Origin of the sequence: Loktanella sp. 3ANDIMAR09 (assembly GCF_001420005.1) — a bacterium.
Classification (GTDB): Bacteria; Pseudomonadota; Alphaproteobacteria; order Rhodobacterales; family Rhodobacteraceae; genus Loktanella.
In genome coordinates, this window is sequence record NZ_LJAK01000002.1 from 1 (window position 1) to 54,162 (window position 54,162).

Consider the following 54,162-nt stretch of genomic DNA (forward strand, 5'->3'; position numbering starts at 1 on the left):
CGGCGTTGGACGCATGATCGGCGAGGGCTACGACCCGCGCCATCTGCCCTGCGACAAGGATGCCCGACACGTCAGCCAGGGTGCCGACGATGCTGGGTGTGTCGCCGACAGCCTGGTCAATGGTGGCCCGGATCGCCGCACGGCCCGCTGACGCCGCAGCCTGTGCCTCGGCCTGCGCAATTGCCGCCTCGGGATAGCCCAAGGCCAATGCCTCGGCGCGGGTGACCGCGAATGTGGTGCGCACGCCGTCGGTGACGTTTAAGAAATCGGCCATCTTCGCCTCCTTTAGTTGGTCAGAACCGCGCCACCAGCGCCGGAACTGATGGCGACTTGCCCGCCGTTGATGAGGGTTGTGGACCGCTGCCCAACGACCGCCGTGCCTTGCGCAAAGTCGATGCCGACCATGCCGTCGAAGGTTGTGTTCAAAGCGGAGAGCGTGGCGACAGCACCGCCGCCAGTATTCGTGAACGTGAACTCGCCCGTGCCGATCAACCGGCAATCACGAAACGCAATCTGTGTCTGCGTACCGGCCGGAATGTTCCAAAAGCGCGGGGTGCCCCAGCCTTTCGAGGCGTTCAGCTTTGCAGGCGCGACAAAGTCGATATCGTGCGCACGAATGCGAGAGAAGAAGCCCGGCACGAAGTTATAAAGCTGATTTCCTGCGCCGTTTTCAAACGCGCCGAAAGCGATGATGGGGTTTGCGCCAGAGCCGACTTTCTCGAGGAAAAGTCCCCGTTCACCCGTCGCGATGTTGCTGACAACTGGATGCGTTTCGCCAGAGCGTAGCCGAAGATGGACAGCCACACCCTCGTCAGACGCCGCGACTGCGTCGGCGATCGTATTGAACGTCCCGCCGTTGATCTGGGTCGGGTTCGGGTCAGCGGGGTCAATGACCGCCTCGAAGGCCAAAGACGGGATCAGGCCCTCGACGCCGGTTGCGACCTCGATGGCCAGCGCATCGACGGCGACCTGCAGCGCTGCGAGGTCTGCCTCGCCTTCGGCCACGGCCGCCTCGACCTGGGCGCGTACGCCAGCGGGCATGTTCGCCAAATAGGTCGCCAGAGACGACATTACCGCCAGCGCCTCGCTCATCGTTGCAAAATTGGTGGGCATGATCAGACCTCCTATCGCACGCGGATGATGGGATGGACGGACACGGCGCGCGGGCGGGTTTCTTCACCGCCAAAAGGCAAGGTCGATGTCACGAGGCGACCATCTGCGGGCTCGTTAGGGCCTTGTGCATTGTTGCCGTTGTCCTCGTTGTAGGCCCCATCGAGAGGGTGGCTGTGCTCGCGGATTTCATCCGCCTGCCAGGTCCCGATTTCGAGGGCGGGCAATTCGCCGCGCCCCAGATCGGCACCGCGACGAAACTCGGTCCGTAGCTCGGGGATGTTGAACGTGGTGGCACCGTCGCCAGCGCCCCAGGCATCGCCGATGGCCGCCCACAGCTCGGGATATTCATCCCGCGCCAGCGCGCGGCCGTCGGCGGTCATCCAGCCGTCCGGTGCCACCGGCCCGGCACTATCGACGAGCGTGCCGATGGGCACCTGCGCACGTTCCAGCGCCACGATCCGTTCCGCAGCCTGGGCCAGCGCCTGCGTGAAGATGGCATGGGCCGCCAGATCCTCGGCGATGTGATCGACCAGCGGCCAGTCTGGCCCCTCGACGATGATCGCCCCCTCGGCCACGCGGTCCAGTGTGATCGTTTGATCGAGGACAAAGTCATAGGCCCCGAGGTCCGCTGTCGGGTAATCCAGCCCGGCCGCCACCACGATCAAATCGCCGTCCTGGTCAAAGAACCCGACTTCGCGCAGGGTCATCGCGGGCAAGTCGGCCGACGGAAACACCGCGTTGATCATCCAACTGCTGGCCTCGGTCTGGGCGCGACGGTCGAACGGACGACGGATGACCTCGCCTCGCAGCGAGACCTGATCCGTCGTGGGATCGTAGAGCGCACCGCCGCCGTCCCCCAGGGCGACCTCGGTGATGACGACGGCCGCCTCGGACCCGGAGGCAGTGTTGACCTTGGCCAGGCCGAGGTCTGTAAAGATGATCGTGGCAGGCATGGCGTTCCCCTATGCGGGCCGCACATCACCGCGCTGGACGATGCGTCCGCGCGCGGCGATGTAGGCTGGCTGACTTACAGAATGATCGGTGACGGGCACGTCCGGCCGCAGGATGCCGGTCGCATCGAGGCGCGCGCGCATGCCGGTGGCAGCGCTGGCGGTTTGTGCGTTCGTAGACCGGACTTGGTAAGCTGTATCCTGCGAGAACCGCTTGCTGGCCTCGACGAGTGTTCTGATCCTGTCAAAGGCACGCGGCCCACCGATCGGCTCATCGCTCCAGAATTCACCATCAGCCTCAAAGACCAGGCGATGGGTATTGGGCGGTCCGACCGGAGTATCTTCGTACCAATGAACAATCTCGGCCGTGACACCGACCAGGCTTAACGCCAGGACGACACCTGCATCGTAACCTTTTGACACGTGAAGCTCGTAGGCGTTCGAGATAATGTCGCGCACCCTTTGCTCGGACAGGTCGGATGTGACGTATTCTTCAAGGCTAAATTCGACGATCAGTGCCGGCAGCAATTCCACCGGACAGGTTTGCGCATCGACCATCACAAGGTTCGTCAGGTCGAAATCAGCGAAAGTCGCGCCGAATGCGGCAAGAAACGCATCTTGGCGCGGATCCCTGATACTGGATGGGACGAGAGTGCGGATCAGCTCCGCAACGTCATCAGACATTGGGCGTCTCCTCGACATCGATCACGATCGCGTCCAGTGCGGCAAAGCTGGTTCCGGGCAAATCAGTAAACTCAAATCCCGGTCCATCGACACCAACGACGCCAAGCGGCGCTACTGCCTGACGGACGGCCTCAACGACAGCGGACGGTGCGACTTGTGCGCCGAGGATCCTCGAGAGCGCATCAAACAGGGTACGAATGGCGGTTTCGGCACCGACCCTGGCAAGGTTGCCGCTGCCAGGCTTGACCCGCAGCAAAAGTGTCGTGGTGAATGACACCCGGTCAGCGTCCCGGATCGACACGAAGTCGCCCATGGGAACATTGCCGTCCAGGTAGTCCAGGACAGCGGCTTTGACCGATGCCCCGGCGACCCCGTCCGATACGAGCGGCGTGATTTCAATAAACCCCGGCTGCGGCCTGACAACCTGCACATCGACAATGTCGGGATGCGCAGCTTTGACAAGCTCGATGTAGCCCTGGCGGGAGCCGCCGCGCGAAATACGCTCGAACGATCCGGCGATCCGTTCGCGGAAACGATCGTCGCCTTCAATGTTTGCGCCACCGGACGTTACCTGGTCATTGGAGACGCTTTCAACGTAGGCAACGGGATCGAGAATGTCCTCGATGACGCCAAGCGCAAGGTCGTTGTAGACGGCCCCGACACTTGCTGCGACCACATCGACAGTGCCTGTCGTGGTTCCGGCAGGAATGATCAGCTCCAAAACTGTCGCAAATACCAGGTCGGGCCCGGCGGCAACCCGCGTGCCGACCGGTACGATGACAGCTGTTTGGCGGATTTCCGAAAGGGTAAAGACAACCCGCGCGCGGGCCGCTTGGGCTGCCAGACGCTGGATGCCGACATTCGCGCCCAGATCATCGAGGTGCCGCCCCTGCGCCCACACCGTGCGGTTCTGAAGCAAGCCGCCCTGGATCGCAGCCCCGATACCCGAGATTGCGAATGCCATGACTTCTATGACGAACATCTCGACCTGGGCAGGATATAACGTTCGCCCCGACACTTCCTCGAACTTGGCGACCAGTGATCGCTTGATCGCATCGGTGTCGCGCTCAACGAATTGAGGCTCCTCGCGGGCGCGCAGGTCGTTCAAGGCGAGCACTGCAAGCGACGTCATTGCAAAACCCCCGCGAGGGACTGACCCGAGGAATTGAGCGGGACGGTCGTGCTGCGCAAATCGTCAATGACGCTTTCGACGGGCTGCCAATAGATATTGCAGCTCAAGCGTGCGTATGAGGTTTCATAGACGCTGACATCCGTCAGGACGATGCGTGGCTCCCACATCGTCAGAGCGTCCCAGACCGCGCGGCCGACTTTCGGGATCGCTTCGTTCGACGGCAAATCGATGTAAGGCAACAAGTCGCACCCTTTTTCCGGGCTGGTCGGCACCGATCCAGGTTGGGTGAGAATGATTGTTGCAATGGCTTGATCGAGATCGTCCAGTGACGTCACGATCTGTCCGAACACCGCCGGAACGATCCGCGTATTCGGATCCATGCGGCCGACCTTGAGCGACCAGTGCTGGAATGCGATGTCGTCTTTGCTTTGCATGATGTTCGATACCGCAACGACCATGCAGGGTGGGGCGGACTAATGTCCGCCAAGCCGGTCAGGTCGGTGCGCCGGTCACCCCTGGACCCGGATCGACACCATCGTGGGTATGGTCGTCGCCAATATTCGTTCCGTTGTGGGTCAACGTCCCGCTCTCCAGCGCAATCGTGTCGGCAACGATCCTGACCGTGCCTTCAGTCCTGATCGTGACAGCGCCCGTTGCCATATCGATATGGACGGACCCCGTTGCCCAGACGATACCAGCATCATCGTTGGACGCATATGGCGGTGTATCGCGGGCATTGTACTTCGAGCCGAGCAGACAGCCATCTTCGCCGCGCGCATCGAGCGCACACCAGACCTCTTCGCCCAGCCCCGGCATCATAAATGATTTCGTCTTCGACGTTGATTTTGCCAGCACATCGATCCATGCCGAGACAATTCCGTCCTCGTCGTCGAACTGGACCCGAACTCTTTGCGTCTGCGGGTCACGGGCGACGACGACGCCGCGCTTGTTGACGGCACCTGGGCTAGTTGATCCGGGCATCGACCAGCTCCGCAGTTGTCGTGTATCCGCCGCGCCCGATCGTATGGACTGAACTATCGATCACCCGCGTCCCGGAGTATCCGCCAAACCCTGTCAGGCTGACGGTATTGCCCGCAACGAGCGTGGCCGATCCCACTGTTTTCATGCTGCCCTGGAACGCGGTGCGATTTGCAAAGTGCATCTCCGACTGGATGCGCGCGCGTGCGTGCGCCACGCTTTCAAGCCGCTCGCCGGAAATGCGCAGGGTGTCGCCCGTCGGGGCACGAGGATCGCGCTCGACGTGCTCGTTTGTGCGCGCCAGGCGTTGGTCGAGATAAGAGGCCCGACCTTCGGAATAGGTCCCGTCGCTCTGAAAGCGCATGTCATAATCGATTAACGACCCGTCACCGTGAGATAGGGTGCGGGACGGTGTGCGGCCGTCGATCGACGCGAATGTCGTGAAGACGATCACAGCACCTCTGATGTTGCAGTAGTGTCCGGTTTCCTCGGCCAGGCGCTTGATGAACGCAAGATAGCGCTCTTTGCGTTGCGTAATCCTCTGGAAAAACAGGTCAGCGATGTCACCCTGAACCGTCATTCCAAGTAGCGCGGCGACCGTTTCGACAACGTCGCGCAGCCGCTGGCGTTCGTAGGCGACGGATTTCTCTGTCCGCAGCGCCTTCGTGATCGGGGCGGCCAGACCACGAATAGTCATCAGATCGCCACCGCGGCCGCCCGTGGCATTGGGTTCGTCCATCTCAAACGTGCCGCAAGGCAGCACACCGCCATAGCCATCGAATATGGTCAGGTTCATCGTATCACCGTGCTGGGGTCGCCATTGGCCTTTCCAGCGCCCGTCTTTGTCCTGAACCGTGACATCGATTTCGTCGGCCTTGCCGTGCAGGTGATCGACGTAGTTCACCTGCGTTGTCAGCGGATCGAGGTCGCCGCTGATGTCCACGCCACGGTAGACGAGCAGAAATGTCGGCTGGGGCAAACCATTTGTCACGATGTCACCCCTGCACGTTTCCATGGCGGAAGGTCTGTTGCCTCTTGGGCATCATCATCCAGCACCGGGATGATCAAGGTGAGCCCGGACGGCAGGATAAGAGGCGGCATCCGGATTGGATCGAGAAACAGCGACCGGTTGGCGTCAAGAATGACGGACATGCGTGATGCGTCGCCATAGTAACGATAGGCCAACAAGTCCCAGCGATCCCCCTGGACTGTGCGATGCTCGAAATAGCCATTCGGATAAGCCATCGATCAGCGTTTCAAATCGGGGTTGATACGCGCTGCACCGGCTTTGGCAGGCGCGTTGCCGCGGGCGATCCGCGCCAATAAGTCGAACAGGTTTGGGACGGGCGCTTCGAGGAGTGCCATTGACGCTTCGACCCGCACGATGCGGCCTGCACGGTCGGTTTTTCGCACGTTGACCTGCAACGCTTCGACAACGTAGCGGAGCCCGCGAAACCCGCCCGTCGTAAAGAGCAGCGGCAAAGGCGTCTTGAGGGCGAACGCAGCTTCGAGGCGGGCAAGTTCGACGCGCGGATCGCAGAATTCTTCGGCAAAGAAAAAGTCGAAGTTCTCGGTGTTCAGCTCGGCCCCGATGTCGTGCAAAACGGGCTTTCCGCGCGACACGTCGTATTGGGCAAAGGTGTTCTTGCGCGAAATCGAATGCCCCACGGGACCCGATAGTCCTGTGATCCCGAGCGGGATCGATCCAAGGAAAACAGCGATCATCAAAAGTCCGTCCTGCGTTCGCGTGCGGTTTCCCGATCGACCAGTCGCTTGATCTCGCGTCTGTGCGATGCAAGTTCGCGTTGAAAGTCGGCCAATGTTTCCGGATTTCCGGACGCAATGTTGATATCTCCGTAGGTCACCTGAATGACCCGCTGACCGATTTGCGCATCACGTGGTGCGGTTTGGGATGCGCGTGCTGCGGCGATGCGGGACTGGGTCGCCGAGGCAGGCACACCGTCCATGCCGGTCATTGACATCACCGGTGTGGCTGCGGCGAGCGTGGCGGCGGTTGCGGCCTGCATTGCGCGCACCATTGGCCGGCCGTTGATCGATGCGGCAATGGTTTCGCCGAACTTGAGGCGATGAATATCGGATAGCGGTCCGGTCTTTGCAGGCGAAGACGGAAGGTGATCGCGGACTTGCTGCGTCGCAGCGGCCGTCGCGGCCACGACTAGCCCAGTACCCTGGCGGATACCCCGCGCCAGCGTTCGCATCAGGGCCACGCCGCGATCTGTGTAATCGGCGCGTGCCAACAGGCTGTCAATTTGCGACAGAGCGCCGCTCACGGTGTCGGGAACTGCATTTGCGGCCCGTTCTATCGCCGCGATTTTCGTCATGACAGCGTCCATATCCGATACCGGCGGCAAGCTTGGTGCAGGCGGTTCAGGCATCCGGAAGTCGTCGAGCTGCCGCGAGGCCTCGATCATCTCACGTGCCGTTTCCGCAAACACACCGCCCTGGTCTGCGACACCCTGCAAGGTGGTGCGGTACGTTTCCAAGGTGGTCGCTCCGGACGCCAGTGCCTCGCTCAAGGCCTGACCCTGGACAAAGTCATCGCGGAACCCGCGTTCGGCCAACGTGTCAAGCTGGCCGAAGATGCGATCGACCCCTTTGGAGCCAGCCAGAGCTGCCATGGCCCGCTCGGCACCGCCAAGTGCTGTCTCTATGGCTCCGCCGACCGTCTCGCCCAGGGCTTTTGCCCCCGCAACGATACTGTCGAAAATGCCTGAAAGGACCGACCAGCCGTCCTGCACGATGCCTGTGATACGATCGACTGCGACCGTGAGGGCATCCGTATTCAAATCAGGCATCCAGTCCGCAGAGAATATCGCCTTGAAACCTGACCACGCCAGATCGGCCGCACCTTTTGCAAGGTCCACGCCAGCGGTAATCGGCGCAGCAAGCCCGGACCAGTTCACGCTGATTGCATCGCCCGGCGACCAGTCGAAGACTGACTTGATCGTATCCCAGATGGCGGCGACCGCGTCGAAGGCCGCACCCACAAACGCGCCGACCGTCTCAGAAATCTCCGACCAGTTCGCGATGATCAGCCCAAGCGGCGACCATTTGAAGACTGTTTTAAGCCAGTCCCAGGCGGCGCTCACCACGTCGGTGATCACGTTCCAGACCGCAACGAAATAGGGTCCTACCTTGTCCCAGTTCTTGTAGATCAGGTACACGCCACCTGCGATCAGTGCGATCGCGAGGACAATCGGGTTTGCCATTAATGCGGCCGTCAATTTCGACAGACCTGTCACGATCTGCACGAGACCTGCGGCGGTGCCGATCAGCGTCGGCGCAAAGACAATACCGGCGAGGATCATGGATAGGTTCTGCCATCCGCCTGCATATTCGGATGCGGTCGATAGCAGGTCCGTCAGCGTGCCGATCAAATCGAACAGACCGACGGCAAAGTCCCACATCTGCGTTAGTGCGGTCTGGATCGTCTGCCCGATCTGGGTCGCCCATTCGAGCAATGTGCCATCAGCTTCCATTTCGTTGATCTTGGCGAGGATCTGCGCAAGACGATCCTTCATCCAATCAAACAGTCCCGCATCCATGATCATCATCTGAAACTTCGTCCACAGATCGAGGACGTTCGAGACCATGCCGCTCCAGGTGGCCGACAGACGTTCCATCGATCCAGCGTATTTCTCGTTCATGATTTCCATGAGTTTTTGCTGGATCGCTACCCGATCACCCGCCGCGACCGTCGCTTCCATCTGCTGACCGGCCGCGTTGACATAGGCGTAAGTAATGTCGCCGCCCGATTTGCTGGCGGAGATACCGAATTCCTTGAGGCGTTCGTTCTCGCCGGTTACCGCGTCGGCGATAGCCTCGACTGATTGGATCAAAGGCTTGCCCATCGCGGCTGAGGTGTCACCCAGTGCCTGCATCAGGCCGTCGGTAGGGTCCAGGCCGTAGGATCGCAGCTTGACAAACCCTTCGGTGACCTGGTCCAGCTCATAGGGCGTCTTGACCGCAAAGTCGGACACCCACTTCATGGCTTCCTTCGCTTTGGCCGATGACCCTTCCGTCGTTTCGAGGATCGTCTGAAACTTCTCGAAATTCGCGGCCGTCGATACAAGACTTGACGCGGCCACGGCTGCACCGCCGTAGGCCACGCCGATCGCGGCCGTGCCGATCAGCAGACCACTGCGGATTTGTCGTGCGCCGCGTCCGATTTGATCCAAACCATCGCGCTTGAGCCGGCCCGCCTTGCGCCGCAGGGCGTCCATGCCGCGCCCGGCCCGCCGTGTGCCCTGAACGACGGCATCAAAGGCACGGCCGCTTGCTGATTTTACGCCGTCGAGTGTCCGGCGCGTACGGGACATGGCACCACGGGTCGTTGCAGCGGCGCGCTGCGAGCGGTCAGCGCCGGTGCGCGCCGCTTCGCCCATCCGCCGTTCGGCGTCCATGATACCGCGCATGGTCCGACTTGCCCGGTCGATTGCGGAAAACGTCATTGAGAATTTCATGCAACCTCCCTCTCAGCTGGTGGCGGGTTAGCGGCGCGTTCGGCGGGCTTATTCGCGCGCCGCGTCTGCGGCTTCCTTGCGGGCGCGATCCAGTTCGATCCGGGCATCGAGGCAGAACGCGAATTCGCCCTCGTCCATCGCGTTGAGCGTGTCGTGGGAGAACCCGCATTCCACCAAGTAAATGTGATCGATCGGGTGTGAGAGCCTTAGTCCGCCTTCGGCTCGTTTCCCACGGCATCCACGTCGTCCGGATCGTCACCGGCATCCTCGTCTTCGTCGCCAAAGACTTCGCCGATCAGGAACAGCATGTCCTTGGCGTCGATCAGGCCATTCTGGACGTCGGCCATGGTCAGCTTCTCGCCCTCGAATTTCACAGTGCCGATAATGAATGCCGCCTGGGCGCGTGGCACGTCGCCCTTGGCCTGGCGCTGCGCCAGCATCCATGCGCCGTGATTGATGAATTCGGGGATCTGGGCCGTGATGCCCGAGCGGGGCAGGGTCTTTTCAGTCGTGCCGTGATGCGCTGCCTTGTGGGCTGCGAGCTTTGCGCGGACGCCTGTGAAATTCTCGGTGGGTTTGGTCATTGTATGTCCTCGGGGTGCGGCTCTCTGGCACGGCGCACCCCGTGACAAAGACCTGAAACGCCCGAACGGTGCGAGGGCGGTGACTATTGCTAGCCCCGCCCGCCTACGAAAAAGGGCGGACCGAAGTCCGCCCTGTCGTTCTTGGTGATCTCAACTCGGCTGTCAGGTCGGCCAGACAGGCTCACCGTTCACGTTGTAGATGCCTGCAAAGACATCGACCTCGATGATGGGTGTCGCACCGCCGTAGACCTTTTGGCTGAACGAAGGGATGGTGATCGCGTGTTCGACGCCGACTTTCTCGCCCAGGGCCGGTTTGAAGCCCGACCGCTTCATGAAGTGAAACCCGACATGCGTTACCAGGGTGTGGGATTTATCGAGGTTCAGACCGTTTTCGTCAAAGATATCGACGTAGGAATGAAGCTGCGCCGTGTGACGTTTGGTCGGGTTCATCAATGTGCGTTCCAGCTCTTCGTCGAGCCAGTCGAATGCGATCTTTCCTTTGAGTGCCTTGAGCGGCCGGGCGGGCAGCGCGAGGACTGCAACCATTCCCAGGGTGTTGTGCTCGATCTCTGTCGTCTCCTCGCCGTCCATCTCGAAACTCGACACGCGACCTTTGACGTCGGTGCCGTTGAGATAGAGATCGGCATTGGTGATCTGTCCGATTTTCTGGACCATGGTAGTGTTCCTTTCCGGGGTGCCGCGATCAGGCCGAAAGATCGAGGGCGCTGTTGATGAACTTTGTATCGACGTAGGAGTGCGTCGTGATGCGCTCCGCGACCGACGTGGGATGGCATTCCAGGCGATAGTGGAACCGGCCATCGGCGATCTGCTCGCCGGTGTTGCGCGCCCGGTCGAAGCGGAACGTCCCGCCGTACAGAACGCCGGCCCCGATCTTGGCCCGCAGGTGCGCGTTCATGGCTTCCTCGAGGGCTTCGATGTTGCGCGGCTCGCCCAGGCGATCGATGTACTGCATCGTCAGGAAGGTCGCCGCGTCGTGTAGCTGATCGAGCACGCGGCGCGCATGAATGAAATTCTCGACGTGGGTTGAGCCTGGGAACGCTGCCGAGCGGTTGCCAAAGGCGCGGTAGCCGGTCGCGAAAGATCGCATGCACGTCACGATGCCCGCCTCGTTGAGCAGGTTTGTGTCGTTGGCATAGTCCGATGGGTAGAAGTTGATATCGACTTCCAGCCCGATCACGCCAGCCAGCTCGCGGTTACTTGCCGGCACGTGATAGCCCTGTTCAAGGTCGGTCTGGATCATCAGACCCGCCAGGCGCTGCGACAGCGGCTCCAGGCGCGGGTCACCGGTCACCGTGTCGGCCACCTCGACATGCGGATAGGTCAGGATCGTGCGGGCACTGGACGTGTTGGCGCTGCCCGCTGCACCGCGCGCTTCGACCGCCTGTTGCTTTGTCAGGCCAATGGGCAGGTCGCAGATCGCCATGGCGTTGAGTTTGTGGGCGACAGCATCCATTTCGACCCGCACGGCGGCTGCACTCGATTGCGCCGACAGGATCAGCTTCGGGAAATATCCAAAGCGCGCGTAGCAGGTTTGCGCTCCGGCGAGGCCAGTCGTGGCTCCGGTTTCATCGATGCCGCCGACGAAATCCGCCGCCGTCAGATCGGCGACGACACCGGCATCGGGATCAAAGACATTGTTGACGATGATCGTGCCGCCCGAGCCGTGATCGAAAATTGCATCGAGCGCCTGGGGGATCGTGTAGCCGTCGGTCTGCGGACCGAACGCCGCGACTGCTTCCTCGCGTGTCCGGATGATGCGCGGCTTGTTGATGTAGGCGGCGCGGTCGGCCGCATCGTGCAGTTCCCCGATCGGCGCGGTACCGTTGAGGTAGGTCACCGCCGACTTGACCTCGCGGACGACGGACACGCCATCCTTGTATTCGATGACTTCGGGGCCGTGGTGAAAGTTCGTGCTCATTTGCCTTTTCCTTTTGCTGCGGAACGGCTCTGCGCTGGCGCGTCGCCGGTCAGTGGGTCATCCGGATTGGTCCGGGGTTCGGTGGGGCCGGTGTCCGGTGCTTTTGCGATTGGTGCAGGAACCAGCAATTTACGCGCGATCAGGGTCGCGATGGCGGGGTGATCTGCGGGCAGGTCCGTGTAAATTGTCCCTGTGACGAGCGGCCGGTCATCGCCCGACGGCGCGTCCTTTGGCGCATCGCTGGCCTTCGCTGTGCGGTAGGAACTGACGGGGCCAAGATAGAGCAGGGACGTCGGGTTCTGTTTGGACATGATGGGCTCCTTTAGGACTGACTGGTCGGGGGGCTGGTGTGGACCATGGGGCGCATGGCTGCGGCGGGGGTTCGGCGGTGTCTGGCGATAGCCGGCGCATCGAGGCCAATCACGATCTCCCAACGCCACTGACCCTCGACTTCCGAGATGAGAGCATCGCTGACGATCTCCGCAGGACCGGCGCCGTCGAATGCGACGCCTTGCAATGCGAGCCGAATATCCTCGAGAGCGTGATACGCGCCCCTGTGACCGCGCAGGTTCCGGATCAGCAGGACAATGGCGAAGTTCATGCGCCGTGACTGGTCGATCGAGGCGGGCCCCGCGCGACCACGAAAGCTGGAGCCTTTGTAGTGAACCAACGCCGCCGCATCCAAACCGGCGAAATCATAGGTCATTACGTCAGCGGGGAATGCGTCCACCTTGACGGTACCGGACACACCCTCGCGCAGGGCCGCGACAATGGTGTCTTCGATGCGCTCGAGTGCCGAGGCGTCGCGCGGCTCGATCAGTGCATCGCTGCTGGTCATGGCAGGTATCCGTCGAGAATGATCGGGCTGCGCACTGGGGAGGCTGCGGCGCGGACTGTTCCGCCAGGGTTCACTGTGGTGGCTCCGGCCGCAACGTCGCCGACATCGGACAGGTCGATATTGACGATACCGCGCGACACTTCGCGGAGCCAGTCACGGGCGTCCTGGAACCGTTGTTCGCATTCGTCACTGACCGAGTTGCGATTTCCGGTCCGCGACCGCAGCCGGTACCGGACGATATCCGACAGATATGCCTGTAGCAGGTCGGGCGTGCGTGCCGCGTCCAGATCGGCGATGAACGGATAGCGCTTTTGCAGGTAACCTTTCGCCATGTCTGTCGCAAAGCGGATCGCGGCCTCGATGCGGGCCATGTCGAGCGTGCGCCCATCAGGCGTGTTGTGCGATCCCAGGCCTGCAACCTGATCGAGTTCGGAGCGATCGATGTGCTCCAGCAGTATGTCGATGGTCAGCAGTTCAGGCATGGGATGGCTTTCGGACGTTAAGTCGGAACGGGGTGAAATCGGCGGGCGAATAGTCCCGCCGACTTTTTGATCATGACACCGGTGTCTGGCGTGCCTGTGCGAGGTCCTTCAGCGCCGCATCGACGTCGGCGCGCTTTGCACCTTCGTGGCCCTTGCCCAGCAACTTGTGCAAATCGGCCATGTTGAGAGCTCCGACATCGTGCCCATCCGCCTTGAGAGCGGCGAGACGATCTGCAAGCGACAGCGCGTGATCTTCAGGGGTTGTGGCATCGTCCGGTTCTGTTGCCGGTCCGACGACACCCAGCGCTGCGAGACGGTCCGCCTCACGCTCTGCGAGCTCGACAGTGTCGCGGTCGGTACCGGGCGCGTAGACAACGCCTGATCTGCGCAACCGCGACAGGACTGGGTACGACTTTTCCACGATCAGACCCCCGTCGCGTTTTGGATCAGGAAGCCCGCCCGGTTGGCGACGACCAGTTCGGCAAGCGTCTCGCCTGACCGGACCAGGACACCGCCACGCAATCCCATGTTCGCGGGAAGCGTGCCGGCAACCTTGGTGCCCAGTTGTGCGGAGAACCCGAAGGTCAGGCCGCCGGATGTGTCGGCCGTCCGGTCGATGTACTGGCCTGCGACGATATTGTCCCAGACACGGTTCAGGACGGGGTTCTCGCCAGGACGCTTGATGTTCACGCGGCTGGCACCGACGAGCACGCGGCGGACTTCGAGCAGCTCGGCAACCTGTTCACGGGTGGCCCGGCCCTGATCGCCCGAGTTGCCGTGCACCGCCTTGACGATCTTGGGGTGCTTGCGGAACGCCCGCCAGCTTTTCAGACCGAAGACGAGCTGGTTGGGACGGACCCAGCAAGTATCGAGCATGTCCTCGATGGCACTGACAGGGTCGCTGTCTGGATCGTCAAACACATCCGATCCACCCAAAGCCTCGACATGATCCGGGTGGTAGTTGTCCGCGTTGGTGATGACATTTGCGACGCGCACTTCGCGGTCGAGGGCGACCACGTCCGTGGCCCGCTCGGTGGCCTTCATCTGCGGATCGTGACCGTTGCGCTTGGCCTCCTCGAGCGTGGCGTTGTCCAAAGGCACATCGATACCGAAGTCCTCACAGGCGGCGGATTTCTCGGTGCCCTCGACTTCGACCTGGTTGGGCGTTCCCCGACGGCCGACGCGGGTATTGGGCAGAGTGAAGGCATCGGCCTCACCATAGTTCTGCCATTTGAAGTTGCGGCCTGGCGCGGTGACGCGGGGGAGAACCTCGTCGGCGATCAGGATTTGGTCGGGGTTGCGGTACGCGATCGCGATTGCCGTCAGGATCGGGCTTTCGGTGAACTGGTCGGTAGCGGCCATTGTTTAGGTTCCTTCAAGGTTGGCAGCGGTGCAAATTCCGCGCCTGGAGACTGGGTGAGGGCGCTTAGCCCGTGATCTGCTGCGGGCGGATAAGGATGGGGCACAGCGCACCGGACGGCGCGCTCTCCATTGCCTGTCCCAGTACGTCGAGCTGGACGCCGTCCGCAGGGGCTGCAGGAATGGCGCGCCCATCGGCGTCGGCGGTCACATAGTCACCGAATGCCACTGCGGCCCCGGTTTCGACATCCTGCATTTCCGTCATGTAGACATCGACGCGGTCGCCCTCGGCCGCACCACGGACCCCGGTGACGCCGAGGATCGGTGTGCCGACCGATGCGAGGCCGACATGCCCGCCGGATGTGCCGAAGGTGACGATGCGGCGCTTTGGAGTTTCGGTGTCGGCGGTGAAGTTCTTCACGTAGCCCATGGGGGTGTTCATTTCGCGGCTCCTTTGATGACGTGGGCGACGGCTTCGGAAATCGAGATGGGATTACCGGCCGCCTCCTGTTCTTTGCGGTAGGTTGCGGCAAAACTCGCGATCTTCTGCGCGTCGTCCGCGAACTCACCGGGCTCTTCGCCCAGATCGGTCTGGCCGAAGTCGATGATTTTGGGCTGCTCCGACATCAGCGCCTTGAGCGCCTCGATGACCGGTTGCTCCCCGCCTTCGGCAAAGGATACGGACTGATCGGCCGGCAGTGCGTCCAGGATCGCGGTGAAACGATCACGCGCGGCCGGGGCAAGCTTGCCATCGGTGACGAGCGTTTCGGCAAAGGCTGCATTTTCGAGCGTGCGGGCTGCGGCCTCTTGTTTGGCGAGGGTGGCGGCGCGGGTATCCAGCGCGGCCTGATCGTCTTTGAGTTTCTTTTCGCGCCGGGCGATTTCTGCGGGGTCCATTGCAGGGTCCTTTTCGGGTTTGGGTGTGGGCGGTGCCGTAAAGCTGGGTGTGGGGTCCGGATCGGGCTTGGTGGACAGCTCGCGCTCGTCGAGCCATTCGATACGGTAGGCGGGCAAGACGCGGTCGGCAGCTTCCAGGCCGAACTGCTCGATGAACCAGTCGCGCAGACCACGGAACATGCTGGCCGTATCCTGGAACCCGGCTTCGCCGAACTTGGCCTCAAAGGTCACAGCCTCGCCTTTGCCGGCCGCTGCGAACCGTATGGGCTTGAGGCCGGAAACGGCCGGGGCAGCGCCACCCAGAAAACCGACATGCTTGGCATACCATTTGCCGGGGGTCGGGTTGTTGGGGGCATCTGGCGTGTGAAACGACATCGACACCTTCTTGAACCGGCCTTCCTTGACGGCGTCGGCGAACGCTGGCTCCAGCTCGTCGATGTCGGCATAAAGACGGTCGGCGTCGGCATCGTACTCAAAGCCGCTGACCCAGCCGTATGCGGGCGCATCGACAGACGGATGGCCGATGACGACCGGGGCGGGCGCGTTATCGGGATCGTAGGCATCGACAATTCCGGCCAGATCCTCGGCCGTGTAGGAGATCGCATCGCCGCTCATCGGCTTGAATGTGCCGGTGCGAAAAACTTCGATCCGAAATCCGGGTGTGTTGGGCATGATAGGTTCCTCTGATTGAGGGGACCTTGCCGCCAGTTGTCATGGATCGGGGGCGGACCGGTGTCCGCCCCTGCAATCTGGTTTCGGAGAGGTTTGGCGGGTTTGTCGGCGGATATCGCCTCGTGGGATCGATCACGGTCACCCGATAGGCCCTGACAGCGTTTTTAACGGGGGTTTAACGGGGGGGTGTTTTGTTTTTACTTGGTGCCACCAGCAAATGACCCTGATGGCGCTGTACGGCCCGTTCTGCGAGGTATCGCGTTTTACCTCATTCCGACAGGAAGTCGGCGGTGATGTCGCTGATGGCGGAACGATCTGTATCGGATAGTCCAAGGATCGGCCGGGCCGGTATCGTGACCTTGCGCCCACGCCCGGCCGCGCCGCCGAAGTGATGGATCGCTGCATAGGTCACATTGGTGCCGATCCGGACCTCGGTCGGGGATGCGGTGTAATTGAACGATCCGGCCAGGCGGCCCCGCTCGCGCAGGATCGTCAGTGGTGCATTGCCGTTGCGGGCGAGGCGGGCACGGGTCGTGGCCGGTGCCAGGGGTGTCCATGCCGCACCATCCGGTGCCGTCTCGCTGTCGAACCGATCCTCAATTGAATTTAGCATGTGTTCGCCGATCTGGGCGTGCAGCGGTCGCAGGTTATCCAGACGGTCAAGCTTGCGCTGCATCTGCTCGACAAGATCGGCGTCATCGATGGTGACGGTGATTGCTGCGCCGGACATGCAGGGCTCCTAGATCGTTTTCGCCTGGTACAGATCGGGTCGCCATTCCGTCATGGCGTTCCATACGGCGACCCCGGCCTTTGTCAGCATCAGGCCGCGTCGGTCGTAGGTCATCAGCGGCACGGCCTTCTGTGTGAGAGCCCAGACCGCACGGCTGTTGCGACTGGCGTACCGGCTTGCCCACATAACATCGCGAATGGCGGTCAGTTGCGACCATGTCAGCCCGGCGAATGGCCTGTGCGTCTTGCGTTTCATAATTGATCTCACCTTCTTGTCGTGGTGGGCGAATGCCCTTATCTTTGAGTTGTCGTCGGCAGCCGGATGTTTGGCCTGAAATCCCGGCGACCACGGACCGGCAGAACATCCTGGCCGGTCCGCACTTTCACTCCCGCTCGTAGATCAGGACCCCGGTGCGACGCCGATCGATTGCGTTCACACTCGTGGATCGGCCATTCTTGTTCGTCGGATTGAACGCCGTCTTCGCCGTCCACCGTCCACCCAGCAGCTCGAAGATCACGAGCAGCCCGGTTGTGGGATCGATGCGGATGTATTTGCGATCGACAACCAGCTCCTCGCCGCCGCCCTGGTCTGCCGGGATCGGAATGGCGGAGACGCCGATCCAGATTTCGTCCGGGTCGCGGATCGCCTCGGCAAGTTGTGCGGCGTGCACTTCCCGGCCGCGCTTGAGGATCTTGTATGATCCATCAGGCTGGCGGAACAGTTCATCCGAAATCGGGATGTGTGCACCCGCCCGGTCAGTGAACAAAACAGCTTCGCCACTCCTTGCCCCGAAGCCGCGCAGGAACGCATCGACATAGAAGCTTTCGGTGCGGCCTGCTTGCAGTGTCGGTTCAGCCAGGGGCGCTCCGGTCGCGATCACGTCGGACAACGGGCGGCGGGCATCGACGTCCACGACAGTGCGCGCAGTGATCCGTTCGACCTCGGAGGGTACAAGTCCGCGTTCCCACAGATCGCCGGGCTGGTATTCGAACCCGTAGCCCAGGCCTGCAGGCTGATCGATCATCCCGCCACGGCTGGGATCGTAGATGGTTCTGACCCGGCGCGGCGGACTTTCGTCCGGGCCCGCCCGGCCCAGGCGCTCCAGGTCACGCTGCGACAGTGTACGGACGCCGCATGAGCACTTCCAATCGTTGGGCGGATAGTGCTCGTCCCAAAACGGATCGTCATGACGCAGGATCAGACCATCCCAGGCAAGGTGTTGACGCCGGGCGATTTTGGGTTTGCGGGTCTGCCCATGGCGATACTGCCAGAATGGACGCGCCTTGAGCATGTCCGGGTCGCGCATCTGCTTGAGGCGACCTGCCATGTAGGAGGTTCGCACGTTTGTCTCAAAGATCACCCGGCTCCGCCAGCCGCGCTCACCGTTGTAGCTCCAGCCATACTTGGCGACGATCCGGTCGAAATCATCACGAAAGGCGCGCAGGCCCGTGCCGTCTTTCAACGCCGTTGCAATGGCGTCCTGAAAGTCGCGCAGCATGTCGCGGTCCTTTGCACCTGCGACGACAAATGCGCGGTCATGGTCGCCGCGCATCACGTCCGTCCAGGCAGCGGTCGGCCGGGGCGCTTTTTGCGTGAAGAATTCGATTTGCTCGCGGAAGCCCTGTTCGAAGACATCGACGTCAGCGAAAGCAGTTTCTTCAGCCTCATTGAGAACCGCATCGCGACCAGCGTAAGCGCTTGCGTTCAGTCCCAGCTCGAGACCGCTGGCGTAACCGGTCACGTCCCATTTAGCGGCGACAATGAGTAAACGGGCGGCCGCACCTTCGAGATCGCTCGCCGCGTCTAGAACTGATCGAATGTCTGACAATCGATCAGCGTCCCACTGCTCACCCATATCTTCGAGTTGCCCGACGAGCCGCTCTTGATGATCTGCATCTGTGTCCGGTTCCGATCCGGCAAATGCCGGAGCAGCCGGTTTGCGCGGAGCCGTCTTGGGATCGATGGTCGGTTTGGCAGGCGTGCCCGGTCCATCATCCGGACCGACCGTCGCGAAGGCATGTCGCGCCGCAACCAGCCGGTCCAACTGATCGGCGGCGATCGCAGCCGGCGCCAGCGCCTGGATGAATTCGCGGGCATCGTCGTCGTCGATGAAAGCCGCGCTCGCGCTTACGATCTTAATGATCGCCGTCGTATCGGCAACGGCAGCCTCGGCCCGCTTCTGGCGGGTCAGTGCCGCATCCTGTTCGTTTGCGGCGCGGACACGCCAGACAAATGGCAGCTTTGCATCCGGGTAGTTATAGGCCACCAGCCAGGCAATGAGGGTCGAGCGCAAGGTGTCGGAAAGCAGATCGGCATCTGCGTCGATCAGCATATTCAGAATATCGGCATGCACTTCGCCCGCAGCGCGCGCACCCTTGTCCTGGACGTCAGTGGTCAGTGTTTCGCCCAGCACGCCGATCGACAACTGATTGTCCCAATACTTGCACCAATCCTCGTATGAGGCAGACGCCGACCGCGACGCTTCCAGCAAATCGACCTCTGTCCCGATGGGGACCAGCACGGCCGCTTCCTTCGAGGCCTGGCCGAGACTTGCGAGCAATTTGCGTTCCTCGTCGTCGCCGAGCCCGTAGGGAACTTTGCCAACGACTGTCGGGGCTGCGAACTTGTCGAGGAAGGTCAGCCAGAAAGCCACGCCCTCGCGCTTGAACAGGGTCGGCCAGAACAACCGTGTGCCGAGACCAAGGCCGAACGGGTTGTTTCCCTTCACGCCGTGCCGGTGCACGATGAATTTGCGATCCGGCATCTCGACGCCCTCAAACCCCTGTTCGCGGGTCAGCAGTCGTAATGTCCAGTCGATCCCGAATGTGAACCGGCGTTGATCGTGGGTGACGATCCTGTCGATGATGGCGCGGTCGCCGTCGCGGGCCCAGACGATTTCGCTAACGGCAAACCCTTTGAGGGTCGCGTCCAGCAGCTCCTCGCACAGTCGATCGAACGGAAACGATTTGAGCTGTTCACGTACGAAAGAGGCTGCCTCAAGGTCACGCGGCGCGTCGCCACCAGGTTCGATCTCCCATTCCCGCGCGATCAATGCCTTTTTGCGTTTTTGCAACACGGCCCAGGCATGGGTGTCCCGCTCGATCTCGTCATAAAGTGCAAGGCCCTTGCCTTTGCCACGCTTGATAATCGTATCGTCGGACGGTTGCAGGACGTTGGAAAAGAACGGAATGGTGATGTCGCTGCGCACATCGGCGATGATGGCACGCGCATCCTTCGGCAGGTTGCGGCGCGAGGCCACATCGCCCGCGGCGAGTGCGACGGATGAGGTCGGGGCGTCGGTGACATGATCGGTCATTCGAGGCGGTATCCTTGGGTCAGAGAAGACGATGTACCGGGACCGGTACCGCGCACCAATGGCGCGCCGCCTGCAACACGTGCGAAGCGAACGGCGTGCTGCCAGAGCATATCGAGACAGTCCGGACCATCGTCGTGATCAGCGTTGGGCCATTGCTGGAGCTGGTCGATCAGTGTGCTCTGACTGGTGTGAAACCGGATCATGCCGGCAGCGGTCGGTGGTTGTAGCCGCTCGATGCGCAGATCCTTGTCGGCATACGGTGTCACCGGATGTGCGGACAGGGGCACGTTTCCACGGACAGCCTCTCGCATGAGAGATGTCCGCAGGAACTCCTGGAACTGAACGGCTTCGACGAACCACAGATGGCAGCGGTATTCGCGTTGCAGGGCGATGGTGTCGCTGATGATGATATCCGGCAGGCGCTTGCGGATCGACGCCTCGAGTACATCCATCTCGCCGGACTGTGGATCGATGCCGCCGATCAGGATCGCGGAAGGATCGCGCCCATGACCTTTCTTGCCCAGTGACGGGTCGATCGCACCGAAATGGATCAGTGTCGGGCGGCGCTGGACCCAGTAGGTCAGATCACCGAACGGGTTGTTGTCCGAAATCGGTTTGTTTTGGTACTCGGTCGCGAAACTTGCGTGTCCCGCAGCGCGCTTCATCATCAAAAACGGCAGAGGTTGCATGCTGGGCCAATTCACCACAGCTCCCGCGTTCATCGCTTCAGCGCGGTCGGCATAGAAGGCCTCGGCCGCATCGGGGCCTTCGTTCTGAAATACCTCCTCGAAGGCATCCCACAGGTCCATGTTGTCCGGCCAGACCATGATCGCCTGGAACTGGGTCGTGCGCCATGCGGGTGACTTTGCCTTGCGGGCAAGAACTGCGTCGAAATGCAGGATCGTGCCGACGTAGACGATCCGCAGTGAGCCATCGGGCGGTCCGACTTCGGCCACGGCCTTGTCGATCCAGCTTTCAAGCTTGCGGCGCTGTTCGATCGAGCGGACGTTCTCGTCGTTTTCGAGATCATCGAGAAACACCAGACCGGGGCGAAACGGCCCGTGCCGGCGGCCACGAATTTTTTGCAATGCGCCCACGCCTTCCACACGGATGTCGTTGCGTGTGACGATCTCGCCTTCGCGCCAAACCCTGCCGGCACCGCAAGCCTGCGGGAAGTCGTGTGCCAGGCGCGGGTTCGCTGTCAGTTCGGACTTGATCGCCTCGATCAGCAGTGCGGCCTGACCGTAGACGTCGCAGATTTCTAGAATGTAGTGTTCCAGGCCCAGCACGATCGCGTAAAGCGCACCGCCGAGTGAGAGGTGTGTCGATTTGGATGAACCACGCGGGGCGACGAAGCATTCCTTGGCACCTTTGCGCCGGTCGCCTTCGATGGCATGCAGCATGCGTGGAAAGCGCTCGAATGCGGCTTCGTGAAACAGGCTGGCTTCTCCGCGCACGTAATGCGGCAGGTAGGTTTCCACAAAAAACCGAAACCCGCTTTCGCGGTCGCTCACACGCCGTAGCCGTTCCGCCTTGCTCTGCGGGTCGCTGGCAAAGGCATCGACCGAAAGCTCGATCCAGCGATCGAGCGATGCGGCATGGGCTGCGACAGCTTCCTTGAACGCGCGGGGTGTCAGTGTCTTTTGCAGGGCGGGGCGTTTCACGCGTAGGCCTCGACCAGGTGATCAGAGAAGGGGGCTGAAATCTGCAACAGGATTTGAGCGTGCTCGGGGTAATTGTCCCGCACAAAGACCATCAGCCTTTGAATGACGTCCTGGGCCACACCGAGTTCGGAGATCTTCGGCGCAAGCTTTCCAGCCGACGCGGTCATCTTGGTCATGGCATCCGCGAGCGACGTCATCATCATGATCCGTTTGTCGATCGGCAGTTGGTCCGCGCGCTCTTTCAGGCCATCGGCCTTGAGATCGTCGATGGCGGATTGTGCCATGATCATGAACTCTTCGACGACAGTGGTGATCACCGCATCAAGGCCTTCGCCCGCGATCATATGTGCCGCCCTGGCCGTCTCCCAGTTGTCGCCGGCCGCGAGGGCTGCACGTTTCCACCGACCGATGGTATTGGTCGAGACACCAACGGACAGCCCGATCATCGCGAGGGTGCGGCGTTTGTAGATAAATTCCGAGCGGGCCTGACGCCGCTTGTCGTTGTCACCTGTCATGGCCGGGAGGTCCTGTTGAAATGATGCGGTCCTGCAAACCACGATACTGTGTCACGACACGGGCGTGACGACGACGGCAATCGCCGAGCGCGACGCGGTGATCGGCCAGGATGGACCGCAGATCGATGCCCTCTGAAATACCGGGATCGGCACAAGGCATTGCGTCCTGTGGTGACAGGTCCGCCAGTGCAGCGGTGATCGTCACGGTTGCAGGCAACGGCCCGGCACTATTATCGTCCGAGGCTGCGCAGGCGGTCAGCGTCATCACCAGAAGCGATGCACCGATCAGGCGACAGGTCTGATTTGTAAGTTTCGGCATCTGATTTGTCCTGGTCTAGGGTTGCGGCATCCTGAGCGGCCGCGCGGTCGGCCTCATTGCGGGCGTTGCGGGCGACACCGATGATGCGGTCGAGCTCGAGGCGCGCTTGCCGTCTGTCCTCGATTTCTGCCGCCAGTCGGTCGTGTTCACACCGCGCACCGCCAAGCCCAAAGCCGAGCCAAAAGATGACGAGGAAAAGCAGGCAGATCAGCATCGGCCAACCGACACGGCCAAGCGGCAGGCGCGAGATGATCGACATCAGCCACATTACAGGGTGCGGCCCGTGCGATGATCATCGACCCGCGCCTTTCCTGCTTTAATAGCCTGGAACACAACCAGCGCGCCACAGACGACGACACCGCCGCCCAGCACCGGCCCCAGGGAATTGAATACGCCTTCGTACACGCCCACACTCTCGGCCAGCCGCGTGAGGATGCCCGTGCTGTCCTCGATGACGCTTACGACGCCACCGGCTGTCAGGGCGCTGCCGACCGCACCTTGTGCAACAGAGGCCTTGGCGATCCGCGACCCGCTTGCGGCCAGATCGGTGACGGTCGCCGTCTCTCGCGCTGCGTTCAAAGACCGCCGTATGGCGTCGTCGAGCGCCTCGAAGGTTGCCGACCCTGCAACGCCATCGGTCATCAGGTCATTGTCGGCCTGGAATGCCAGAACAGCATCACGGGTCAGCTTGCCGAAATCGCCGTCGATCTTGCCAGGGTGATAGCCCAGTCCGGTCAATGTGCGCTGGAGTTGCGAGACGGGCGCGCCTTTCGCACCCATGCGCAGATTGAGGGCTGCAGGGTGCCCCTTGCGGCTTTCCGGGCGCTCTAGGCCGGACAGGTCCCCACGTTGAACCGATTTCGCCGACCAGTATTTTTCCTTGGCAATTGTCTTGCCCTCGGCAGTCATCTCGCCATCGACCAATCCCAGCACGTCCTCGTAGTCGAAGACGGGGCAGGATTTTGCAGCAACTTCGCAATGACCCCGGAACCGGATTTGACCGTTGTAGGCGTTCTCGATCTGCTCGCAGATGTCGAGCAGGGCGTCCGTTTGGTTGTCGGTGAACTTGTCAACTTCGAGGCCGTGCAGGCAAATCGCGATGGTGCCGCGATTGTGGCCGCCCTGGGCCGCTGGCGTCAGTTCCAGACTGCGACCATCCTCGACCGTGCCATCCTTGCGGATAAACAGGTGATAGCCGATGCCGTTCCAGCCATTCACGCGATGCCAGGCATCCATCGTCGCAGCGTTGTCATGCTTTGGGTTGTCGCTGGCGGAGCAATGGATGAATACCGTATGGACGGCGCGGCGTGGTTTTTGAAAATTGTACATGGCGACCTCTGGGGACTTCGGATTGTCCCCTGTGTCGCGCGCGCGCGGGCATGAGTAGGGGCGGACAGATGTCCGCCAAGCTCCGATCAGTCCAGATCGCCGAACAGATCGTCCTGCCGATCGTCATGCTGCGCACTGTTTGCCAGTCGGCGCACGTGGCGCTGGCTGATGTTGACCTCGCGGGCGATTTCCCACCTTTTGAGGCCGCGCGCTTCCAGTTCCAGGACCCGGCGCCTGACCTGACCGGGGTCAAGCGTTGTGGGAACATGGATCGTATTGTCGCCGTAAAAGTCACACAGCATTTCAGCTTGCTCGCGTCCCAGCGCCATCAGTTTGTGGCCGTCTCGTAGCTTGTGCGGCACTTTCAGCTCGACACCGGCAAAATGTTCCACGAGGGCAAAGACCATGCCCATGCCCAAGGTTTCGGCCACGTCCTGCATTGACCCGGTCAGGGCGTCTAACGGGATATTGCGGGAGTTGTGGCCGATGTTCATTTTGCCTTCGCCTTGCCGCGCTTTTCCATGGATTTGAGCGTCTCGATGATCGGTGACGCCTGTTCGTAGGTCAGGAACTCTGGATCCGCGACAGCCGTTCCATTCTTGTCAGCGCGACCCGCCACGAACGTGCGCAACGCTTTCGCCGATCCGTCCTCGACGACGCCCAGCCTGGCGCACGACGCCCAAAGCGCATGGATCAGACGGACATATCCTTTTTTCGAGATACCGGGCTTTGTGGCACTGCCTTTGCCGCGGCGCACCACGAACCCGCGTGCCTTGAAATCGTCCACCACTGCCAAGCGCTGTTTCTCGGTCATATCGCGCAAAGACCGCTTTCCCGTGACGCGCTCGAGCACGTCACGGAAATCGTCATCGCCTAACCCGAACTCGCGTTTGGCGACATGCAGGATCGGGATCGTCTTCATGCCGACACCGCAACGGCACGTGCAATCGGCGGACCCCAGTTGAAGTTCTCGGGGGCTTGGCTCTTGTCCATGCCAAGTACGGCCACCCGCCAGCGTTCCGGCGATCCCTCGACATGGTGGTTCTCGAAGACTTCGACGGGTTCCATCGGTTCGGATGCGGCATCCTCGACAACGTAGTTCGTACCGGGGTCCACAGCCTGCAGCTGTGCCCACCAGAATCCTTCCTCGGTAAATGTCGGCACGGTGCTCATTGCTGATCCTCCGGCTTGGAACCGGCGCAGGATGCCATGTGAAACTTGAGCCCCTTTTCGCCGCGAACGATTTTGCCACAACCTGGGCACGTCGTTGTCGTCCCGTCGCTGGCGATCTTTGTTGTACGCGATCCCATGATCACACCCCCGCCAGATCGAGTGGAATACGGGTTTCTGCCCCGCTCGCAGGATCGACCGTGTAAAAATTGACGTAGGTCGTTGAGCTGTCACGGCAGATGGCCTCGTCGATGGCATCCATCGCGCGGGTCCAGCGATCATCCTCGAAGCGGTGTTCGCGCAACCCGAGGATACCGTCGCGGTCAATGCGCCCCTTGCCGTTGAGGCGGAACACCTTGGTCACGATCTCATGAATGATCTCCGATCCACCCTTGCCCAGTTCATCGGTCATGAACTCGTCGATCAACGCCTTTGCGGCTTCGAGCTGCGGGCCGAAAGTGATGTGTTTGGCGACGGTCATCTTGACCAGATACCGGCCGCAGACGGACCGCAGCGACAGGTTACCTTGCGCACCGCCTTTTTTGACGCCGTGATCTTCGAACATCATCACACGCGCCGCGACCATCTCTGCGAGAGACTGGTGTTTGAAACGCATCAGCTCGGCGCTCATGGTCAGCGCCGCGTGGCACAGGCCAGTCGCCGCATCATGCTCGATCTGCTTTTCGGGCTTGAGCTTGTCGTAGTGGATCGTGCTGCCGTCGGGCCGTTCGATCAGGCGTTCGGATACGGCTTGGGTTTCTGTCATGGCGTTCATGGTGTCTCCAGTTCAGGGATCAGGTTGAGGTCCGGCTCGCCCCGTGTGAGCGGGCCGGTGTAATCTGCGAGAAAGACGTCCGCGACGTAGGCGAGCGCGAAACTTTCATCCTCTGTCAGGTCGAGGACGCCGCGCTTGCCGCGTTGTTTGACCTTCGTCTTCGCGCGGCTGGCGAGGGCGACGATGCGGCGCAGGCCGGTACCGTCCTGGGCGATGGGTGTCTCGAGGTCAGTCATTGCAACTCCTGTGGTGCGACGTTGTCATTGCCGGGCCGTGGTGTGAGCATCACGGGGCGAATTGCGTGACCACGCCAGGCAAAGCCCGGAACGGGTGATCGCCCTTCCAGCCCGGCGGCGATCACTTCCCAGACGCGCATCAACCCCACGATCCGCCATTGCAGTGACGGCGCGAACGCGATCCCGTCCGCACATTCTGTCGTCAGAACATCCGCCGTATTCTTGATGGATCGACTAAGCATGATCGACCTCGTCGTCGGTGCCGTGGTGGCTGTTGGGGCAACCAGACCGGCAGGCGATCCAGTGCCGTAGCGCGTCTGGATCGGACGTCGGCATCGCACGTGACTGGTGATCGCCGCACCGGGCCTGCGAAATCGTCGCAGTGAGGTGGGGGCAATGCACACTGTCGGTAAAACACGCGATCACCTTTGCCGCGATCTTGCCCGTCGCCCCGGCGTAGTCACCGGACAGGACCAGCGAAATAGCAGGGCGGCTGTATCCCAACTGGCGGGCGACATCGGTGATGGATGTCTTTTCAGCCTGCGCGCGCAGGATGGCGCGCCACGGCTCTTCGGGGGTCACATCTGACATGGGAAAACCTCTCGGGTATTGTGGTCGAATACTTCCTTGCGGGTGTTGCGATAGGTCGGGGCGATCTCGCCGGTATCTTTGAACAGGCGGTACCGTTTGAACCCGTTGGACGTCTCGGACGCGCCTCGTGCGCGGGTCGGCATGTCCATCAGAAACCCCGCATCACACAGCCCCCGGCAATACCGGCGCACATTGGCGTGGTCCTTTTCCGTGGGCTCGTCTGCGGCGACCTCGACGATCTCCGCTGTCGAGAACACGCCGCAGAACCGCATCGCACACCAGGCCCGCTGCCGCAGCGTATCGGCAAACGGCTTGCGGCCCAGCCCGGTGTCGGGCCCCTTGGGACCGGACGTGATGACCGTCCCTTCGGCCTGTGCCGCGATACCTTCGTCCGTCAGGGTGAAGACGCCCGTTTCGGTACGGCTCAAGTAGCCGCGGTTGACCAGGTATCCGGCTGTCTTGATCGTCTCGTGCAGGCTGATCCCACTGGCTTCGGCCAATTCAGCCACCGAATGGACCGACCCCGCTTCAAAGAGAACGAACAGCGCGTTCTGATTTTTGGCTGATCCGCTCATACGACCTCCGGCACGTTGATTGCCTGCCCGGTGAGACGGTCATTCACGATATGCTGACCGGCCATGTCACGCAGCGTGAGGCCACCGGCTGCGGGCGGTGTACGCTTTCCGAACCGTTCAATGACGGCCATGGCCTCGATGATTTCGCGGTTCATGCCGCCCGTCACCTTGTGGGTGTAGGTGATTAGATCATCGGCGACCTCGACCTCGCACTTGTCCTCGAAGAACTGGCGCACGTCCTGTTTGGTGGCCGTCTCGAACTTCACGTACTGGGACACCCGTGACGTGATTTGCGGAAACCGTGTCAGATTATGACGGATTTTACCCATACCGACGAGGATCGTGGGCAGCTCGATCATGTCCGACAGATCGCGGATCGTCTCCATGATGCGGGCGTTGGACGAGATATGATCGGCCTCGTCGATGATCAGCGCAAAGGTCCGCTCTGCATGGATGGCAGCGGCCTGTCGCTGCACAAGCGTCTTGAGCGCCAGCTCGAACTTCTTCTCGAACGCATGTGGCGGGTCCTGGCGCAGTTCCTTGAGCAACTCATTGAGGAACCACGCGGGGCGAAACTCTTTCTTGGCCCGCAGGTAAATGGCCTGTTGCTGGACGGCGAACCGGGCCAGCGACGTCGTCTTGCCAAGGCCCGGTTCACCGTCCACGACGATGATGCAGGCCTCGCTGGCACCGCGCTTCTTTACCGCGCTCAACGCGGCGTCCAGGCGCAGGACGTTGGATGTTTTCACGAACTTCTGTTTCATGATGTTTTGCTCTCCTCTGGGTCGTCTGTGGTCTCGCGTCTCCGGCTACGCAGCGTGCCGGAGTAGGGCGAGCAGGGCGTCGATATCGACGCCATGATCTTTCAGCAGTTGGCGGTCGGCGGCGTCGGCGACGCATTCGCGCAGCACGCCCAACTGGCTGGGATGCAGGTTGTCCGGATTGTCGATGGCCCAGTGCGCCAGCTCGGCGTCCGACCCGAAGCGGGGGGCGCTGTTCGCGCTCTTGAGCGCGCGGACCTCGGGACCTTCGCCGACCGAAGCGATCTCCGCCTCGTCGGCGTGGATGGTCGCATGGGCCGCTCTGGGTCCAACCTGTTGAAACGGTGCCGCTTGGTGGCCCGACAGCAGATGTGGCGGATCGAGTTCTTCGGCAATCTCGTCGATCTTGTCCTGCGCACGGCGCAGCCTGCCTTTGGCCCGCCCTTCGTCCGCCAGGCGCTGCATCGTAAGCGGGACGTAACGCTCTTCATTGCCTGCGAACTTTGCGATACAGATCAGGCGACCTGGCACATCCTCGCCGTCTGCCGTGTCGATGGCGCGGACCCAGACGCGATCTGCGTCGTGGATATCGTATCCGACCAGAACCTCGTCGCCGTCGTATTCCTGCAAGGCGATGTTGAAGTAGGTGTTCGTCTTGTACTCGATCAGACAACGGCGGGTTTTACGCCGCACGTAGGGGCGGAACAGATCGTCGCTTTCGGCCTTGGTGACGATGACAGGCTCGAACCCGGTATCGACATGCGATTGCCAGTATTCGTCCGGCGACTGGCGACCGGGCAGTGCGGAATGCGGCTTTGCGTTGTAGGTGGCGATGGCCTTGCGGCACCCTTCGAGGAACTCGTCCCATGTCGGCAGGGACGAACTTGCGCCGATCTCGCGGATTTCCTTGCGGGTTACCTTGAACGATTTCTGGCGGGCCTGACGGTCCATCTCGACACCCACGTAGGTGTCGAACTCGCGCGCCAGCGGGTTCCAGACAGACCCATGAAACCGCTCGATGATCCCGCGCGCCTGGCTGTTCTGGGGCAGCGAGTGATACTTCGTGATGCCAAGCCGTCCCATCAGGCCGGTCATCTGGGCATCGAGCCGCTTGTTCTTGAAGCCCGAGCCACGGTCCACATAGAAGATCGCGGGTACACCATGCTCTTCGCAGGCGTGTCGCAGTGCATCGACCACGCCTTCGGCGTTCTCGGCCAAGCCGATCGAGAACCCGACAGCACGGCGGGTGGCGACATCGACCACGGTCGTGATCTCGGGTCGGAACGGTCGACCGTGCAGTGGATGTGCGACTTCGGCGTCGAACGTCTTGCCGTCGGATGTGTAAACACAGGTCGGCAACAGATCGCCGGTTGAGCGGGTCACGTAGGCCATGCGTGATTTGAGTGTCAGCGAACCTTCGCGGCCGCGATGCCTTTCCACGTTGCCCAGCTTGTCGATCAGACGGCGCACCTTGGAATAGGTGATCGGCTCATTGGTACCGTGCGGTGTCCGCAGGAAGGCGTCGAGCGCCTCTGTAATACAGGGCTTCTGCGGTCGCGCGTAGTGCCCGAGAAAGTCCCAGAACCACGCAGGGACGTCCGCACGTTCCTTGGTCGGTTTCGGGGCCAATGCGCCAATCCCGTCGGCATCGCGATACTGAAACCAGCGCAACAGGGTCGGTCGCGACACATTGGCGGTCTTTGACGCACGATCGTTGGCTGTTGCAATCGTCGCTGCATCAAGGTCGAGATCAATCTCACCCGCGACAAACAGTCGGACGGTCTGCGTTCTGGTGTAGCCCTCTGCCACCTGCACATTCTCGATAGCGGCCAGGACAAGCGATCTGGCATTCATCACCTGGCGCTGACGGGCGGTCAGGGCGGTGGTGTCCAGCGCCTGGCGCTTTGCGACCTCGACGTCGCGGCGGGTGGCGTTGCTCTCAACCGTGACAGCGCGAGACACTTCGGCTTCCAGCGCCGCCTTCATGGCTTCCGGCAACAGTGACACGTGGTATTCCGTCCCACCGCCACCTGCGGCACCGGACCGCTTGCGCACGAACCGGGGCAGATCGGACCACCCATCAATTCGGGCACGGCGGTTCACGTTTTGCTTCGTATGCGGCATACACGACAGGCCAAGGCGCTTGGCGGCGTCGGCAATCTCCTGGGCTGTCATGAAAGTATCCATTTGGTCCGTCCTGTTCAGAAGTCGCGGCGGATGATATGTGGAATGCGGTAGATCACACCCAAAGCGAGGCGGGCGACATGGCGGATGGCGTTGAAGAACTTAGAGACCGGATTGTCAGTCTCGAAAGCCACGTCCGCCTGCTCGACCGTGAGAGCAGGTTCATGCGTCTCTTGCTGGAGGTCACGAATATCTCCGTAGATGCCGCGATCCGTGATCATGAGGAATTCGTCGTCAGCAACCTCGAACTGTTGGATAACCTGCCGCTGGACTTGCAAATGCTCCGGGACGACTTCGTCGCAAAGATGCGCGACCGCGCGCAAAGCGAATGCTGATCGTACTGTCTTTTGGCCTTCATGCGCACGGCTAACCGCTTCCTCTGACAGGAACAGCTCGGTCATTTGCCACCCCCGATCCGGCGTTCGACCCAGCCCATGATCCGCTCTTCGTTGGCGGTCAGCACGGCGTCGAGTTCGGGATCGGCCAGCGACTGCAAGCTCTTGTTGATCCCCGCGAACCGCTTTTCGACGGAATTGAGGACCCGGCCATTCGCCAAGATGAACAGCGCGTCTGGCACGTTCGTGGCCTTCGGCTGTGTGCCGTTCGGGGGCAGGATCAGTGCCAGCGCCTTGGCCTGCACCGCTGCGGTTTCCTTGGACAACTGCATCAGGCCCGCTTGGTGATCGGCCAACCAGGTGCCGCGCACGGTGGACTTGCTGGCGGGCGACAGGCCGTTCCACATCGCGACGGCCAAGCGGATCGCGCGGTCGGTCAGGCCGATCTTTTCGGACAGGTCGTGGCAAAAGGAAATAATTTCCGTTTGCCTCTCTTTGCCGCCGGTATGCTGGTTACCACGGTCGCCGCCGGCTTTCGTTTCGGGATGCAGCGCCTCGTAGGCGTCCTTGAGGTCGGACAGGTGGTGTGCACGGTCCAGTGCGGACAATTCGCGCCGACCGATGTTCTCTGTGATCTCCAGCACCTTGGCTTCGGGCCACGACTTGGCCTCTGACCAACGTGCCAGGATGTGCGTCTCCCCGTTCAGCGCCTGGGCCGCGATGCGGTGCGCACCGGCAACCAGCACCGGCGCTTTGCCATAGCGCCACAGGGTGATCGGGTTCAGCATTTCGCCGTCGCGGAACATGGCCGCAAGGGCCGCGACCCAGTCGGGGTCTACGTCGCGCGACCGTCCCTCTTGCAGGATGTCGGCGATGGCGACCATTTCGGTACGGTCGTCGGGCGCGGTGTTTGTTGTCGTGTCGGTCATGTCGGTGTGTCTTTCGATGGGGGTCTTAGGTCAGGGCGAGGTCGGCCACGTGATAGGGACGGTCCTGACCGTTCCCCAGCAGGCCAAGCCGCACGGTGTTCAGGTCGTTCCGGGCATCGCGCAGCGCGCGGTAGGTGTCGGGATCGACATTGTGCGGACACACCAACCCCATGATGTTAAGGGCGGCGTCGATCTGGGCGATAGCGGCGACAATTTCTTCGTAATCCATGGGTGAGGTCCTTTATTCGGAGGGTTCAAATTCAGCTTTGCAGCAGGGGCTTACATTGTGTGGCTGGGTCAGGATCGTCTTGCTGCCATCAGTCCTGGTTTCTGTCGAATAGGCGAAATCAACAGTTTCGATCTCGGCAAATTCCCTGCCGCATTTCATGCAGACATTCATATCGTGGCCCTTTTTCGTGATGTTTTGACGGTCGGTGGCCTAGCTGGGATCACCCCAGTAGATGACGCTGCCTTCGAACGGCAGACCGTGGGTGTCGTGGAACCAGTCAGCCATTTCGGTGAAGCCCTCGAAGCCATCAGCCTGTGCGAACTCATTGTCGGTCTGCGGTGCAGATCGATCATGGATGATGGAATGTAGCCGCGTGCCGTTCAGCCACATCTCGGTCGGTTCGATCCTGATCCGGTCAATTGCGATCACGGTCGCCTCGCCCAGCAGGCGGCACTGTGGCGTCCGCATGCCGGTATACAACTTGAGCCGATCACCGACCCGCGCGTGGGGCCGACCGTCCTTGCGATCCGCACGTACCGTGCGCCGCTTTGTGCCGTCCTCGACGTCCGCGGCGAACCGCAACATGAAATTAAGTGCTGGCATCGGAAACTCCTGCCTGGATATCGGTGGCGATCTGGTCGGCGATATCGTGGACCGTCATGCCGGGTTCGATGTACGTGTCGGGCCGCACGAACACGGCCATCAACGCGGCGACATTGTCGTGCCCCGCCAGCAGCGCGTGAGCGTCCTTCGACAGCAGATCACAACTCCGCCGCAGCCCGATGGCAGCGGTCTGCATCTGCTCCGACCCTTCGATCTGCTCGAACAGAAACGCCGCGGCAGCATTCATGGCGCGGGCAGCGACGATCTGCTCATAGGTGAACCGACCCGCGACAATGCCGCGATTGATGATCTGCGTCGCTGCCTCGACCAGCGCTTCGCCCGCTTGGGCATTCGCGACCGTCATCAGACTGCAACCCCGTCATCGCTGATCCGCGACCGACATCCGTTACACATGCGATTGTGTGGACCTTCGGACAGGAACGCTTCGGTGCAAGTGATGCACTTCCGTTCGCGCTCTTTCGCCTTACGCTCCAGCCGGTCCTGCGCCACGTCCGCGCTGTCCTTGCTCCAGTATGGCCCGGCGACATCGTCACCGTCGCGGGTGATGTAGAACCGGCCGTGCTGGCCTCTGATAGAAAACGCCCCCATCATGCCACCTGCGTCGTCTGGGCGCGCTCGGTCAGCTCGCGTGACCTTTGCGCTGCCTGGTTGCTGACGAACCGCATTTCCCCCGCCAGATGTGGGTCGCTGATCCGGCCCAGCAGACGGTTTGCGAAATACAGGCGGTCCTTTTCCGTCAGATGCGACAGCGCCTCTTCGGCGACGGACTGCAACGCCTGTTCGAACTGGCGATGCGGCGCGCTCATGATGTCACCATCAGCGCATGGAACGACACGCTCGACATCAGGCGCACCCGCGTGGGTAGGGTGGACATCAGTTTCAGCTCTGCCTGGCGAGCAATAAGCGCGTTGCGCTCTGCGGTAGTGGGTGGGGCTTTGGGCGGTGCGGGCAGCGGGGTCATGCTGCGGCATCCGTCTGTGCGCTGGCCGCGTTCAGCTTGGCGACATGCTGCTCCAGCCGCTTGCGGTAGGCCAGTTCGACAACCTCGCGCCCGGCACCGTCGATCAGACGACCCAGCAACACAGTGCCGGTCGGCCCGCTGTTCACGCCCTTGAGTGCGTTGCGCGCCATCGTGACGTTCGTGGCGTTCTGTTTGCACCACACCTCGAACGTCGTGCCGCTCGATTTGAAGGTCCCGAGCACGACCTCGTAAAGCACGAGGCCAGGCTCGGGGTGGAACGATTGGTCTTTCTGGGTCATAGTGATTACCTCAACTGGGTGTAAGTTTCGCCTGCTCATAGCGAATATATCCCAAATGAGCGCCGCGTCAACGACTGATTGGTACAAATGAGTATTCCTGACCGCATACGAGCGCTAGCTGCCGATAATAATACTGATATCAAGGGGTTGGCTCTCCGTGTGGGTGCCAAGCCGCGTACAGTTCAGAACTACGTTCTTGGTGAAAGAGCTATAGGTGCTGAATTTCTGTCGATGCTTACTTCAGGGATGGGAGTATCCGCATCTTGGGTACTGACCGGAATGGAGCCAATGTACCTCAATCGCACTCAATCGAGCGTCGTCGCTACTTCTGATTATGTACCTATTGCGAAATTCACTGTTTCCGCATCGGCTGGTGGTGGGGCTATCGTTCCCAATGAAGATCAGGTCGGGCAGTATGCGTTCAGCAGCCGCTGGATCAAACGGCGGGGCCTGAAACCCGACAGCCTGGCGATCATCACCGTGACCGGTGACAGTATGGAACCCAAACTGCGGGACAACGATCTGATCCTGGTCGATCGCGATCAGCGCGATCCCAGCGATGGCCGCGTCTATGTCGTCCGCATCGGCGACGAGCTGCTCGTCAAACACATCCAGCGCACCGGTGCCCGCGTCATCGACCTGATCAGCACCAACCCGATCTATCCCGCCCGCACCATCGACCTCGCCGCCGAAAGCGACAGCGTCCAGATCATCGGCCGCGTCGTCGCCTCGATGCAGGAGTGGTGATCGCCGGATATCGAGTATTCCACCTTAATATGAACGCCAAATCTGGGCCTCCGGTTTAGATCTCTGTTTCTAAATGTTTTTCTTAAGGTGGAATACTCAAGCTAAGGTGGAACGCGAATGTTCCACCTCTCAAGTATCATTTGACGCTACCTTTGAGACAGTTACAGGCGCTCCAACCGCCACGCCAGTGGCCGTAGCGCCTGTTTTCATTGGTCCATCTGACTTTGCGCCCGCACACCATCAATCCACCATTTACGGGCCGTTTTGTGTTCCACCTGTCTCAGAGGTGGTGTTTATATGGTGCACTTTGCGCTCACTTTCACGTCGGCCAATTTTGCCCCCGATCCCGCATCGCCCTTTTTTATAGGCGGTTCAGGTTCTCTCCCGTCTCAAAGCGTCGTCTCAAAGGTACCAGCCCCCCACAGTTCGGGCGAACGCAGCTGAAAACCTTGTCGGGTTTGTGGTTGCCACCGTATGTTCAGCGGCGCCCTTTGATGCCGGGAATCCGCCGGGTGACGCGGTTCGCTTGTCGGGCTTTGCGATATGCAGGCTGTCTGCGCCGGACGCCTGCGATCAGTGGGCCTGCACTGCACGTCGCCTCTTGCTCTGCCGTGACTTTGGGCCGCGATCGCCTGCGCGTCCCGAATGGCGGCATCGGTGATCAGGCGTTGCCGCGTGACATGGCTGCCTTTGATCCGCTATTTTCCACCAGGTTGTGGCAGACAGGCGCAGGGAGGGTGTCATTGCACCACGTGTCATGTTCCTGAGGCTGGTCGCGCTGGGTCTGCTGGGCTTGTCCGTCCTCTTTGGCTTTCTTTTTCATGCCATGCATGTCCGTTGGCGTGGGTGTTTTGATGCTATGGGGCGCTGCTTTGATGTCCAATCCGGTATCGTTTACCATCAACAATCAGGACTGGTCTGGGGCCTGCTTATGGCGGCGACCTTTGTGGGTGCCCTTGTTTTGATCTGGCTGTCTTGGAAAAGGGGCTGACGTCAGAGCCGCGTGCAGCCATCGGGTGCGCGGCCTGCGGCGGGCAAAACGGCTCCCATTCAGGATCAGGGGAAATCCGCGGGTTTGCACCGGACACCCTTACCAGTTGGGCCGCGTTTCGATAGGATCGAACAAAATCTCCAGAAACGGGCGACGAAAATGTTGACGAGCAGACGCATGTTTTCCCTTGGCGCGCTGGCAAGCGTATTGGCGGGCTGTGGTGGACGCGGTGGTGGCACCGTGATGGCTGGTCCGGCGGCCGCACCCGGCATGCAGGCTGTTGCGAATCCGGCCTATGACGCATGGGTGGCCGGTTTTCAGCGTCGTGCCGCCAATGCGGGTATCACGCAAGCGACACTGGACCGGGCATTTGCGCGTGCCGGTTTCCTGCCTGACGTGGTCGAACGTGACCGCAACCAGACAGAATTCACACGCACGCTGGAGGAATATCTGGCAATCGCTGCATCCGAGGAACGCATCGCCAAGGGGCGCGCCAATTATGCACGCTACCGCGATACGCTGGCCCGGATCGAGGCGCGATACGGCGTCGAGGCGCATGTCGTCACGGCGGTCTGGGGGCTCGAGAGCATGTTCGGTGAACGCCGTGGCGATGTGCCCGTGATTTCCGCCTTGTCGACGCTGGCATTTGACGGCCGCCGCGGCGCATTCTTTGAAAGCCAGTTGATCGGGGCGCTGCGGATCCTGCAAAGCGGGGACATCACCCCCGATCGGATGACCGGCAGCTGGGCGGGGGCGATGGGGCACACGCAGTTCATCCCCACGTCCTATCTGGAATATGCCGTTGATTTCACGGGCGATGGCAGGCGCGACATTTGGGGTGAGGATCCGACGGATGCACTGGCCAGCACGGCGGCGTATCTTGCGCGGTCAGGCTGGCGTCAGGGCCAGCCCTGGGGTGGCGAGGTCGGGTCGCCCGGGGCCGCTGCCGGAACGCGTCGTCTGACGCCGCAACCCAGTGGCCCGACATTCGCCGTCGGTCCGAATTTCAACGCGATCAAGCGCTACAACAATTCGGATTCCTACGCGATCGGCGTGGGGCATCTGTCCGACCGGATCATCGGCGCAGGTCCGATCCGCGGCAGTTTCCCGCCCGACCGCTATGGTTTGACCGGCGACACCCGCAAGGAGTTGCAACAGCGCCTGACCACGGCAGGGTTCGATACACAAGGTGCCGACGGTGTTCTGGGTGCCAATTCCAGAGCCGCCATCACGGCCTATCAGCAGCGCAATGGGCTGGCCGTAACCGGAGAGCCATCGCTGGACCTGCTGCTGCGGCTACGGGGCTGATAGTTGCCCTGAACTTGATCTGGTTTTAGCAATGCAACCTGAGGTTCCGAAGAATTGTCTACGTCATAACACTTTTCTGACCAATTTCCCCTGTTCACTGAGACCCGAGGTTGTTCCAAAAAATGGAAAACCTGTCTTTTGGGGTATAAGTCATGAAAATTCTCGCGGTCGATGACGATCCGTTCATCCTGGAGCTTTTGGTCAGCCTTGTCGGTTTTCTGGATGGGCACGAGCTGGTGACGGCAACTGATGCGATCGATGCGCTGCGGGTGATGGAGCTCAATCCGGACGTCGAATGTTTTCTGGTGGATATCCAGATGCCCGGGCGTGACGGGATCGAGCTGTGCCGCGATATTCGTCGTGATCCGCGCTTTGCCCGGTCGCCCGTGATGATGCTGACCGCAATGGCTGACAAGGACCACATCGACCGTGCCTTTGCCGCCGGTGCAACGGATTATATCAACAAGCCGTTCGACGTGGCAGAGCTGTCCGAGCAGCTGGAACTGGCCAGCTGGCGCATCACGTCGCGCGAGATATCGCATGATCGCCTGACGCAGACGCCATCGGGTCACATGGTCAGCGAAACGGCGGGTCCACTTGCGCTGTATCAACCGTTCGAAATCCACGATGTCGATGGGGTCGTCACCCTGACCGCGCTGGAAAATTACATCACCAAGCTGTCGCGGAACGCGCTTTATGGTTCCAGCGTCGTCGGTGTCACGCTGCGCGAGGCGGATCGGTTCTTTGCCGCGCTGTCCGAATTCGATTTTCGCTGCCTGATGGCCGACCTGTCCGAGGCGCTGAGCGATGAATTGGCGCATTTCAATCCGCTGCTGTCCTATGTCGGCAGCGGCACATTTGTCTGTATTCTCGAGGACGGTGCGCGTCTGGATGCGCAGCGTTTCACCGATGCGCTGAACCTGTCGATCCATCGGATGGACCTGCACGCCAGCACGGGTGAGCGTCTGCATCTGCGCATGTGCGTCGGTGAGGCGGTCAGATTGTTCTGGCGGCCAGGTCAGCAGGCGATCGAATGCCTGTCGCGTGCCCATGCCAACGCCGAGGCCGAGGCGCAACGACGCGAACGCGACCTGGACGCGTTCTGGATGTTGGAGCGTTCGGCATGAATCAATCATCCATGTCTTCGATGAATGCGGCGATCGAGCGCCTGCGCGATCGGTTCATGACCGAATACCGCGAAAGACACGCAGAGCTGATAACGCTTGGGCTACAAATCGGGGTATCGGGCGACGACCGCGAGACACTGGACCGTGCGAAGGCCAATCTGCATCGGACCGCCGGCACCGCCGGCACCTTGGGCCTCGAACGTCTGGGACGCGAGGCATCACGCGCCGAGGAACGAATTGCCCATCTGTTGAAATCAGAGCAAATCGACCAAGAGCAGGCAATCCGTGTGCTGGTCCAGTTTCTGGATATTTCCGAAAGTTTCGTCAAACACTAGCCGGTTGCAAGGCGACCAGGGATTGATGATGGCGGCCTCTCACACCTTGAGGGCCGCCATTATGTCGTCTGCCAGTGTGATCGGATCAAAGGGTTTCGCGATGACGGCCACGGCACCTTGATCCAGCAAGGCCTGTTTTTCGACGGATTGCACCCGTGCAGTCATGAAAATCGCAGGCACATCGGACAGGGCAGGGTCCTTGCGCAGGATGGCCAGAACCTCGGGGCCGGTCATGTTCGGCATCATCACGTCCAGCAAGAGGACGTCAGGTGCAAAACCCGCCGCATGATCCACGGCCATCTGCCCATCAGCACATTGCAGGATTTCGAACTGTCCCGACATGCCCAGGGCGAGTTCTGCGATCTCGCGGATATCGGGGTCGTTTTCGGCGTGAAGAATCTTGATCATGATACTACTTTCCCTCGCTACCTGGCGCTACGCCTGACAATGTGATGGTGACGGTGGTGCCCCTGTCCTGGGTGCTGGACAGTGAAATGCTGCCATCATGCGCCTCGACAATCGTTTTCACGATGGCCAGTCCCAATCCCGTGCTGCCCGACCGATTGCGGTGAATCGATCCTGCCTGATTGAATCGTTCGAAAATCGTTTCCAGCGCATCTGCGGGGATTCCTATACCCTTGTCAGAAACCTGGATTTTGTGTGACCCGTTGCCCAAGGTCGTGAGTACGATAGAAATCGTGCCACCCTTATGAGAGAATTTGCAGGCGTTCGAGATCAGGTTGGTCATGACCTGATGCATGCGATCGGCATCCAACAGCGCCATGGCCGGATGGTCCGGCACGTCGCAACTGACGTTCACGCCATAACCTTTGGCAAAATCGGTGTTCGCCTCGCAGGCAGCGTCGATGACCGTGCGCAGATCCGTGGGGACCATGTCAAAGCTCATGTTGCCGCTGGACATTTTTTCGAGGTCCAGAATGTCGTTGACCAGCAGCATCAGCCGTCCGACGTTGCGATGTGCGATATCCAGCAGTTTGCGGGTCTGGTCGGTGATTGGGCCAGATGCGCCTGACAGGGCCAGTCCCAGCGCGCCCTTGACCGACGTCAACGGGGTGCGCAGCTCGTGGCTGACGGTTGCGACGAAATCATCACTCAGGCCGGATGACCCGGCAGGACGGTTGCGCAGGATCAACAAGTAAGGTGCCTCGTCGCAAGGGCCGCAACGTTGCGATTCGATGCAATAGAGCTGACCTGCGAAACTGACATGCGCTTCACTCCGGTGGGTGTGCTGTCTTGCAAGCGCTGCCTTCAGCGCGTCCTTGCCGGTCTCGAACGGTATTGATGTGAGGGTTCGCGTGCCAACATCGCCCGCGTCAAAGAGCGCGCGCGCCGCTGCGTTCATGTAGATGATCGTGTTTCGATTCGCCGCCAAACCGATGACCGGATCGGGTAATGTGTCCAACAACAACGATGGTCCAAAAAAATAATTCTGGGCTGAAATGCCCAAGGCAGCAACGGTCGAAAAATCAGTCGGCATCGAATGTCCCTATTCCTTTGGAATAAACGGCCGTAATTGCGCCGCTGTTTCCTATAATTAATTTGTCAAATGAATATGCCCAAAGAATGGCTGAGAAGGTGCATGTTAGTGAATTGGCATCAGGCGACGTCGCGCAGTTGCATGACGACCTGTTCGACGCATTTACGTGATTTCGTCAGCGACAGGCTGATCCGCTTGTCGATATTCTGGCGATCGTGGGATGACAGGACAACAAATCGTGCCTGTGGCTGCGCATTGACGAGGGCATCCACCACTTCGGCGGCGTCACCATCCTTCAGCTCCCAGTCGATGATTACGGTATCAAAAAGTCCGTCGAACATCGTCTTGCGGACCTCTGCCAGTGATTGCACGACCTGCACATCGGCAAAGTCCTGCAAGCTGAGTTTCAGGATTTCGGCAAAGTCCTTGTCATCCTCCAGATGCAGAATACGTTTGCGCACATTGATCTTGGGTTGGGCGATCTGAACGTTCACCGGGGCAAGGCCATCCGCGATAGGGCAGGTGAACCAGAATTCCGTGTGACCGGGAACGCTGTCGAAACCGATTTGGCCCCCCATGTTCTCGACGATCTGGCGCGAAATGTTCAGGCCCAGGCCAGTGCCGCCCTTGGTGCGGGTGTCGGAACTGTCGGCCTGCGAGAACGGTTTGAAAATGTGGGCGCGAAAGCTGTCGGGCACGCCGGGGCCATGGTCGGTCACGCTGAACCGCAGATCGGTCCCACGACGGCTGAGGCCAAGCACGATCTGCGACCCCAGCGGGGCGTATTTGCAGGCATTCGACAACAGGTTCGTCAGCACCTGCAAAACGCGGTCCACATCCGCATGGACCATGGCACCGCGGGTGTCGTCCTGAACCTGCAATGATACGCCGTGGCGTTCGGCGTAGGGGGCATTCTGTTCGATTGCCTGTTGCGCCATCGCGACGCCCACTTGCGGTCTGATATCGAAATCCAGCTTGCCCGCGCTGATTTTTTCGAGATCCAGAATGTCGTTCACCAGATAGATCAACCGGTCGACATTCGACTGGGCAATATCCAGCAGGCGCGGGGGGGCGTTCGGTCCGGCCTTGGCCATCAGGCCGATTGCGCCCTTGATCGACGTCAGCGGTGTGCGCAGTTCGTGACTGACGGTGGCCACGAATTCAGACTTGATGCGCGCGGCTTCTTTTTCCTGGGTCACGTCGCTGATCTGCATCACAAACAGGTCTGCACGGGCATTCGGGTTGGGGGCCCAGGACACCTTGACCACGCCCCAGCGGACATCGCCGTTGGGCTGGGTGATCTTGTGCTCACCGCGATAGGTCTTTTCGGTGCAACCCTGCAGGTTGATGACCGCACGCACGATGTCTGCCCCCTCTGCGGGGCCGAACAGGTCGCTGAGCTGCATTTGAGACAGTTCGGCGCGGCTGCGCCCGGTCAGGCTGGCCATCGCGCCGTTCGGGTCGGTCAGGTTGCCGTCCCCGTCGATGATGACCATGCTGACAGGTGCATGTGCCTGTGCCAACCGGATCCGTTCCTCGCTGGCCTGAAGGGCATCCTGCAAGTCGCGCTGGGCCTGAATGTCGGTCTGTGCACCGATCATTCGCAGGGCGCGGCCTTCGGCGTCGCGTTCTACCACGACGGCATCGGATTTCATGTAGCGCCAGCTGCCGTCGGCAAATTTCACACGAAATTCGGCGATCGACCGTGGTTTGCGGCCCGAGATGCAGTCAAGATAGGCCGCGTTGAGGTGGGCGCGGTCATCGGGGTGGATGCGCGCGTTGAACGCCTCGTGGACCTGTTCCATCGGCATGTCGGGGTCGATTTCCATCAGGCGACGCCACGTGTTCGACACCATATGCAGTCGCGTCTGGGGGTTAAGGTCAAACACACCGATGTCGGCCCCGCTGAGGGCCAGATTCCAGCGTTCTTCTGTCTTGCGCAATTTATCCGCGCTTTCCGTTTGTGCGGTGACGTCGCGCAGAATGACGGTATGCCGGATTTCACCATCCGCCGCGCGCCAGGTATTTCGCTGCAATTCCAGATATAATGTCTGGCCGCTGTTCAGCGCATATGTCGCCTCGGCAAAGGTCCAGTCATTTGTCAGGTCCTGCGTGGTAAGCAGGTCCCGCAGGCGCTGCCCCTCCAGCGTATCGTCGTTCATGCCCAAGAGCGCCTTGGCGGCCGTGTTGGCCGAAATGATCCGGCCCTGCTGGTTCAGCACCAATACGCCGAACACGGCATTGTCGACGATCGCGCGGTTGCGGTCCTCGTTCGATATGATCTGACGGTTCGCCAGAACTTCGGATTTGGTAATGGCCGATACGTAGCCGATCAGCAGGATCGTGATGAAAGCGCCCCCCGCCAGCACGAGCCATGCCACATGGTGGCCCTGTGCTTGGGAAAACAGGGGCGTGCTGGCCCAGACGATGTTCCACTGACGCCCATAGACCCGCAGGCTGGCACTGCGCGAATAGGTTGCCTCTGCATAGGGTTGCTGACCGAAAATCGGCGTGCCGGGGTCGGCGGAATCGTAGATGGTCATGGTGAACATCTGGTCCTGACCGGCGGTCAATCCGGTCAGCAGATTTTCGGCAAAGATCGGGGCATAGACCCAGTCGAGAAACGCGGCACGGCGTTCCATCAGTGTTTCGCGCGGCATGCCCCCTGCGTAGCGGGGCCGCAACATCAGGAAACCGACCTGATCATTGCCGCCCTGCACCAGTGCGAGCGGCCCGGTCAATTTGGTCAGGCCGCGATCGCGGGCGTTGACGGCCGCTGTGTAGCGATTGACCTCAAAGGCGATATCCAATCCACGCGCCTTGGCATTGGGTTGATAGGGTTCGATGTGTCGAATGACCATCTTGTCGGGGCGTTCACGGATCGGATGGATCACGATTTCGCCGACGTTGTCCTGACGCGCTGCATTCAGGAATTCCGTCAGATTGCCGCGGTCAACCGGTTGGATCAGTCCGATGCCGGACACGGCGGGCAGGTTGCGCGCAATATCCAGTGAGGCGACGTAGTCGATCCAGTCCTGCTGGGTGACCTCGTCCGAGGCATTCAGCAGACCAGCGACACCGTCCAGCGCCAATGACACCGCTGCAAATCGTTGCAAAATTGCTGCCTTGCTGTCGGCAGTCATCGATTCAAAAGCGGTCGCGGTGCGTTTGCTTGCCAGGTCGTAGGTCAGCCACGTCGTAAAGATCGTCAGGGCAATCGTGACCGGTATGGCCAGCTGTCGAATGGACGTCTGCATCGCAACCCCTTGTTTCGGGACCTCATGTCCCGTTGCAACTTACGGTAGTGATACCGCGCGGCTGTGGCAGACGATTTGCCAGATCATTATGACTTTTTTCGGACCTGTGGCGGGCAGGCCTAAACATTTATCAAGATGAGGTGCCAACCTCGGGGTCTGGTGGCAATCTGTTGCGGATCAACGCCGTGACATCGACCTGCGCACCCAAGCGTGCGGCCAGCAGGAACACGCCGCCGAATTTGCGTTGCAGCAACAGGACCTCGATCGAGAGCGGGGGCGGCACGAATCCCGCTTCGGCGAGGGCCATGCCTTCGGCCTGCATCTGGCGGGACATGCTGCGGTCGCTGAAATCGTATCGCGGTGTGTCACCCAGCGCGGCAAAGACCGTTCGCATCATGGCCATGATGCGGTCGCGGTGGTGGTCAGCGGTCTGTGTCGTCAGAAACCCGATGTCGCCTGCGGCCTGTGCCATTGCATCAACGTCATCGCGCAGTCCTGCGCTGATCAACCGGGCGTAATTTCGGGCGGTTTGCGCGGAAATGCCCTGTGCCGCGCCGAAATCCAGCAATATGATCCGGCCCGTGTCCGGATCGTATTGGTAATTCGCGAAATTCGGATCGGTCTGCATCTGACCAAAGACGAACAATTCCTGCAATGTCAGGTCAATCAGGTCGGCGGCAACCCGGTCACGCACCAGTTGCGGCTGGTCAATGATGCTCTCGACCGGAACGCCTGACACGAAATCCATGCTCAGGATCTGTGGCGTGCTCCAGTCGGGATGACATCGCGGCACGACGAAACGTGAATCATCCGCCAGCAAATCGCCGAAACGGGTCAACTGGCCTGCTTCGCGGGCGTAGTCGGTTTCCTGATGCAGCTGATTGCGGGCCTCGGCCAGATAGGGGCCCAGCTCGAACCCCTTGGGCAACAATCCGGACATGCGCATCAATGCGCCCACATTGGCAACATCGCTGTCGATGCTGTCGGCCACGCCGGGATATTGCACCTTGATCGCCAGATCGCGCCCGTCGCGCAGTTGTGCCCTGTGCACCTGCCCGATCGAGGCCGCGGCGATGGGCCTGACATCAAAGGATTTGAACTGCGCCAGCCAGTTGGCGGGCCACTGAGTGTTCAGCACCTTTTTCAACTGGGCGGGCGGCATGTAGTGTGCATCGTCGCGCAGCCGGGCCATGATCTGCGACAATTCCGGCGGCAGAACATCACCTGTATCCATCGAGATGAGCTGCCCCATCTTCATCGCCGCGCCGCGCATCTTGGCCAGCTGGTCTGCGACACGGGTGATGTTGGCAGGTGTCAGCATCAGTCCGCGCAAGGTCGGGCGCTGGCCGCGACCCAGTTGTGCAGCACCGTTTACCGCCATGTTGCCCGCTATTCCGGCTGTCATCGATCCCAGTCGGCCCAGCCGGGATAACCTGTGGGCAGGCACGGACAGCGGGCGGGATGTCTTGGGATCATTGCGCATGGCAGACAGTTAGCCGTGTGTCGCGACACGACAATCATATACCGCGCCGCGGACTGCGACAAATTCGCAAACTGTCTGAAATTTCAGGGGAAAACCGTGGCAGCCCGTAGGGGAATCGAACCCCTCTTTCCAGGTTGAAAACCTGGCGTCCTAACCGATAGACGAACGGGCCACGCTTGGTGAGGGCCTTTTAGGCAAGCCACGGGGTGGGGGCAAGAGACATTTTGCACCCTTTCGTTAAAAAGTTTCGACGGCCCCTACGTCAGCTGCTGCGGCATCCTCGAGCCGCAGTTGTGGCGAGGTGCGGCCCTGCCATGTGTTGATTTCCAGCTTGCCGGCCAGATGGAAACGCGCACCGCCGTGGCCTGTCAGCGCAGGACCCATCGGACCGTCCATCGCGCCAAAGGCAATCGCGTCGATGCGGGTTCCCAGACCGTCGCCAAAGGTGATTTTCAAGTGGCCGGTGCCGACGGCCTTGGCAAACAGAATCTGGCTATCGGGAAAGGCAAAGCGCGGGGCGGGCGCACCTGCGCCAAAGGGGCCCGCCTGTTCGATCTGGTGGATCAGGTCCACCGTCGCGGCACCGGGCATCAGCACGCCATCAAGGCGCAGGTCGGCCGGTCCCAGTGCGCCCGCACCTTGTCGGTCGAGCAGGGTCGCGATCCTGTCCATTGCCGCCTCCAGCCCGTCCTCTGCCACGGTCAGGCCGGCGGCCATCTTGTGACCGCCGCCTTTCAGCAGCAGGCCCTCTGCCGCGACGCGTTGAATGACGGCGCCCAGGTCAATGCCGCTGACGGACCGCCCGGATCCTTTGCCGATACCATCATCCAGCCCGATGACGATGGCGGGGCGGTTCGTCGCCTCTTTCAGCCTGGCGGCCACGATGCCGACGACGCCGGGATGCCAGCCTGCGCCTGCGGCCCAGACCAGCGGTGCATCCAGACCGCGTGCCGTGGCCTGTTCCAAGGCCGCCTCGCGCACACGCGCCTCGATGTCGCGTCGTTCCGTGTTCAACAGGTCCAGCCGTTCGGCCAGCGCCTGCGCCTCATGGGGGTCATCTGTCGCGAGGAGCCGGGCGCCAAGGTCAGCCGCACCGATGCGACCGCCTGCGTTGACCCGTGGACCCAGCAGAAACCCAAGGTGATGGGATGTGGGGGCCTGATCCAGCCCGGCCACATCCGCCAGCGCCGTGATGCCGACCCGGTCGCGGCGGGCCATGACCACCAGCCCCTGCCGTACCAGCGCACGGTTCACCCCGACCAGCGGGGCGACGTCGGCCACGGTCGCCAGGGCCACCAGATCCAGCATCGCCATCAGGTCGGGACCGCTTGCGCCGTCCGCCTTCATCAGGCGGTTCACCTCGACCAGCAGCAGGAACACCACGGATGCTGCGCACAGGTGGGCCAGCGTGCCGTCCTCGTCCTGCCGGTTCGGGTTCACGACGGCCACGGCGGGAGGCAGTGTGTCCGTCCCCAGATGGTGATCCAGCACGATCACGTCCGCGCCGCGGGCCGCCGCAATCGGGCCGTGGGACAGGGTTCCGCAATCGACGCAGATGATCAGATCATGATCACGGGCCAGCGCCGCCATCGCCGCATCGTTGGGGCCATAACCTTCGTCGATGCGGTCCGGGATATAGAGTGTGGCCCGCAGGCCCATCTGGCGCAGCCAGACCAGCAGAAGTGCGGCGGAGGACCCGCCATCCACATCGTAGTCCGCAAAAATCGCGATGCGTTCGCGGGATTTGACCGCCGCCAGAAACCGCGCGGCGGCGACATCCATATCGCGCAGGCTGCGGGGATCCGGCAGCAGCTCGCGCAAGGTCGGTGCCAGAAACCCTGCCGCCTCTTCGGGGGGGACGCCGCGTCGCACCAGCGTGCGGCACAGGGCAGGCGGCAGGGATGTGATCTGCGCCATCGCCTCTGACTGGCGGTCTTCTTCGGCACCGGGTCCGATCCAGCGCCGTCCGGTCAAGGATGCATTGACGCCGAGGTATGCGGCTGTTGTGGTCATGCGGTGTCCTGCCTGATCTGGTGATCCGGCCGGGGGGCCGGGCAGGGACGTCCTATCCTAGCTGACCGGGCGACGATAGCGCATTTGCCGGATCGACCCGCTGCGCGACCGCATCAACAGGGTCTCGACCGACACGAAATTTCCCTCGCGGCGCACGCCTGCCAGCAGGCTGCCGTCGGTGACACCTGTCGCTGCAAAGATCACATCGTCAGTCACCATGTCGTCACGGTTATAGACGCGGTCGAAATCGGTGATCCCGGCCTTGGTGGCGCGGCCCCGTTCGTCGTCATTGCGGAACATCAGCCGGCCCATGATCTGCCCGCCAAGGCATTTCAGGGCCGCTGCCGCCAGCACACCCTCGGGTGCGCCGCCAGAGCCCATGTACATGTCGATTCCCGTGCGGGTGCTGTCCGCGCAATGCATCACGCCAGCGACATCGCCATCGGTGATCAGCCGGATGGCTGCCCCCGTGGACCGGATCGCCTGGATCATATCCTCGTGTCTGGGGCGTTCCAGCACGCAAACGGTAACTTCTGCAGGCTTGCAGCCCTTGGCCCTGGCCAGTGCCTTGACCCGTGTGGCCGGGTCCATGTCCAGTGTCACGACACCTGCGGCATAGCCCGGACCGACGGCCAGTTTGTCCATGTAGACATCGGGCGCATGCAGCATCGACCCACGCGGCCCCATGGCAATGACAGCCAGCGCATTGGCCATGTCCTTGGCGGTCAGCGTGGTCCCTTCGAGTGGATCAAGCGCGATATCGACCGCAGGACCGGCCCCGGTGCCGACATCCTCACCGATATAGAGCATGGGTGCCTCGTCGCGTTCACCCTCGCCGATGACGACGGTGCCTGCGATGGCCAGACGGTTGAGCGCGCCGCGCATGGCATCGACCGCAGCCTGATCCGCTGCCTTTTCGTCGCCGCGTCCGATCAGGGGATGACAGGCGATGGCGGCGGCCTCTGATACGCGGGCCAGCGCAAGGGACAGCATTTGGTCGTCAAAGGTCGCAGCGTCGGTCATCGGATCTTCCTGTGTTGTGCGGGCGCGACCTAGCCCGTGCAACATGACATCAGCAAGACCGAGAACGCTAACAGTCGTCCACGACCCGGCGCGTCAGACTGTTTCGATGCGGATCGCGACAGGGGTCTGGGTCAGCACGCCCGTGCTGTCAAAGCGGGCCATAGCCTCGTCCAGTGCTGTGCGCGTCGTCTTGTGCGTGACGATCAGCACGGGCGCCGCGGTATCGGCGTGATCATACTGGCGCATCCGGTCGATGCTGACGCCCGCATCGCCAAGGATCGTCGCGACCTTGGCCAATGCGCCGGGTTTGTCCAGCAGTTGCAGGCGCAGGTAATAGGGGGCGGGGACCGCCGCCTGTGCCGCGCGGGCCTTGCGCAACGTGCTGGCGGGCTGGCCAAAGGTGGACAGGCGCGACCCGCGTGCAATGTCCATCACGTCACCCATGATGGCGCTGGCCGTGGGGCCTTCGCCCGCACCCGCACCGCGCATCACGATCTGGCCGACGGCGTCGCCTTCGAGGACGACCATGTTGGTGCCGCCCGACAGTTGCCCAAGTGGCGAAGTATCGGGCACAAGGCAGGGCGACATGCGCTGTTCCAGACCGCGGCCCGTCAGCTGGGCCACGCCCAGCAGCTTGATCTTGTAGCCCATGTCGGCGGCTTGGCGGATGTCCTCGATGGTCACGGACCCGATGCCTTCCAGCGCGACGCCGTCGAAATCGACCTGCGTGCCGAATGCGATGGATGACAGCAGCGCCAGCTTGTGCCCTGCGTCCACGCCGCCCACGTCCAGGTTCGGGTCAGCCTCGAGGTAGCCCAGTGCATTGGCTTCGTCGAAGACCTCCTGATAGGTCAGGCCCGCGTCTTCCATCCGGGTCAGGATGTAATTGCAGCTGCCGTTCATGACACCCATGATCCGGGTGATGGCGTTGCCGGCAAGACCCTCGGTCAGGGTCTTGACCACCGGGATGCCGCCTGCGACCGCGGCCTCGAACCGGATGACGCGGCCCGCGGCCTCGGCCGCCACGGCCAGGGCCTGCCCGTGGATCGCGAGCAAAGCCTTGTTGGCGCTGACCACGTCCTTGCCCCCTGCGATGGCGGCTTCTGTGGTGTCCTTGGCGGGGCCGTCATGGCCGCCCATGACCTCGATCACCACGTCGACGTCCGACCGGTAGGCCAGTGCCACGGGGTCGTTTTCCCAGGCATATGCGGACAGGTCGACACCGCGATCCTTGTCCCTGGACCGGGCGGAAACCGCGCTGATGACGACCGGTCGGCCCGCGCGTGCGGCCAGCAGGTCGGCATGGGCCTGAACGATTTTGACGATCCCTGCGCCGACGGTGCCAAGGCCCGCAATTCCAAGGCGAAGTGGGTCAGTCATGGCGGGCTCCGGTCGTTGATGAGGATTTCGTCAGCCTGTTAGCGAAATCGCGCTGCCACCGCAACGCGGCTTAGCGGATGTTGCGCTGCATGCGGGCGCGTGTCTCTGGTGCGACGACCGGACCACGCAGGGCGGCGGCCCGATTGCGCAGCCTGTCGGCGCTGTCGTCCAGATCCGCGGCGGTGCGGGCATTGACCCGACCCGGGGCCTGCGCCTGCGCCAGCAATGGGGCCAGGGGCTGCAATTGCGGAAAGGGTGCGGCGGCGGCCTGGGGTGTGATCTGGCCGACCATTGCAGGCGGTTGCGTGCAGGCCGTCACTGTCAAAAGACCAAGGATCATGAAGGCGCGCATGGGCTGTCCATTTGTTTGTCGGATCACATTAGGCCGACTGGTGCTGCGACGAAACAGCTTTTCAAGCCTGACCGGGTTCCTTTAAATGCGCCCATGGCACGCAAACAAGGCTCTTATGCGGATACGACCGGGCCGCGGGTGCGCGACGCGGCGCTGCGGCTGATTGCGCAGCACGGGTTTGCGGCGGTGTCGATGCGCCAGATCGCGGGCGAGGTCGGCGTGCAGGCCGGGGCGCTGTACAACTATATCCCTGACAAGCAGTCGTTGCTGTTCGAACTGCTGGACAGCCACATGTCAGAGGTCATGGAGGCGGCGGCGCAGGCGCGGCTGAGCGGTACGCCGCTGCAACGCCTGGAGGGGTTTACCCGGTTTCATATCCGGTTCCATCTGCCCCGTCGGGATGCCGTGTTCCTGTCCTACATGGAACTGCGTAACCTCGCGCCAGAGAATTTCAGCCGTATCGCGGCCAAGCGACGCGCCTATGAGGACAGGCTGGAAATGATTCTGCGCGACGGGGTGGCTGACGGCACATTCGCTGTGGATGACACGCGCATCACGACACTGGCTTTGATTGCCCAACTGACGGGGATCACCAATTGGTATGACCCCGCCGGCCGCCTGACGCTGACAGAGATCGAAACGATCTACTGCGCGTTGGTGCGCAAATCCGTCGAGGCCTGAGGCCGGAACATCAGCTCAGCACAGATCGGTCAGCGGATTGCTTGGGTTGTTGTTGAAGCAGACGTTCACATCGCGCGGTGCTGCAAAGGTGAATGTCGGGATCGTCGTGACCGGCAGCGCCTTCAGGGCGGGGGCATGGGTCGTCCACGTTTCCACGATGATCAGGCGACCGCCATCGTTCGTGATCGGCAGATCATTCACAAGGCTGGACATATCCTGATCCGTCAGCGGTGCCCGGTCCGTGCCACGGACCTCTGACCAGACGACGTGATAGTGTGGCGTCGCATCCAGAAACCCGGTCAGATCGTCCTTTGTGTGATAGCGGACGACGGTCACACGCAGGCCCGGCGACTTGTCATGCAGGTTCATGAACTTTTGCAGCTCGTACATCGAATCGATGTAGGTGTCGTTCACAAGTGCACGTTCGCGGCTCAGGGTATCTGCGATGGTCAGTCCCGTCTTGATGCTGGTCGCCTCGACCCGGAACGCATCGAAATAGACGAGCGTTCCGAACAGCCCCCACAGCAAGAGTGGCGACATGAACAACAGCTCGATCGGGGCATTGCCATCCTCGCGCTGAACCAGTCGGCGTAGCGCGCGTCCAAGGCGGGTCATTGATAGGGCTCCACGACATAGGAACTTGCGGCACGCAGGGCGTAGTATTCCTGGCCCGGTTCCACGACCTTGCGGCCGACACCCGCATAGTTGAACGTCGGATCAAACAGGACGCAGACCCGCAGGATCATCAGGTCGTTGTTTTCAAGAGAGCCAATCGGGAAATCGGTTTCTTCTTCCTCGCGGTCGCGGCAGGGTGCGCTGGCGGCTGGTGTCACCCAGTTGCGCGGATCAACCTTGATCATCTCGAGCCTGATGTCGCGTTCGCAATTTTCGATGACCTTGGAATAATAGCAGATCCGCGCGGTCAGATCGTCATGGGTCGGTTTTTTCAGATAGCCGACACGGACATCGCGCACCGCCAGGTCCAGTGCACGGTCCACCATCACCTGGCGCACGGAATGCACCTGAATCTCGAAAGCGTTGACGAAAATGAAAAAGAAGGCGGGTGCAACGATGAGAAACGGAACGCTGGCAGAACCGTCCTCTGGGCGAAGACGCTCCATGACCTTGCGGATGAACGCGATCATTGGGTCAGCCTCAGTTCTGTGATCTGATCGGCGATCGCCGAGAAAATGGACCCCAGGTTCGAGCCGGTGGTCGCAAAGAACTGCGATGGATCATTGGCGCAATTGCGCATCACCGTGCGGCCGTCGACCGCCTCTTGCGAGGTATCGGTGCCTGTTACCGAGATCGTATAGACCTTGATCCCCTTGTTCTTTGCAGCGGTGCAGATGCTGGACAGCCAGGTATCTGCCTGTGCACCGTCATGTTCGTATACAATGTTTGTGTCGGTAGTCGAACAGCCCGTCCCAAAGCGGTCAAAGCGATTATTGCCGACGAAAGGCATGTTGTTGTTTGCCCAGAACAACATCTCACTGGGCGAGTCGATGAATTCATCGCTCAAGCGGCAGGAGGCAGAGTTCTGGCCGTCGGTCAGCAGGACGATGTATTTCAGCGTGGGCGAGGTATTTGCCCCGGCAACGAGGGTATAGGGGCTGGGCCGGTCGCGAAAGACGTTGTCGACAAACCCGTTTGGCAGAGCCTTGACCACTTCGTTGAACGACGGGTCGAGCAGTGTCGTCGCCCATTTCATGCCTTCGTGGATGGCCGTACCTGCGCGCGGTTCAAGCGACGACAGGCGGCCCTTCAGCAGGTCAGCGTTCTGGCTCAGGATGACCATACGTTCGAAATCATAACGCGGGCAAATGGGCTGTGTCACCGCGGGATTGTTCAGGTCGCGCCCGAACACGTTACCAAAGGAGTTGGTCATCACGGGCTGTGTCTGCCGGTAGGTTCTATCGTCATCAAATACAGTAGTCGCGTATTCTGCCGGATCGAATTCGATGCAGTGCGAAAATCCGTGTTCCGTGACAGGATCGATATCAAGCGCGTTCAGGATTTCCGGGCCAGCGTTCACGCTGTCCGAATAGGGGATGATCGAAATGGAAACACGATCCTGCAGAGAGGGATCCAACAGCTGGTCGATAAAATCCTCTGCCGCGTCGGTGACCAGTTTCATGCGTTTCAAAGTGGTCCCCGGAACCCCGAATTCCATCGAACCCGACAGGTCGAGCACGAGTGACACCTCGATCTTGCCGGACCCCTGGATTGCGGTGGATTGGGAGTTGGCGGTCAGGTAGTCTGGCCCGTTCATCTGGCCGATCCACGGCATGAACATGCTCAGGAAATGCATCCGCACCTGAACATAGCTTTGGACGGTCACCTCGCGCACATTGCGCCCGGTGACGATGACAGGTTCGCCCTTGAGTGCGGCCGCTTCACCCGCCTTGGTGAAATGATCGGTGATCAGGGTTTTGGCATCGGTCGATTGGCGCAGGTTCGCAGAAGCCAGCACGGCCGTATCCGTGATGCCCTGCAATCGCGCGCGCTTTGCCTCAAAGCGCATGAAATCCACGGCGATCCCGCCGACGATGATCATCGGAATCAAGAGCACGAGCGTCAACATGATGATCGTGCCGTTCTCGTCGCGTGCAAAACGGCGTAACCGCAGTGCCGCGGCCGCCATGCCGATCTGATGTGTCAGCCATTTCATAACGCGAAACTCTTGTGTCAGGTCACCATAATGGGTTGCCGGGCGTCACTGGACGCACGTCTCCCGCTGGATGTTTAACTAAACTGCTGTGACGGAATTAGGGCGGGTTCATGGCATGCGCGGCCGCTGTTCACGATTTGCAAACAAATTGGGCATCAGACACGAATCAGTATAGCAATCGCTTGGGCGAGCCGGCCTGGTCGCCCCACACCTAAGGAACCAGAGATGACTCAATCCGATACATCACCCCAGGATGCCCCGCAGGAACCGACCTTTCGCGAGTCGGTGGACATCATGTTCAACCGCGCCGTGGGCCTGTTGGATCTCAGCCCCGGACTGGAAGAAAAGATCAGGGTCTGCAACGCGACCTATGTCGTGCGGTTCGGTGTGCGTCTGCGTGGCAAGATCCACACCTTTACCGGCTACCGGGCGGTCCATTCCGAACACATGGAGCCGGTCAAGGGCGGCATCCGCTATGCGCTGGCCGTGCACCAGGACGAGGTCGAGGCGCTGGCGGCGCTGATGACGTACAAATGCGCGCTGGTCGATGCGCCCTTTGGCGGGTCCAAGGGCGGTTTGTGCATCAATCCGCGCGACTGGGAAGAACACGAGCTGGAACTGATCACGCGACGGTTCGCCTACGAGTTGATCAAGCGTGACCTGATCAACCCGGCCCAGAACGTGCCTGCCCCCGACATGGGCACGGGCGAACGCGAAATGGCATGGATCGCGGACCAGTACAAACGCATGAACACCACCGACATCAACGGTGCGGCCTGTGTCACCGGCAAACCGACGAACGCAGGCGGTATCCAGGGCCGGACAGAGGCAACGGGCCGCGGTGTGCAATTCGCGCTGCGCGAATTCTTTCGCCACCCCGGCGACGTGGCGCGGGCCAACCTGTCGGGCAAGCTGGAGGGCAAGCGCGTGATCATCCAGGGTCTTGGTAACGTGGGCTATCACGCGGCCAAGTTCCTGTCCGAAGAGGACGGCGCCAGGATCACAGGCATCATCGAACATGACGGGTCGCTGTTTGACGAGAACGGTCTGAACGTCGAGGATGTTCGCGCGCACATCGTGGAAAACGGCGGCTTGACCGGTTATGCGGCGGCAACCTTTGACCCGCAGGGGGCAAAGCTGCTGGAACACGAATGCGACATCCTGATTCCGGCAGCACTGGAAGGGGTCATCAACATGACCAACGCCGACCGGATCAAGGCACCGCTGATCATCGAGGCGGCCAACGGTCCCACGACATCGGGCGCTGACGAAATCCTGCGCAAGAAAGGCTGCGTGATCATCCCCGACATGTATGCCAACGCCGGCGGTGTGACGGTCAGCTATTTCGAATGGGTCAAGAACCTGTCGCATATCCGGTTCGGCCGGATGCAGCGCCGGGCCGAAGAGGCGCGTCACCAGCTGTTGGTCGACGAGTTGGAGCGTCTGGACGACATGCTGGAACATCGTTGGTCCATGACACCTGATTTCAAGGAGAAATACCTGCGCGGTGCCGATGAGATCGAACTGGTCCGCTCTGGCCTCGATGACACGATGCGCACGGCCTATCAGGCCATGAGCAAGGTCTGGAACGAAAACGACGATGTCGAGGATCTGCGCACCGCGGCCTACCTGGTGTCGATCC

The 54,162-nt window shown here is 61.3% G+C and carries 66 protein-coding genes and 1 tRNA gene (1 of these 67 only partly in view); 6 read left to right on the plus strand and 61 right to left on the minus strand.

Features of this window, described 5'->3' with window-relative positions; all coding sequences use genetic code 11:
• The 48 genes from AN189_RS02800 to AN189_RS03030 form a co-directional block, all read right to left on the minus strand.
• A partial coding sequence (locus tag AN189_RS02800) for a hypothetical protein (protein WP_056030771.1) occupies positions 1-274 on the minus strand: 274 nt, incomplete at its 3' end.
• Positions 275-285: 11 nt separating this feature from the next.
• Entirely contained in the window at positions 286-1,113 is an 828-nt protein-coding gene (locus AN189_RS02805; protein ID WP_056030773.1) for a hypothetical protein, read from the minus strand.
• A gap of 11 nt (positions 1,114-1,124) precedes the next feature.
• On the minus strand, positions 1,125-2,066 hold the full coding sequence (locus tag AN189_RS02810) for a tail fiber protein (protein WP_056030775.1): 942 nt from the start codon (positions 2,064-2,066) through the stop codon (positions 1,125-1,127).
• A gap of 9 nt (positions 2,067-2,075) precedes the next feature.
• Positions 2,076-2,747 carry a phage tail protein I gene (locus AN189_RS02815; RefSeq protein ID WP_056030778.1) on the minus strand — a complete coding sequence of 224 codons (672 nt, stop codon included), beginning with the start codon at positions 2,745-2,747 and terminating at the stop codon, positions 2,076-2,078.
• Positions 2,740-3,879 (minus strand): baseplate J/gp47 family protein, encoded by a 1,140-nt coding sequence (locus tag AN189_RS02820; protein ID WP_056030781.1) that lies wholly within the window; start codon positions 3,877-3,879, stop codon positions 2,740-2,742. The genes AN189_RS02815 and AN189_RS02820 overlap by 8 nt, the downstream gene beginning before the upstream one ends.
• Positions 3,876-4,337 carry a GPW/gp25 family protein gene (locus tag AN189_RS02825; RefSeq protein WP_056030784.1) on the minus strand — a complete coding sequence of 154 codons (462 nt, stop codon included), beginning with the start codon at positions 4,335-4,337 and terminating at the stop codon, positions 3,876-3,878. The genes AN189_RS02820 and AN189_RS02825 overlap by 4 nt, the downstream gene beginning before the upstream one ends.
• 34 nt (positions 4,338-4,371) lie before the next feature.
• The gene (locus AN189_RS18685) at positions 4,372-4,860 is read right to left on the minus strand and encodes a phage baseplate assembly protein V (RefSeq protein ID WP_157057360.1); all 489 of its coding nucleotides are present in this window, start codon (positions 4,858-4,860) and stop codon (positions 4,372-4,374) included.
• A complete protein-coding gene (locus AN189_RS02835; protein WP_216597717.1) occupies positions 4,844-5,761 on the minus strand; it encodes a phage late control D family protein in 918 nt (305 codons plus the stop codon). The genes AN189_RS18685 and AN189_RS02835 overlap by 17 nt, the downstream gene beginning before the upstream one ends.
• Before the next feature lie 83 nt (positions 5,762-5,844).
• A complete protein-coding gene (locus tag AN189_RS02840; protein ID WP_056030792.1) occupies positions 5,845-6,102 on the minus strand; it encodes a tail protein X in 258 nt (85 codons plus the stop codon).
• Positions 6,103-6,105: 3 nt separating this feature from the next.
• Entirely contained in the window at positions 6,106-6,582 is a 477-nt protein-coding gene (locus tag AN189_RS02845; protein WP_056030794.1) for a phage tail protein, read from the minus strand.
• Positions 6,582-9,341 (minus strand): tape measure protein, encoded by a 2,760-nt coding sequence (locus tag AN189_RS02850; RefSeq protein ID WP_157057361.1) that lies wholly within the window; start codon positions 9,339-9,341, stop codon positions 6,582-6,584. Before AN189_RS02850 ends, AN189_RS02845 begins: the two co-directional genes overlap by 1 nt.
• Positions 9,342-9,389: 48 nt before the next feature.
• On the minus strand, positions 9,390-9,515 hold the full coding sequence (locus AN189_RS19660; protein WP_301281431.1) for a hypothetical protein: 126 nt from the start codon (positions 9,513-9,515) through the stop codon (positions 9,390-9,392).
• A gap of 32 nt (positions 9,516-9,547) precedes the next feature.
• Positions 9,548-9,925, minus strand: coding sequence for a hypothetical protein (locus tag AN189_RS02855; RefSeq protein ID WP_056030801.1), 378 nt, complete (start codon positions 9,923-9,925; stop codon positions 9,548-9,550).
• Positions 9,926-10,087: 162 nt separating this feature from the next.
• Positions 10,088-10,600, minus strand: a complete 513-nt coding sequence (locus AN189_RS02860; protein WP_056030804.1) for a phage major tail tube protein — start codon at positions 10,598-10,600, stop codon at positions 10,088-10,090.
• Positions 10,601-10,628: 28 nt separating this feature from the next.
• Positions 10,629-11,864 carry a phage tail sheath subtilisin-like domain-containing protein gene (locus AN189_RS02865; protein ID WP_056030807.1) on the minus strand — a complete coding sequence of 412 codons (1,236 nt, stop codon included), beginning with the start codon at positions 11,862-11,864 and terminating at the stop codon, positions 10,629-10,631.
• Positions 11,861-12,175 carry a hypothetical protein gene (locus tag AN189_RS02870; RefSeq protein WP_056030810.1) on the minus strand — a complete coding sequence of 105 codons (315 nt, stop codon included), beginning with the start codon at positions 12,173-12,175 and terminating at the stop codon, positions 11,861-11,863. The genes AN189_RS02865 and AN189_RS02870 overlap by 4 nt, the downstream gene beginning before the upstream one ends.
• A gap of 11 nt (positions 12,176-12,186) precedes the next feature.
• The gene (locus tag AN189_RS02875) at positions 12,187-12,702 is read right to left on the minus strand and encodes a Gp37 family protein (RefSeq protein ID WP_056030813.1); all 516 of its coding nucleotides are present in this window, start codon (positions 12,700-12,702) and stop codon (positions 12,187-12,189) included.
• The gene (locus tag AN189_RS02880; protein ID WP_056030816.1) at positions 12,699-13,184 is read right to left on the minus strand and encodes a phage protein Gp36 family protein; all 486 of its coding nucleotides are present in this window, start codon (positions 13,182-13,184) and stop codon (positions 12,699-12,701) included. The genes AN189_RS02875 and AN189_RS02880 overlap by 4 nt, the downstream gene beginning before the upstream one ends.
• 70 nt (positions 13,185-13,254) lie before the next feature.
• Positions 13,255-13,605, minus strand: coding sequence for a hypothetical protein (locus tag AN189_RS02885; protein WP_157057362.1), 351 nt, complete (start codon positions 13,603-13,605; stop codon positions 13,255-13,257).
• A gap of 2 nt (positions 13,606-13,607) precedes the next feature.
• Complete coding sequence (locus tag AN189_RS02890; RefSeq protein WP_056030822.1) at positions 13,608-14,546, minus strand: hypothetical protein; 939 nt, start codon at positions 14,544-14,546, stop codon at positions 13,608-13,610.
• Between the two features lie 64 nt (positions 14,547-14,610).
• Entirely contained in the window at positions 14,611-14,985 is a 375-nt protein-coding gene (locus AN189_RS02895; RefSeq protein ID WP_056030824.1) for a capsid cement protein, read from the minus strand.
• Positions 14,982-16,112 carry a hypothetical protein gene (locus tag AN189_RS02900; protein ID WP_056030827.1) on the minus strand — a complete coding sequence of 377 codons (1,131 nt, stop codon included), beginning with the start codon at positions 16,110-16,112 and terminating at the stop codon, positions 14,982-14,984. The genes AN189_RS02895 and AN189_RS02900 overlap by 4 nt, the downstream gene beginning before the upstream one ends.
• A gap of 268 nt (positions 16,113-16,380) precedes the next feature.
• Positions 16,381-16,842, minus strand: a complete 462-nt coding sequence (locus tag AN189_RS02905; protein ID WP_056030829.1) for a phage virion morphogenesis protein — start codon at positions 16,840-16,842, stop codon at positions 16,381-16,383.
• 9 nt (positions 16,843-16,851) lie between these two features.
• Positions 16,852-17,097 (minus strand): hypothetical protein, encoded by a 246-nt coding sequence (locus tag AN189_RS02910; RefSeq protein ID WP_056030832.1) that lies wholly within the window; start codon positions 17,095-17,097, stop codon positions 16,852-16,854.
• A gap of 127 nt (positions 17,098-17,224) precedes the next feature.
• The gene (locus AN189_RS18690) at positions 17,225-20,158 is read right to left on the minus strand and encodes a DUF935 family protein (protein WP_083484228.1); all 2,934 of its coding nucleotides are present in this window, start codon (positions 20,156-20,158) and stop codon (positions 17,225-17,227) included.
• Entirely contained in the window at positions 20,155-21,822 is a 1,668-nt protein-coding gene (terL, locus tag AN189_RS02920) for a phage terminase large subunit (RefSeq protein WP_056030835.1), read from the minus strand. The genes AN189_RS18690 and terL overlap by 4 nt, the downstream gene beginning before the upstream one ends.
• Positions 21,819-22,337 carry a DUF1804 family protein gene (locus tag AN189_RS02925; RefSeq protein WP_056030838.1) on the minus strand — a complete coding sequence of 173 codons (519 nt, stop codon included), beginning with the start codon at positions 22,335-22,337 and terminating at the stop codon, positions 21,819-21,821. The genes terL and AN189_RS02925 overlap by 4 nt, the downstream gene beginning before the upstream one ends.
• Positions 22,327-22,656 (minus strand): hypothetical protein, encoded by a 330-nt coding sequence (locus AN189_RS02930; protein ID WP_157057363.1) that lies wholly within the window; start codon positions 22,654-22,656, stop codon positions 22,327-22,329. The genes AN189_RS02925 and AN189_RS02930 overlap by 11 nt, the downstream gene beginning before the upstream one ends.
• A 267-nt stretch (positions 22,657-22,923) precedes the next feature.
• Complete coding sequence (locus AN189_RS02940) at positions 22,924-23,985, minus strand: peptidoglycan-binding domain-containing protein (RefSeq protein WP_056030848.1); 1,062 nt, start codon at positions 23,983-23,985, stop codon at positions 22,924-22,926.
• 86 nt (positions 23,986-24,071) lie between these two features.
• Entirely contained in the window at positions 24,072-24,479 is a 408-nt protein-coding gene (locus tag AN189_RS02945; protein WP_056030853.1) for a helix-turn-helix domain-containing protein, read from the minus strand.
• Complete coding sequence (locus tag AN189_RS02950; RefSeq protein WP_056030856.1) at positions 24,476-24,907, minus strand: regulatory protein GemA; 432 nt, start codon at positions 24,905-24,907, stop codon at positions 24,476-24,478. Before AN189_RS02950 ends, AN189_RS02945 begins: the two co-directional genes overlap by 4 nt.
• Complete coding sequence (locus AN189_RS02955) at positions 24,904-25,158, minus strand: hypothetical protein (protein WP_056030860.1); 255 nt, start codon at positions 25,156-25,158, stop codon at positions 24,904-24,906. The genes AN189_RS02950 and AN189_RS02955 overlap by 4 nt, the downstream gene beginning before the upstream one ends.
• Positions 25,159-25,297: 139 nt before the next feature.
• Positions 25,298-25,930, minus strand: coding sequence for a DUF3164 family protein (locus tag AN189_RS02960; RefSeq protein WP_056030863.1), 633 nt, complete (start codon positions 25,928-25,930; stop codon positions 25,298-25,300).
• Entirely contained in the window at positions 25,927-26,166 is a 240-nt protein-coding gene (locus AN189_RS02965; protein WP_056030867.1) for a hypothetical protein, read from the minus strand. Before AN189_RS02965 ends, AN189_RS02960 begins: the two co-directional genes overlap by 4 nt.
• The gene (locus AN189_RS02970) at positions 26,163-26,408 is read right to left on the minus strand and encodes a hypothetical protein (RefSeq protein WP_056030870.1); all 246 of its coding nucleotides are present in this window, start codon (positions 26,406-26,408) and stop codon (positions 26,163-26,165) included. The genes AN189_RS02965 and AN189_RS02970 overlap by 4 nt, the downstream gene beginning before the upstream one ends.
• Positions 26,401-26,757: a hypothetical protein gene (locus AN189_RS02975; RefSeq protein WP_056030873.1), complete on the minus strand. Its 357-nt coding sequence runs from the start codon at positions 26,755-26,757 to the stop codon at positions 26,401-26,403. The genes AN189_RS02970 and AN189_RS02975 overlap by 8 nt, the downstream gene beginning before the upstream one ends.
• On the minus strand, positions 26,745-27,332 hold the full coding sequence (locus tag AN189_RS02980) for a hypothetical protein (RefSeq protein ID WP_056030876.1): 588 nt from the start codon (positions 27,330-27,332) through the stop codon (positions 26,745-26,747). The genes AN189_RS02975 and AN189_RS02980 overlap by 13 nt, the downstream gene beginning before the upstream one ends.
• Positions 27,329-28,096 carry an AAA family ATPase gene (locus tag AN189_RS02985; RefSeq protein WP_056030879.1) on the minus strand — a complete coding sequence of 256 codons (768 nt, stop codon included), beginning with the start codon at positions 28,094-28,096 and terminating at the stop codon, positions 27,329-27,331. The genes AN189_RS02980 and AN189_RS02985 overlap by 4 nt, the downstream gene beginning before the upstream one ends.
• A 45-nt stretch (positions 28,097-28,141) precedes the next feature.
• On the minus strand, positions 28,142-30,280 hold the full coding sequence (locus AN189_RS02990) for a Mu transposase C-terminal domain-containing protein (protein ID WP_056030881.1): 2,139 nt from the start codon (positions 30,278-30,280) through the stop codon (positions 28,142-28,144).
• A gap of 14 nt (positions 30,281-30,294) precedes the next feature.
• A complete protein-coding gene (locus tag AN189_RS02995) occupies positions 30,295-30,678 on the minus strand; it encodes a hypothetical protein (RefSeq protein WP_056030891.1) in 384 nt (127 codons plus the stop codon).
• Positions 30,675-31,541 (minus strand): hypothetical protein, encoded by an 867-nt coding sequence (locus AN189_RS03000; protein ID WP_056030894.1) that lies wholly within the window; start codon positions 31,539-31,541, stop codon positions 30,675-30,677. Before AN189_RS03000 ends, AN189_RS02995 begins: the two co-directional genes overlap by 4 nt.
• Positions 31,542-31,566: 25 nt before the next feature.
• Positions 31,567-31,770 (minus strand): hypothetical protein, encoded by a 204-nt coding sequence (locus tag AN189_RS03005; RefSeq protein WP_056030898.1) that lies wholly within the window; start codon positions 31,768-31,770, stop codon positions 31,567-31,569.
• Positions 31,771-31,980: 210 nt separating this feature from the next.
• Entirely contained in the window at positions 31,981-32,373 is a 393-nt protein-coding gene (locus tag AN189_RS03010) for a hypothetical protein (protein ID WP_157057365.1), read from the minus strand.
• Positions 32,360-32,737, minus strand: a complete 378-nt coding sequence (locus AN189_RS03015; protein WP_056030904.1) for a hypothetical protein — start codon at positions 32,735-32,737, stop codon at positions 32,360-32,362. The genes AN189_RS03010 and AN189_RS03015 overlap by 14 nt, the downstream gene beginning before the upstream one ends.
• On the minus strand, positions 32,737-32,982 hold the full coding sequence (locus tag AN189_RS19325; RefSeq protein WP_172794848.1) for a hypothetical protein: 246 nt from the start codon (positions 32,980-32,982) through the stop codon (positions 32,737-32,739). The genes AN189_RS03015 and AN189_RS19325 overlap by 1 nt, the downstream gene beginning before the upstream one ends.
• The gene (locus AN189_RS03025) at positions 32,982-33,200 is read right to left on the minus strand and encodes a hypothetical protein (protein WP_056030910.1); all 219 of its coding nucleotides are present in this window, start codon (positions 33,198-33,200) and stop codon (positions 32,982-32,984) included. The genes AN189_RS19325 and AN189_RS03025 overlap by 1 nt, the downstream gene beginning before the upstream one ends.
• Positions 33,197-33,355: a hypothetical protein gene (locus AN189_RS19065; RefSeq protein WP_157057366.1), complete on the minus strand. Its 159-nt coding sequence runs from the start codon at positions 33,353-33,355 to the stop codon at positions 33,197-33,199. The genes AN189_RS03025 and AN189_RS19065 overlap by 4 nt, the downstream gene beginning before the upstream one ends.
• Entirely contained in the window at positions 33,352-33,654 is a 303-nt protein-coding gene (locus AN189_RS03030; protein ID WP_056030914.1) for a hypothetical protein, read from the minus strand. The genes AN189_RS19065 and AN189_RS03030 overlap by 4 nt, the downstream gene beginning before the upstream one ends.
• 288 nt (positions 33,655-33,942) lie before the next feature.
• Between AN189_RS03030 and AN189_RS03035 the strand changes: the two genes are divergently transcribed.
• Positions 33,943-34,401 carry a S24 family peptidase gene (locus AN189_RS03035; protein WP_056030917.1) on the plus strand — a complete coding sequence of 153 codons (459 nt, stop codon included), beginning with the start codon at positions 33,943-33,945 and terminating at the stop codon, positions 34,399-34,401.
• A gap of 661 nt (positions 34,402-35,062) precedes the next feature.
• On the opposite strand, the gene AN189_RS19070 is transcribed toward AN189_RS03035, so the two are convergent.
• Positions 35,063-35,302, minus strand: a complete 240-nt coding sequence (locus tag AN189_RS19070) for a hypothetical protein (RefSeq protein WP_172794849.1) — start codon at positions 35,300-35,302, stop codon at positions 35,063-35,065.
• A 249-nt stretch (positions 35,303-35,551) separates the two neighbouring features.
• On the opposite strand from AN189_RS19070, the gene AN189_RS03045 reads away from it, so the two are divergent.
• The 3 genes from AN189_RS03045 (at position 35,552) to AN189_RS03055 (ending at position 38,162) form a co-directional block, all read left to right on the plus strand.
• Positions 35,552-36,700 (plus strand): lytic murein transglycosylase, encoded by a 1,149-nt coding sequence (locus tag AN189_RS03045; RefSeq protein WP_056030922.1) that lies wholly within the window; start codon positions 35,552-35,554, stop codon positions 36,698-36,700.
• Between the two features lie 152 nt (positions 36,701-36,852).
• A complete protein-coding gene (locus AN189_RS03050; RefSeq protein ID WP_056030925.1) occupies positions 36,853-37,827 on the plus strand; it encodes a PleD family two-component system response regulator in 975 nt (324 codons plus the stop codon).
• A gap of 11 nt (positions 37,828-37,838) precedes the next feature.
• Positions 37,839-38,162, plus strand: a complete 324-nt coding sequence (locus AN189_RS03055) for an Hpt domain-containing protein (RefSeq protein ID WP_172794850.1) — start codon at positions 37,839-37,841, stop codon at positions 38,160-38,162.
• A 39-nt stretch (positions 38,163-38,201) separates the two neighbouring features.
• On the opposite strand, the gene AN189_RS03060 is transcribed toward AN189_RS03055, so the two are convergent.
• The 9 genes from AN189_RS03060 to AN189_RS03100 form a co-directional block, all read right to left on the minus strand.
• Positions 38,202-38,570 carry a response regulator gene (locus AN189_RS03060; RefSeq protein WP_056030931.1) on the minus strand — a complete coding sequence of 123 codons (369 nt, stop codon included), beginning with the start codon at positions 38,568-38,570 and terminating at the stop codon, positions 38,202-38,204.
• Between the two features lie 4 nt (positions 38,571-38,574).
• Positions 38,575-39,660, minus strand: a complete 1,086-nt coding sequence (locus AN189_RS03065) for a cell wall metabolism sensor histidine kinase WalK (RefSeq protein WP_056030934.1) — start codon at positions 39,658-39,660, stop codon at positions 38,575-38,577.
• 119 nt (positions 39,661-39,779) lie between these two features.
• Positions 39,780-42,917, minus strand: coding sequence for a CHASE domain-containing protein (locus AN189_RS03070; protein ID WP_056030937.1), 3,138 nt, complete (start codon positions 42,915-42,917; stop codon positions 39,780-39,782).
• Positions 42,918-43,047: 130 nt separating this feature from the next.
• Positions 43,048-44,400: an AarF/ABC1/UbiB kinase family protein gene (locus AN189_RS03075; protein WP_056030940.1), complete on the minus strand. Its 1,353-nt coding sequence runs from the start codon at positions 44,398-44,400 to the stop codon at positions 43,048-43,050.
• Between the two features lie 97 nt (positions 44,401-44,497).
• Positions 44,498-44,572 (minus strand) — tRNA-Glu (locus AN189_RS03080).
• 65 nt (positions 44,573-44,637) lie between these two features.
• Positions 44,638-46,413, minus strand: coding sequence for a single-stranded-DNA-specific exonuclease RecJ (gene recJ, locus AN189_RS03085; RefSeq protein WP_056030943.1), 1,776 nt, complete (start codon positions 46,411-46,413; stop codon positions 44,638-44,640).
• Positions 46,414-46,470: 57 nt separating this feature from the next.
• Positions 46,471-47,436, minus strand: coding sequence for a class II fructose-bisphosphatase (gene glpX / locus AN189_RS03090; protein ID WP_056032057.1), 966 nt, complete (start codon positions 47,434-47,436; stop codon positions 46,471-46,473).
• Between the two features lie 93 nt (positions 47,437-47,529).
• Positions 47,530-48,816: a homoserine dehydrogenase gene (locus AN189_RS03095; RefSeq protein WP_056030946.1), complete on the minus strand. Its 1,287-nt coding sequence runs from the start codon at positions 48,814-48,816 to the stop codon at positions 47,530-47,532.
• A 70-nt stretch (positions 48,817-48,886) separates the two neighbouring features.
• The gene (locus AN189_RS03100) at positions 48,887-49,168 is read right to left on the minus strand and encodes a hypothetical protein (RefSeq protein ID WP_056030949.1); all 282 of its coding nucleotides are present in this window, start codon (positions 49,166-49,168) and stop codon (positions 48,887-48,889) included.
• 93 nt (positions 49,169-49,261) lie between these two features.
• On the opposite strand from AN189_RS03100, the gene AN189_RS03105 reads away from it, so the two are divergent.
• The gene (locus AN189_RS03105; protein ID WP_056030952.1) at positions 49,262-49,849 is read left to right on the plus strand and encodes a TetR/AcrR family transcriptional regulator; all 588 of its coding nucleotides are present in this window, start codon (positions 49,262-49,264) and stop codon (positions 49,847-49,849) included.
• Positions 49,850-49,864: 15 nt separating this feature from the next.
• On the opposite strand, the gene AN189_RS03110 is transcribed toward AN189_RS03105, so the two are convergent.
• The 3 genes from AN189_RS03110 to AN189_RS03120 are packed head-to-tail and all read right to left on the minus strand — an operon-like array spanning position 49,865 to position 52,520.
• Entirely contained in the window at positions 49,865-50,464 is a 600-nt protein-coding gene (locus AN189_RS03110) for a TadE/TadG family type IV pilus assembly protein (protein ID WP_056030955.1), read from the minus strand.
• Positions 50,461-50,994, minus strand: coding sequence for a TadE/TadG family type IV pilus assembly protein (locus tag AN189_RS03115; protein ID WP_056030957.1), 534 nt, complete (start codon positions 50,992-50,994; stop codon positions 50,461-50,463). The genes AN189_RS03110 and AN189_RS03115 overlap by 4 nt, the downstream gene beginning before the upstream one ends.
• Positions 50,991-52,520: a pilus assembly protein gene (locus tag AN189_RS03120; RefSeq protein ID WP_056030960.1), complete on the minus strand. Its 1,530-nt coding sequence runs from the start codon at positions 52,518-52,520 to the stop codon at positions 50,991-50,993. Before AN189_RS03120 ends, AN189_RS03115 begins: the two co-directional genes overlap by 4 nt.
• A 225-nt stretch (positions 52,521-52,745) precedes the next feature.
• On the opposite strand from AN189_RS03120, the gene AN189_RS03125 reads away from it, so the two are divergent.
• On the plus strand, positions 52,746-54,162 hold the 5' portion of the coding sequence (locus AN189_RS03125; protein WP_056030963.1) for a Glu/Leu/Phe/Val dehydrogenase. 38 nt of this gene lie beyond the right edge of the window; only the first 1,417 of its 1,455 coding nucleotides appear in the window; its start codon is at positions 52,746-52,748; its stop codon lies beyond the right edge, outside the window.

Bases quoted from the DNA above. Each gene is read 5' to 3' on its own strand.
- AN189_RS02980 (WP_056030876.1), bottom strand. From the start codon at position 27,332: ATGAGCGGATCAGCCAAAAATCAGAACGCGCTGTTCGTTCTCTTTGAA.
- recJ (WP_056030943.1), bottom strand. From the start codon at position 46,413: ATGACCACAACAGCCGCATACCTCGGCGTCAATGCATCCTTGACCGGA.
- AN189_RS02875 (WP_056030813.1), bottom strand. From the start codon at position 12,702: ATGACCAGCAGCGATGCACTGATCGAGCCGCGCGACGCCTCGGCACTC.
- AN189_RS02895 (WP_056030824.1), bottom strand. From the start codon at position 14,985: ATGAACACCCCCATGGGCTACGTGAAGAACTTCACCGCCGACACCGAA.
- AN189_RS02960 (WP_056030863.1), bottom strand. From the start codon at position 25,930: ATGAACGCCATGACAGAAACCCAAGCCGTATCCGAACGCCTGATCGAA.
- AN189_RS02805 (WP_056030773.1), bottom strand. From the start codon at position 1,113: ATGCCCACCAATTTTGCAACGATGAGCGAGGCGCTGGCGGTAATGTCG.
- AN189_RS02930 (WP_157057363.1), bottom strand. From the start codon at position 22,656: ATGCCGAAACTTACAAATCAGACCTGTCGCCTGATCGGTGCATCGCTT.
- AN189_RS02990 (WP_056030881.1), bottom strand. From the start codon at position 30,280: ATGGATACTTTCATGACAGCCCAGGAGATTGCCGACGCCGCCAAGCGC.
- AN189_RS03120 (WP_056030960.1), bottom strand. From the start codon at position 52,520: ATGAAATGGCTGACACATCAGATCGGCATGGCGGCCGCGGCACTGCGG.
- AN189_RS19070 (WP_172794849.1), bottom strand. From the start codon at position 35,302: ATGGTAAACGATACCGGATTGGACATCAAAGCAGCGCCCCATAGCATC.
- AN189_RS02865 (WP_056030807.1), bottom strand. From the start codon at position 11,864: ATGAGCACGAACTTTCACCACGGCCCCGAAGTCATCGAATACAAGGAT.
- AN189_RS02905 (WP_056030829.1), bottom strand. From the start codon at position 16,842: ATGTCCGGCGCAGCAATCACCGTCACCATCGATGACGCCGATCTTGTC.
- AN189_RS02880 (WP_056030816.1), bottom strand. From the start codon at position 13,184: ATGCCTGAACTGCTGACCATCGACATACTGCTGGAGCACATCGATCGC.
- AN189_RS02975 (WP_056030873.1), bottom strand. From the start codon at position 26,757: ATGTCAGATGTGACCCCCGAAGAGCCGTGGCGCGCCATCCTGCGCGCG.
- AN189_RS02850 (WP_157057361.1), bottom strand. From the start codon at position 9,341: ATGAAATTCTCAATGACGTTTTCCGCAATCGACCGGGCAAGTCGGACC.
- AN189_RS03055 (WP_172794850.1), top strand. From the start codon at position 37,839: ATGTCTTCGATGAATGCGGCGATCGAGCGCCTGCGCGATCGGTTCATG.
- AN189_RS03015 (WP_056030904.1), bottom strand. From the start codon at position 32,737: ATGACGGTCGCGAATGCCCAAGCGGGCGAAGCGCTGGTCGAGGCAGCG.
- AN189_RS02985 (WP_056030879.1), bottom strand. From the start codon at position 28,096: ATGAAACAGAAGTTCGTGAAAACATCCAACGTCCTGCGCCTGGACGCC.
- AN189_RS02925 (WP_056030838.1), bottom strand. From the start codon at position 22,337: ATGACAGGTGACAACGACAAGCGGCGTCAGGCCCGCTCGGAATTTATC.
- AN189_RS02825 (WP_056030784.1), bottom strand. From the start codon at position 4,337: ATGGTCGTTGCGGTATCGAACATCATGCAAAGCAAAGACGACATCGCA.
- AN189_RS02860 (WP_056030804.1), bottom strand. From the start codon at position 10,600: ATGGTCCAGAAAATCGGACAGATCACCAATGCCGATCTCTATCTCAAC.
- AN189_RS03035 (WP_056030917.1), top strand. From the start codon at position 33,943: ATGTACCTCAATCGCACTCAATCGAGCGTCGTCGCTACTTCTGATTAT.
- AN189_RS19065 (WP_157057366.1), bottom strand. From the start codon at position 33,355: ATGACCCCGCTGCCCGCACCGCCCAAAGCCCCACCCACTACCGCAGAG.
- AN189_RS03075 (WP_056030940.1), bottom strand. From the start codon at position 44,400: ATGCGCAATGATCCCAAGACATCCCGCCCGCTGTCCGTGCCTGCCCAC.
- AN189_RS18690 (WP_083484228.1), bottom strand. From the start codon at position 20,158: ATGACCGATCATGTCACCGACGCCCCGACCTCATCCGTCGCACTCGCC.
- AN189_RS03010 (WP_157057365.1), bottom strand. From the start codon at position 32,373: ATGCCAGCACTTAATTTCATGTTGCGGTTCGCCGCGGACGTCGAGGAC.
- AN189_RS18685 (WP_157057360.1), bottom strand. From the start codon at position 4,860: ATGCCCGGATCAACTAGCCCAGGTGCCGTCAACAAGCGCGGCGTCGTC.
- AN189_RS02950 (WP_056030856.1), bottom strand. From the start codon at position 24,907: ATGAAGACGATCCCGATCCTGCATGTCGCCAAACGCGAGTTCGGGTTA.
- AN189_RS03030 (WP_056030914.1), bottom strand. From the start codon at position 33,654: ATGACCCAGAAAGACCAATCGTTCCACCCCGAGCCTGGCCTCGTGCTT.
- AN189_RS02965 (WP_056030867.1), bottom strand. From the start codon at position 26,166: ATGACTGACCTCGAGACACCCATCGCCCAGGACGGTACCGGCCTGCGC.
- AN189_RS02890 (WP_056030822.1), bottom strand. From the start codon at position 14,546: ATGGCCGCTACCGACCAGTTCACCGAAAGCCCGATCCTGACGGCAATC.
- AN189_RS02955 (WP_056030860.1), bottom strand. From the start codon at position 25,158: ATGAGCACCGTGCCGACATTTACCGAGGAAGGATTCTGGTGGGCACAG.
- AN189_RS03060 (WP_056030931.1), bottom strand. From the start codon at position 38,570: ATGATCAAGATTCTTCACGCCGAAAACGACCCCGATATCCGCGAGATC.
- AN189_RS03045 (WP_056030922.1), top strand. From the start codon at position 35,552: ATGTTGACGAGCAGACGCATGTTTTCCCTTGGCGCGCTGGCAAGCGTA.
- AN189_RS02820 (WP_056030781.1), bottom strand. From the start codon at position 3,879: ATGACGTCGCTTGCAGTGCTCGCCTTGAACGACCTGCGCGCCCGCGAG.
- AN189_RS02810 (WP_056030775.1), bottom strand. From the start codon at position 2,066: ATGCCTGCCACGATCATCTTTACAGACCTCGGCCTGGCCAAGGTCAAC.
- AN189_RS02845 (WP_056030794.1), bottom strand. From the start codon at position 6,582: ATGATCGCTGTTTTCCTTGGATCGATCCCGCTCGGGATCACAGGACTA.
- AN189_RS03105 (WP_056030952.1), top strand. From the start codon at position 49,262: ATGGCACGCAAACAAGGCTCTTATGCGGATACGACCGGGCCGCGGGTG.
- AN189_RS03095 (WP_056030946.1), bottom strand. From the start codon at position 48,816: ATGACTGACCCACTTCGCCTTGGAATTGCGGGCCTTGGCACCGTCGGC.
- AN189_RS03070 (WP_056030937.1), bottom strand. From the start codon at position 42,917: ATGCAGACGTCCATTCGACAGCTGGCCATACCGGTCACGATTGCCCTG.
- AN189_RS02815 (WP_056030778.1), bottom strand. From the start codon at position 2,747: ATGTCTGATGACGTTGCGGAGCTGATCCGCACTCTCGTCCCATCCAGT.
- AN189_RS03115 (WP_056030957.1), bottom strand. From the start codon at position 50,994: ATGATCGCGTTCATCCGCAAGGTCATGGAGCGTCTTCGCCCAGAGGAC.
- AN189_RS02900 (WP_056030827.1), bottom strand. From the start codon at position 16,112: ATGCCCAACACACCCGGATTTCGGATCGAAGTTTTTCGCACCGGCACA.
- AN189_RS02840 (WP_056030792.1), bottom strand. From the start codon at position 6,102: ATGGCTTATCCGAATGGCTATTTCGAGCATCGCACAGTCCAGGGGGAT.
- AN189_RS02870 (WP_056030810.1), bottom strand. From the start codon at position 12,175: ATGTCCAAACAGAACCCGACGTCCCTGCTCTATCTTGGCCCCGTCAGT.
- AN189_RS03005 (WP_056030898.1), bottom strand. From the start codon at position 31,770: ATGGATTACGAAGAAATTGTCGCCGCTATCGCCCAGATCGACGCCGCC.
- AN189_RS03025 (WP_056030910.1), bottom strand. From the start codon at position 33,200: ATGAGCGCGCCGCATCGCCAGTTCGAACAGGCGTTGCAGTCCGTCGCC.
- AN189_RS03000 (WP_056030894.1), bottom strand. From the start codon at position 31,541: ATGACCGACACGACAACAAACACCGCGCCCGACGACCGTACCGAAATG.
- AN189_RS03110 (WP_056030955.1), bottom strand. From the start codon at position 50,464: ATGACCCGCCTTGGACGCGCGCTACGCCGACTGGTTCAGCGCGAGGAT.
- AN189_RS19325 (WP_172794848.1), bottom strand. From the start codon at position 32,982: ATGGGGGCGTTTTCTATCAGAGGCCAGCACGGCCGGTTCTACATCACC.
- AN189_RS03065 (WP_056030934.1), bottom strand. From the start codon at position 39,660: ATGCCGACTGATTTTTCGACCGTTGCTGCCTTGGGCATTTCAGCCCAG.
- glpX (WP_056032057.1), bottom strand. From the start codon at position 47,436: ATGACCGACGCTGCGACCTTTGACGACCAAATGCTGTCCCTTGCGCTG.
- AN189_RS02995 (WP_056030891.1), bottom strand. From the start codon at position 30,678: ATGACCGAGCTGTTCCTGTCAGAGGAAGCGGTTAGCCGTGCGCATGAA.
- AN189_RS02910 (WP_056030832.1), bottom strand. From the start codon at position 17,097: ATGAAACGCAAGACGCACAGGCCATTCGCCGGGCTGACATGGTCGCAA.
- AN189_RS02970 (WP_056030870.1), bottom strand. From the start codon at position 26,408: ATGCTTAGTCGATCCATCAAGAATACGGCGGATGTTCTGACGACAGAA.
- AN189_RS02940 (WP_056030848.1), bottom strand. From the start codon at position 23,985: ATGTACAATTTTCAAAAACCACGCCGCGCCGTCCATACGGTATTCATC.
- AN189_RS03100 (WP_056030949.1), bottom strand. From the start codon at position 49,168: ATGCGCGCCTTCATGATCCTTGGTCTTTTGACAGTGACGGCCTGCACG.
- AN189_RS03050 (WP_056030925.1), top strand. From the start codon at position 36,853: ATGAAAATTCTCGCGGTCGATGACGATCCGTTCATCCTGGAGCTTTTG.
- AN189_RS02945 (WP_056030853.1), bottom strand. From the start codon at position 24,479: ATGAACATCGGCCACAACTCCCGCAATATCCCGTTAGACGCCCTGACC.
- AN189_RS02855 (WP_056030801.1), bottom strand. From the start codon at position 9,925: ATGACCAAACCCACCGAGAATTTCACAGGCGTCCGCGCAAAGCTCGCA.